Raw genomic sequence first — 57,454 nt, 5'->3', positions numbered from 1 at the left:
GTCAGGATTGGCGGCGATGATCCCCTCCAGCAATTCGGTTCTGGCATTGCCGATGTCGATCTGACTGCACGCGATATCATAGGGGCGTCCATCAAGGCTGAGCGTCTTGGTCAAGCCGGTGATCGCATGTTTGGTGGTGGTATAGGCCACCGAACCGGGGCGCGGCGCATGCGCCGAAATCGAGCCATTATTGATGATCCGCCCCCCCATCGGGGATTGATTGCGCATTTGGGCAAAGGCCGCGCGCGCGCAAAGAAACATGCCATGCAGGTTCACATCCACGACTTGCCGCCACTCCTCATAGCTCAGCTCGTCGATCATCGCGGCGCGGCCAAAGCTGCCGGCGTTGTTGAAGAGCACATCAAGCCGCCCGGCGCGGGCGATGAAATCCTCGAACACCCGCACCACATCGCCGGGGTCAGTCACATCGCCGGGCAGGATCACGGCGTTGTCATGCCCCTTTGCCACAGCGTCCAGCGCCTCTGGCCGCCGCGCCATCAGCCCGACATGCCAGCCAGCCCCAAGAAAGGCGCGCGCGCAGGCGGCCCCGATACCGGCGCTTGCCCCGGTAATCAGAACGGTTTTCATGTCTCTTCCTCCTGTTCGAGTTGCAGGGGCGCAGGTCCGCCGCGCAGATCATCAACTGTGAGTGGTGCCGAGGGTTTGGATAGCCGGTTGCGCACGATCCAGTGCAACCGCTCTTCGGCGCGGGTAATTGCCACATAGGCCAGCCGCTTCCAGAGCGGTTGCCCCGCCTCTGAGCGGCCCATCTGTGCAGCGGCGTAAATGTCAGGGGCGAACACCTGCACATCTTGCCATTGGCTGCCTTGTGCCTTGTGGATCGTCACGGCAGCCCCATGCAGGAACGTTGCCCCCATATTGGCGGCAAAGGGGATGAACGGCTCTTCTTCATCCGGTTTTTCGATCTTGACGATGGACGCGGCAGAAATCTGCGGATCTTCCGCTCCGATCACATGCAGGCGGGAAAAGCCGGGCCTACGCCCTGGTCCAAGGTAAACCACCTGCGCGCCCTTTATCAGCCCGCGCGCCTCGAGATCGAGCCGCTTTTTGCGATGCTTGAGCGGTAGTTCGATCCCGTCGCAGATCAAAGGCTCACCTGCCAGAAGCTCGGTTTCGGGCGCGCCATGCACCGCGCGAAAGGCATTGATCAGGCGGATGCGCGTGGCATTGCGCCAGACCAGCACCGGCGAGCGCGCCATCAAATCAACCTCGACCCGCTCTGCCCATCTTACCCGTTCGTCCCGCTGCGCTGCATCTTCAATCATGCGCTCGAACTGGTGAAAGTCCAGTGCAGGATCGGCAAGGGCGTGGGCCAGGTCAAGGATCGGGTTGTCCGCGTCCTGCCGGTGAATGCGGCTGAGTTCCAGACGCGCCGGCGCGGGCAGCGTTTCAAACACCATACCGCCGGTCGATTTCACAGGCGGTAATTGTGCGGGATCGCCAAAGAGCAGAAGGGTTGGGAAAATCTCTTGCAGATCCTCGAATTGCTGACCATCCAGCATGCTCGCCTCATCGACAAAGCCGATATCGAGTGGTTCTTCGCGACGCTTCCAGCCGGTGATGAAATCCGAGCCTCGCAGGCCAGCAGCGGCAAGCGCGCCGGGGATGGATTTGTTGCTCTGGTAAAACGCAAAGGCACGGTCCAGCGCCAGATCGGTCAAGCCCTCGATCTCGGGGCGCTCGCCCTGACCGGCCAGCCATTCGGCGATCTTCTCATATTCCGGGTGATAGACGGGGGTGTAGAGGATGCGGTGAATGGTGGTGGCAGGCACCCCGCGCATCCGAAGCACGCTCGCGGCCTTGTTGGTGGGCGCAAGGATGGCCAGCGTGCGCTTGTCCCGGCGTTTGCGGCTCTCGTAATCGCCTGAAACGATCTCGACGCCTGCCTCTTCCAGCGCGCGGTAGAGCGCGGCCAAAAGCAATGTCTTGCCGGATCCCGCCTTGCCGGTGACGGCCATGACCGCAGTCTTGCCGTCGCGGGGTGGGGTCAATAGCCCTGTGTCAAGATCAACACCGACACTGCGCAGCGCCGCCGCGATACGGTCATGCGCCTCGGCCTGATCGGGCGAATATGTCAGTGCTGTTTGCGTCATGGCGCGACCCTATCCTTGGTGTGGGGCAGGTGCCAGAGCCAAAGGCGCTTGACCAGTCGGGGCGCACTTCCCTATTGCAGCGCAGCCGGGTACTGTCTGGCAAAAAGACCGGGGGCGGCAACGATCCGCACCTCGCGACCAAGGGGAATGGACAATGGCGCATATCATCGTCGTCGGCAATGAAAAGGGCGGCGCGGGCAAATCGACCGTGTCGATGCATGTGGCGACGGCCCTAGCCCGAATGGGCCACAAAACCAGCGCGCTTGATCTCGACCTGCGCCAGCGGACCTTTGGCCGCTACGCGGAGAACCGCGCCAAATTCTTGGCGACATCCGGCCTTGATCTGCCGAGCCCACGGTATCACGAACTGCCCGAAGTGGCGGCGGATCAGCTCAAGCCGGGCGAGAATGTCTATGATCGGCGGCTCTCGGCGGCGGTGGCGCAACTGGAGGCGGATAGCGATTTCATCGTGATCGACTGCCCCGGCTCGCACACCCGTCTGAGCCAAGTGGCCCATAGCCTCGCCGATACGCTGATTACGCCCCTCAACGACAGTTTTATCGACTTTGATCTCCTCGCCCGGATCGACAGCGACGGCAAGAAGATCCTCGGCCCGTCGGTCTATTCCGAGATGGTCTGGAGCGCGCGACAACTGCGGGCACAAGCCGGTCTGCGCGCGATTGACTGGGTGGTGGTGCGCAACCGTCTGGGCGCACAACAGATGGTCAACAAGAAGAAGATGGGCGATGCGGTCGACAACCTCGCAAAGCGCATCGGCTTTCGCGTGGCACCGGGCTTTAACGAGCGCGTGATCTTTCGGGAGTTGTTCCCGCGTGGTTTGACGCTGCTCGACCTCAAGGATATCGGGGTCAAGGGTCTCAACATCTCGAACATCGCCGCGCGTCAGGAATTGCGCGAATTGATCAAGGCGCTGAACCTGCCGGGCGTGACCGCCAATTTCTAACGCTCTGTCCGCGTCTCAGATCACGAACTGATCCCGCGCATAGCCTTGGATATAGAGCAACGCCGTCAAGTCTGCGTGCTGGATGCGGATGTCACATTGCGCGGCGACGCTTGGCTTAGCATGAAGCGCTACGCCTGCGCCCGCACGCCCCAACATGCCCAGATCATTGGCCCCGTCCCCCACGGCGAGTACGTCGGTCTCTGAGAGCCCAAGCCGTGCGCTGATCTCTTCCAGTGCCTGCACCTTGGCTGCGCGGCCCAAGATGGGGCGCGCGACATCCCCAATCAGGCGACCCTTCGCAACCAAAAGCGTGTTGGCGCGATTTTCGTCAAAGCCTAGATGTGCGGCGACCGATTGCGTAAACGCGGTGAACCCGCCCGAGACCAGCGCGCAATAGGCCCCGTTGGCCCGCATCGTCGCGACCAATGCGGAACCTCCCGGCATATAGGTGATCCGGTTAGCGAGAACCTCGGCAATCACGGTTTCGGGCAAATCCTTGAGCAGCGCCACACGCTCGATCAGCGCGCCCTCGAAATCCAGCTCGCCGTTCATCGCCCGCGCAGTGATGGCGCGGACATGCGCGCCCACGCCTGCGACCTCTGCCAATTCGTCAATACATTCCTGCTGGATCATGGTGCTGTCCATATCGGCGAGCAGCATCTTTTTGCGCCGCCCCTCTGTGGGCTGAACCACCAGATCAACGGCTTGGTTTTGCAGTTCGGCCCAAACCTCCCATCGGTTTCCCGGCACCTCGGGCATGTCAAATTCCGCCGCCTCATCAGGGGCCAACCACTGCACCGCCCCGCCGCCCCAGGCATTGCGCAATGCCTCGGCAAGAGCGGGGTCAAGCGCACCGGGTGCTGCGATCAAGGTGGTGGTAAACATGGGGCAGGTTTCCGATCGTAGCCGTGCAGTGTCGTATTTTCTAGCTCAAGCGGCGTTCTAGCGTCATTTCTGCACTTGCGAAAGACCCTGCTTGGCCGTAATCCGATCCGTGGGACACCCCTCCCCAACGAGGGGCGCTTATCTGAGAGGGTAGCTATATGGCTATTGAAGCACCGGCAACGCGGCCGGAAAATCCGCGTTTTTCTTCTGGCCCTTGTGCCAAAATCCCCACATTCACGCTCGACATGCTGTCTGATGCCCCCTTGGGCCGCAGCCATCGTGCTGCCGGGGGCAAGGCCAAGCTAAAGGCCGCCATCGAGAACACCCGCGCCATTCTGGGCGTGCCTGCTGATTACAAGATCGGCATCGTTCCCGCCTCTGACACCGGGGCCGTCGAGATGGCGATGTGGAACCTGCTCGGCGCGCGCCCCGTCGAAATGCTGGCTTGGGAGAGCTTTGGCGCAGGCTGGGTCACCGATGCGGTGAAGCAACTCAAACTCGATGCGGTGGTCAAAACTGCTGATTATGGCCAGATCGTTGATCTGGCATCGGTTGATACCGACAAGGATGTCGTGTTCACCTGGAACGGCACCACCTCTGGTGTGCGCGTACCGAATGGCGATTGGATCAAGGCGGATCGTCAGGGTCTGACAATCTGTGACGCGACAAGTGCGGCCTTTGCGCAGGACCTGCCATGGGACAAGCTCGACGTGACGACCTTTTCTTGGCAAAAGGTGCTGGGGGGCGAAGCGGCGCATGGCATGCTGATCCTTAGCCCCCGCGCTGTGGAACGGCTGGAAAGCTATACGCCCGCATGGCCACTGCCCAAGATTTTCCGCCTGACCAAAGGCGGCAAGCTGATTGACGGCATCTTTGTAGGCGAGACCATCAACACGCCCTCGATGCTCGCGGTAGAGGATTACCTTGTGGCGCTCGATTGGGCGTCGTCGATTGGCGGGCTGACCGGCCTGCAGGCACGCGCCAATGCCAATCTTGCGGCGGTTGAAGAATTTGTGACGCAAAACGATTGGCTGGCGTTTCTGGCGGCTGATCCTGAGATCCGCTCGAATACGTCCGTCTGCCTTACCTTCGAGGATGCGCGGATCAAGGATGGTGCAGCCTTTGCCAAGGCGGTGGCCAAGCGGCTGGAAACGGCGGATGTCGCCTATGATATCGGGGCGTATCGCGATGCGCCTGCCGGCCTGCGGATCTGGTGTGGTGGCACGGTCGAAACCGCTGATGTCGCGGCGTTGATGCCGTGGATCAAATGGGCGTTCGAGACCGAGATCGCCGCGCTGTCCGTATCTGCGTGATCCCGATTTCTTGAAAAGAAATCGACCCGGGCTTTGTGCAAGAGTCCGGGTCTCCCCCTCAAGATTTTCAGTCAAGGAGCCCTACAATGGCGCCCAAGGTTCTCGTCTCCGACAAACTTTCCGAAACCGCTGTCCAGATCTTTCGCGATCGGGGCATCGAGGTGGATTTCCGCCCTGAATTGGGCAAGGACAAGGATAAACTCGCCGAAGTGATCGGTGACTATGATGGCCTCGCTATCCGGTCCGCGACCAAGGTCACGGAAAAAATCCTTGCCAACGCGCACAAGCTCAAGGTGATCGCGCGCGCAGGGATTGGCACCGACAATATCGACAAGGAAGCCGCCTCTAAGAAAGGCGTGATCGTCATGAACACGCCTTTTGGCAATATGATCACCACCGCAGAACACGCGATTGCGATGATGTTCGCGGTGGCACGACAGCTGCCCGAGGCCTCTGCCTCGACCCATGCTGGCAAATGGGAGAAGAACGCCTTTATGGGGGTGGAGCTTTTCAACAAGACCCTCGGCGTGATTGGTGCGGGCAATATCGGGGGTATTGTCTGTGACCGGGCGCGCGGCCTCAAGATGAAGGTGATCGCCTATGATCCCTTCTTGGGTCAGGAAAAAGCTGACAAGATGGGGGTGGAAAAGGTCGACTTGGACGAGTTGCTGAAGCGGTCCGATTTCATCACGCTGCATGTGCCGCTGACCGATCAGACCCGCAATGTTCTAAGCCGTGAGAACCTTGAAAAGACCAAGAAGGGTGTCCGCATCATCAACTGCGCGCGTGGCGGTCTGGTGGATGAACAGGCACTTGCTGACCTCCTGAAATCCGGCCATGTCGCCGGTGCTGGCTTTGACGTCTTTACCGAGGAGCCGGCAGTTGAGAATCCGCTATTCGGTCTGCCCAATGTTGTCTGCACGCCGCATCTGGGTGCGGCCACCACAGAGGCGCAGGAAAACGTGGCGCTGCAAGTGGCCGAACAGATGTCAGACTATCTTCTGACCGGCGCCGTCACCAACGCGCTCAACATGCCCTCGGTGACGGCGGAAGAGGCCAAGGTGATGGGGCCGTGGATCAAGCTGGCGGATCACCTTGGCAATTTCATCGGCCAGATGACCGACGAGCCAATCAAGGCGATCAACATCCTTTATGATGGTGTTGTGTCCGAGATGAACCTTGGTGCGCTCACCTCTGCGGCGGTGGCGGGGATCATGAAATCGGTCAACCCCGAGGTCAACATGGTCTCGGCCCCCGTGGTGGCCAAAGAGCGCGGTGTCAAGATCAGCACCACCAAGCAGGACAAATCCGGCGCTTTTGAGGGCTACATCAAAATTACCGTGGTCACGGACAAGCGTGAGCGGTCTATCGGGGGCACGGTATTCTCGGATGGCAAGCCGCGTTTCATCCAGATCAAGGGGATCAATATCGACGCTGAAATCGGTCGCCACATGCTCTATACCACCAACGAGGATGTGCCGGGCATCATCGGCACCTTGGGGATGACAATGGGTGATCACGGCGTCAACATCGCCAACTTCACACTTGGGCGGTCGGACGCAGGCGGCGAAGCGATTGCGCTCCTCTATGTGGATGCCCCCGTGCCCGAGGCCGCGATCAAGGCGTTGCATGCCACGGGCAAGTTTCAGCAGATCCGCGAATTGAGATTCGACGTGAGCTGACGCGCAACGCAAGCTCTGCCACTCAACGTGACTTGAACCAATGATCGCCGCCTGCATGCGCCGGGCGGCGGTTTTCTTTTTGGGGATGAACTATTGAACGGAAAAATCTTGAAAGCTGTTCTTGCCACCCTAAAACCACACAACGCTTGCCCGTATCCACGGTGCAAACCGATCAATACCCGGGAACCACTGTTGGACATATCGTCTAGAAGATGGATTTTTCAAAGTTTGACATGAATCTTTTGCGCGTCCTCGACGCGCTGCTTATCACCCGCTCTACCACCGTGGCGGGACAACAGGTGGGGCTCTCGCAATCCGCTGTCTCGTCGGCCCTTGGTCGTTTGAGGGTGGCACTGAATGATCCGCTTTTCCTGCGTGAAGGGCGTCATCTGGTGCCCACAGATTATGCGCAATCGCTGGCACAGCCTGTTCGTGCCATTCTGGCCGAGACCGAGGCGCTTTTGACGCGACCGACCAGTTTCGAGCCTGCCCGGTCCGAGCGGCATTTTCATATTCTGGGGGCAGAGTTTTGGGGTGCCCATCTCTTGCCCGAGTTGATGGCGCATCTGGCGTCTGTGGCGCCCGGCGTCACTCTTTACTGTGCGACGATGTCCGGTCCTGACCCTTCTGAGGCGTTGCTGCTAAAACGCGCTGATCTGGCGCTTTGCCCTATGTGCGACTTGCCCGACTGGGCCGCGGCACAGCCACTCTATCGCGCGGGGCAGGTGCTTTTGGCGCGTCAAGATCACCCGCGCCTTGTGGCGGCGGGGCTTGCGCCCGGCGATACGGTGCCCTCCGACCTTTTGGCAGAACTGCCGCGGGCGGATTGCGGCGCGAACCCCGGACAGAAAGCCGGGCGCACGGTCGTTACCCTGCCGGATGTGCATACCCTTGCGGCGATGTTGTCGCGCACACCACTGGTGTCTATTCTGCCCCGGCCCCTTGCAGTCCACCTGGTTACTGGGCAGGGCCTTGCGGTTTATGCCCTGCCAGAGCCGATTGCGGTGACCGATGTTGCAATGGTCTGGCATGTCAGGTCCCAAAACGATCCCGCCCATCGTTGGCTGCGCGAGCGTTTGGCCGATACGCTTTGACCAGCTTGGGAATCGCTGGACATCTGCCGCGTGCAGGGGTTCAACGGGGCCATGACTGATCCGATTTATGCCATTCCCGATATTCACGGGCAGGACGCCCTGCTAGAAGCTGCACTTGACCTTGTCGCGCGCGATGGCGGGACAGAGGCGCGTATCATATTCCTTGGGGATTTGGTGGACCGGGGGCCAGATAGCCGCGCGGTGATCGACCGGCTTATGACAGGGCAGGCGCAGGGCTGTCCTTGGACCGTGTTACGCGGCAATCATGATCAGATGTTGATCGATTTCCTCGATACCGGCGTGATCCATTCGCCGCATATCGGATCTGGCCTCTCATGGTTGAATCACCGCTTGGGTGGGGTCGCGACGCTGGCCTCCTACGGGCTTGACGTGACCGAGAACGCGACGCAATGGCAAGCGGCCCGCTGCGCTGTGCCTCAGGCGCATCGCGACTGGCTGGCGGGTTTGCCGCTTTGGCAAGAGGTGGGGGATCTGCTTTTCGTTCATGCCGGTATCCGCCCCGGAGTTGCCTTGACCGCCCAAGACCCCGAGGATCTGATGTGGATCCGGGACGGCTTTCTCGACCATGAGGGGGCGCATCCTTGGCTTGTTGTCCATGGTCACACCGCGCTCGAGATGCCCACCCATTTTGGCAACCGCATAGATTTGGACGGTGGGGCCGCCTATGGCCGCCCGCTCTGGCCTGCGGTGTTTGAAGGGCGTGATGCGTGGCTCCTGACGGAAAGGGGCCGTATTCCGCTCTGACTAGGGCAGGCAAAGGTGTCTGACGACACGTCCCCGTTGCCAGATGTGCATCCCTGCCGCTAGGCTCCTGCCAACGCAACCCGGGGGGAGGATACCCATGACCGACATCGTGATTCTGGACGGATGCCGCACGGCGATTGGCACTTTTGGTGGGGCGCTTGCCGCGACGCCGCCCACCACTCTTGGGGCCATTGTGGCGCGCGAGGCGCTTGCCCGGTCTGGGGTTGAAGGAGGGCAGATTGGTCACGTGGTGTTTGGCCATGTCATCAACACCGAACCGCGCGATATGTATGTCAGCCGCGTGGCGGCGATTGAGGCGGGTATCCCGGACACGGCACCGGCGATGAACGTCAATCGCCTCTGCGGCTCTGGCGCGCAGGCGATTGTTTCGGTGGTGCAATCCCTGATGCTGGGCGATGCCGATTTCGGCCTTGCGGGTGGGTCCGAGAACATGAGCCGCTCGCCCTTTATCATCCCCGACCAACGGTGGGGGGCCAAGATGGGCGATGTCAAAACGCTCGATATGATGCTGGGTGCGCTCAACTGTCCCTTTGGCACCGGCCATATGGGTGTCACCGCCGAGAATGTCGCAGCGGAACATGGGATCAGCCGCGCGGATCAGGATGCCTTTGCGCTTGAGAGCCAGAGGCGTGCTGGTGTGGCGATCAGCGAGGGACGATTTAAATCCCAGATCGTGCCGGTAGAGGTGCGTGTGAAACGCGACATGGTGGCCTTTGATACCGATGAGCATCCCAAGGCCACAACGCCCGAGGCGCTCGCCGGTCTTAAGACTGTGTTTCAAAAGGATGGCACCGTGACCGCTGGGAATGCCAGCGGCATCAACGACGGGGCTGCAGCCCTTGTTCTGGCGCGGGCCAGTGCGGCGGAGGCAGCGGGTCTTAAACCGCGCGCGCGTATTCTTGGATATGCCCACGCCGGGGTGCGTCCGCAGGTGATGGGCATTGGCCCGGTCCCTGCTGTCGAGATGCTGCTCAAACGCATTGGGCTTGAGGCTTCGGATTTTGATGTGATCGAATCCAATGAGGCCTTTGCCGCGCAAGCGCTTGCGGTCAACAAGGGCCTTGGCCTTGATCCCGCCCGTGTCAATCCCAATGGCGGCGCGATTGCGCTTGGCCATCCGGTTGGGGCAACCGGGGCGATCCTCACGGTCAAGGCGCTCTATGAACTGGAGCGGACCGGAGGCAAGCGGGCCATCATCACAATGTGCATTGGTGGTGGTCAGGGGATTGCCTTGGCTATCGAGCGGCTCTGAGAGCATATTTTCAGTGGCTTTAACCGCTTGTTCACGACGATGCCGGATGGTGAGGTCATCACGATCCGGCATGTCGGAGGACAGGCATGAGCCTCGCCAACAAACTGGCAGATGAACGGCGGGCCAGATTGGCCGCCGAACGCCTGCTGGAACAGAAACAAGCCGAACTGCAGGCCGCCAATCGCAAATTGGGCAAGCATGCGCTTGCCCTCTCGCATGAGATTCATGAAACGCGGGCTGAGGTGCAAACCGTTCGTGACGAAAATCAGCGCGTCAAATCCGATCTTAATGACGCTTATCAAAAGGTGGAGATTGCCGAACGTCGTCTTTGGCACTCGATCGAGACGATTCAGGACGGTTTTGCCTTTTTTGACGCCGACAGCCGGATGATCGCGGCCAACAATGCCTATCTTGCGGTATTTGACGGGCTTGAGGCGGTCAAACCTGGTGTCAGCTATATCGAGATCCTGCAATTCATCACCGAAGAGGGGATCGTCAATATCGGCGCGCTGAAACCACAGGAATGGCGCGAGAAAATGCTGGATCGCTGGCAGAGCACGCAACCTGAACCAGAGGTGATCCGCCTCTGGAACGGGCAGTATATCAAGCTGATTGACCAGCGGGGGCACGGTGGCGATGTCGTGAGCCTTGCACTCAACATCACCGATACGATCCGATATGAGAAGGAACTCAAGGAAGCACGTCGCCGGGCCGAGGCGGCAAACAGGGCGAAATCATCCTTTCTTGCGAATATGAGCCACGAAATCCGCACGCCGATGAATGGGGTGGTGGGCATGGCAGAGCTGTTGATGGAAACTGAGCTGACCGAAGAGCAACGGCTCTTTACCTCGACCATCAAGAACTCTGGCGAGGCGCTGTTGGTGATCATCAACGATGTGCTCGATTACTCCAAGATCGAGGCGGAAAAACTGATCCTGCACGCTGAACCCTTTGATCTGGAGCGATGTATTCACGAGCTGGTGACGCTGATGCAGGTCAATGCCCGTGATAAGGGGCTGGATGTGCTGGTGGATTACGATCTGTTCCTGCCAACGCAATTTGTCGGTGATCCGGGGCGCATTCGGCAGATCATGACCAACCTTTTGGGCAATGCGGTAAAGTTCACCGAAAATGGGCATGTTCTGGTGCGAGTGACGGGCGTTTACTCCGATACCGAAGGGCGCGCGAGTATCCATGTGACGGTTGAGGATACCGGGATTGGAATTCCGCCGGACAAGATCGACCACATCTTTGGCGAGTTCAATCAGGTCGATGACGAACGCAACCGCAAGTTCGAGGGAACCGGCCTTGGCCTGGCCATCTCGCAAAAGCTGATCCGGATGATGGGCGGAAAAATCTGGGTCGAGTCGGAGCCGGGCAACGGCTCGATCTTTGGCTTCTCGATATCCTTGCCGGTGGCCGAGGTTGGCGAGATCGCCTTTCCCAATCTAAGTGCGGGAACATACCGCGCCCTGATTGTCGAGCCGCAGGCGACCAGCCGCGCCATTCTGGAGCGACAGTTGGGACAATTGGGAATCACCGCAGTTTCTTGTCAAAGCGCGGCAGAGGCCTTGGCGCAGGCGGGTAACGGGTTCGACCTGATCGTGAGCGATCATAACATGAGCGGGATGGACGGGCTGGAACTGGCCGAGGCGCTGCGCGAAGCGGGGCACGACACGCCGTTTTTGCTGTTCAGTCCCAACACCGGCTATGCCGATCAGGACCCGGCGCGCATTCACGTGCAGGCTGTGCTGCAAAAGCCTGTGGCGCGGCGCGATCTCTTTGAAGCCTTGGCCAGGGTGATGCCCCCATCTGATGCATCCAGCCGGGCGATGCGGGTGCTGGCGGCAGAGGATAATCGCACCAACCGCCTTGTTTTTTCGAACATGGTCAAGGGGTTGGATATTGAGCTGACCTTCGCTGAGAATGGTCAAGAGGCGGTTGATCTCTTTCAGTCACTCGCGCCAGATGTGATCTTTATGGATATCTCGATGCCTGAAATGGATGGCAAAGAGGCCACGCGCGCCATTCGAGCCATCGAGGCGCAGAGCGGGCGGCATGTGCCCATCGTTGCGATGACGGCCCATGCCATGACCGGGGATGACGCGGAAATTCTGGCAGCGGGCCTCGATCACTACCTGACCAAGCCGCTGCGCAAAGAGATGATCCACCAACATATCCGTGCCGCCTGTCCGAAGGGCGTGCGTTCGCCAGAGGGCGAGGCGACGCCGGTTCAGGCCGCTGGATGATCGCGTAGGAATACCGGTTGATCGGGTTTTGAAAGGCTGGCCGTATACCGATAGCCGCCACTGTCGAAATCGAGAATGGCATCCGGATCGGTCAACCGATGCTGGATGATAAAGCGCGCCATGGCACCTCGCGCACGTTTGGCGTAGAAGCTGACGATCTTTGGCGCGCCAGCCTTTTCCTCCATAAACACAGGTGTCACCACCCGCAGGCGCAGCGCGTTTCGATCAACCGCGCCGAAATACTCTTGGCTCGCACAGTTGATGAGCGTTTCTGCCCCAAGCGTTTCTGCCTGCGTATTCAGGGCCGTGGAAATCTGTGCCCCCCAGTAGTCGTAGAGTGTCTTGCCGCGCGCGGTCTTTAATCGGCTGCCCATCTCAAGGCGATAAGGCTCAATCGCGTCGAGTGGGCGCAGCACACCATAAAGTCCTGACAGGATGCGCAAGTGATCCTGCGCCCAGCCCATCTCGTCTGGGTCAAGCGATCCCGCCTCAAGCCCCTGATAGGTATCCCCGGCAAAGGCGAGCGCGGCGGGTTTCTGCGCCATTTGCCCAAAATCGGCGAAACGGTCGGCGTTTAGGCGTGCAAGGCTTTCGCTGATATGCATCAGCTTTTGCAGATCACCCACATTCAATCCCTGTGCCACATGTGCCAGTTCAGCGGCCTCCTGGGCGAACACGGGGCGGGTGGGTGTAATCCCCTCGACCGGGGTCATGTCCAATTTTTTGGCAGGGGATACGACGACGAGCATGGGATTTCCTGTGTTTGCGGTGCCTGTGTTATAGCCCTGCATATGGAAGGCTACAGGCGCTTTGCAAGCTGATTACCCGATGGGCGTGTTATGGTTTCCGCAAGGCGACATGAAACTCGTTGAACGGTGCCCGAGTTGGCACCATGCGATCCACACGCAGCGAGATATGACCCGCCGCGCCCAAAGTCTCAATCATGTCGGAAAACTCTGAATCCGAGAACACATTGCAATGCACATCAACATAAGAGCGCGTTGCCTGAAGGGCGAATTCCTGTGCTTGTTCCGCGGTGAACCGGCGCTCTCCAACCGCATCGTTGTGGTTCGCCCACACCTTTCCCGCGTCAACCTTTCGATTGAACGTGAAATGTTCCAGCACCGTGTCCGAGGCAGGGCGCGTGATCCGAAGTTGGTGGCGCGTTTCTAGCTGTGAGAGCGTCGTTGTGGGGCGGTCGATGTCATACGTAAACCTGCGATCCGGATAGAAACATAGAAACAGACCGCCGGGTTTGAGCACGCGTTCAATTCCCTTGAGTGACGATATCATATCAGGAACATGCTCAAGGACATGCGCACAAAAGACGAAATCCAGCGTTTCATGTGCGACAACGGCATCCAGATGCTGATTGCCAAGCACATAGTCCAGCGGAACGATATCTTCTTCTTTGTATGTGTCGCCCTTTCTGACCAGTCGTTTCAGAAAATCTTCTGATTTGACATCGGCATAAAGCATGTTGGGATAGCTCTCGCGCCGAAAGACGGGGCGACAAAACGGGCCGATTTCCAAACCTCGACCATTTTCCAGCGCGTAGGACTCAAGGAATTTCTTACGCAATGCATCCTTGGGACGTCTTTTGGGGGGTGATGCATCAGGTCTCTTGTCAGAGTCAGGTTTTGTCTGGGAAGGCGAAGAATGAACCGACCACAAATTTGAAAAACGCTTTAACAGATGTCGCATCCAAAACCTATTCTGCGGCGTGTTACCAATGATCAGGATTTAGCACAGAAGCCGGTGAACAACAACGGAGCAGCAGGGCTTGGTCAGGCAGGTTCCATCACTCTTGCAGATGTAATGCCGCGAGAAACGCCGCGCCGAAGCGGTCGGCGTATTTCTCGCCCAGAAGACGCTGCATCTCTTGTGCGGTGCGGGGTCGCTGGCTGGCAACCTTGGCCAGGAGCGCGGAAGAGCAACTGAGCGGGCGGTCAATGCCCGTCTCTCCCCGGTTCAGATCGGCCTGCGCCTGCATCAGACGGTCGTAGACCTCGCCAGCGGTGCTGCCGGCCAGTTTGCGGCGGGTGGGATGCACAGGCTCTCGTGCGCCGGTGATGACTTCGAGGAATTCGGCGCCGAAGCGCTCCAGCTTTTTGGCGCCGACGCCGCTGATCCGGGCCATTTGATCCAGCGTTTCTGGCCGGGTTTCGGCCATCTCTATCAGGGTTCGGTCGTTGAAAACGATATAGGCGGGCACGCCTGCCGCCTCTGCCAAGGCACGGCGTTTGGCCTTGAGCGCCGAAAGGAGCGGCGCATCCTCGTCCGACACAAGCGCGCGCACAGCGGGACGCGGGGTATGGTCGATCGTGTCGCGGCGCAGGGTCACGCCTTCTTCGCCACGCAGGATCGGGCGGGCGGTCTCTGTCATCACCAGCGCGCCATGCCGCTCACGGTCGGGCCGGATCAGGTCGTGGCCCATCATCTGGCGAAAAACCCCCTGCCAACCGCGTTTGTCCATGTCGCGCCCGACACCAAAGGTTGGCAGCGCCTCGTGGCCGCGTTGGCGCACCTTATCGGTGGCGGTGCCGGTGAGGATGTCGATCAGATGGCCAGAGCCAAAGCTCTCGCCGGTGCGCAGGATCGCCGAGAGCGCCTTGCGCACGGCCTCGGTGCCGTCAAACGTTTCGGGTGGGGTATCGCAGAGGTCACAATTGCCACAGGGTGTGGCCTGCTCGCCGAAATAGCGCAAGAGCGTGGCCCGGCGGCATTCCAGCGCCTCTGCCAAACCCAAAAGGGCATTGAGCCGCCCGTGATCGGCCATGCGCCGTTCCGGCGGGGCAAGCCCTTCGTCAATCTGGGTGCGGCGCAGGCGGATGTCGTCGGGACCAAAGAGCGTGAGGGTCTCGGCCGGTGCGCCATCGCGCCCGGCGCGGCCAATTTCCTGATAATAGCCTTCGATGGATTTGGGCAGGTCGGCATGTGCGACCCAGCGGATATCCGGTTTGTCCACCCCCATGCCAAAGGCGACGGTGGCCACAACGATCAACCCATCCTCGCTGCTGAAGCGGCCTTCGACGATGCGCCGGGCCTCGGCCTCCATCCCGCCATGATAGGCGCAGGCAGAGTGCCCCGCATCCAATAGCGCGCGTGCGAGGGTTTCGGTCTTGGCGCGAGTGCCGCAATAGACGATGCCAGACTGTCCCTTGCGCGCGGCGGCAAAGGCCATGATCTGCGCGCGCGGATTGTCCTTGGCGGCAAAGGCCATATGGATATTGGGCCGGTCAAAGCCTTGCAAGAAGGTTTGTGGCGGCTGTCCGTCAAACAGTTTTTCGACGATCTCGTCACGGGTTTCGGCATCGGCGGTGGCGGTGAACGCGGCAAGCGGAACATTGAGCGCGCGCCTGAGTTCCCCAATCCGCAAATAATCGGGGCGGAAATCATGGCCCCACTGGCTTACGCAATGGGCCTCGTCCACGGCGATGAGGCCCACGCCAATGCGGCGCAACATGCCAAGCGATGACCCCGCCGCCAGCCGTTCTGGCGCGATATAGAGCAGGCGCAAGCGCCCCGCCTCAAGTGCTTGCCAGACCTCGGTGGTTTCTTCCTCGGTATTCCCAGAGGTAAGCGCGCCCGCCTCGACACCCGCGGCGCGCAGGGCGCGGACCTGATCGCGCATCAGGGCGATGAGCGGTGAGATCACAACCGTCACCCCCTCGCGCATCAGCGCGGGGATTTGAAAGCAGAGCGATTTACCACCGCCCGTGGGCATGATTGCCAGCGTGTTGCAACCCGTGGCGACGGTGTGAATGATCTCTTCCTGCCCCGGACGAAAGGCATCGAATCCGAACACATCGCGCAATAGCGTGGCAGCGCCTGACATGAGACCCCTGTAAGTTTTGACTATATCTGCTCTTACAAGAGGTTTTTCACACTAAGATTAGGTGAACAAGCCCCGGCGATCAGTAAAACGCCGCCGCATTGTTGATCAGCACGATCCGCAGCGCGTAAACCGCGACCAGCACAACAAGCGGTGCAAGGTCGATGCCAGACATCGGCGGTAAAATCCGGCGCACACGGCCATAAATCGGCTCTAACAGGCGATTGAGACCATACCAGACCTGCGCGACGAATTGCTGCCGCAGGTTCAAAACCTGAAAATTAATCAGCCAAGACATGATCACATGCGCGATGATAAAGAACCACAGGATGTCGAGAAGGAGCATCAGGATCTGGAAAAGCGATTGCATTTGGCGAATATCCTCTGGGTCTAGCCGCCTATGACCTATGCAAGCCTGCGCCAAAGCGCAAGCCTGACGCGCGGTCGCGGTTGACGCATGAATGTGGCAATGCCAAGCCAGCCGCGAAGGAGATTGCCGATGTACCCCGTTCTGCGCCTGATGTGGCAGCTTTTCCTGCACCGCAAATCCCCGCGCCTTGCGCTTACAGGGACGCATGTTTCGCACCATATCTGCATGCCCTGGGACATCGATCTGTGGCGCGAGCTGAACAATGGTCGGACGCTGACGATCTTTGATCTGGGGCGAATACCCCTGGCGGGGCGTGTGGGGCTGATTGGCACGCTCAAGCGCAATCGCTGGGGTTTGGCGATTGCCGGGGCGAGTGTGCGGTATCGCCGCCGGATCACCATGTTGGAGCGGATCGAAATGCGCTCTCGCTTGCTGTCATGGGATGAGAAATTTGTCTATGTCGAGCAATCCATGTGGAAAGCATCTGGCGAATGTGCCAACCACATCTTGTTACGCGCGGCGATTACGGGGCGTGAGGGGATCATCGCCCCAGATCGCGTGGTGGCCGAATTAGGGCAAGACATAGCGGCGCCCGCATTGCCGGACTGGGCACAAGCGTGGATTGCTGCGGATGCCACACGTCCTTGGCCACCGATGCAGGATGCGCAGGAATAGCTTGCGCAAAGCCTGTGAGGGTTGTCATATCCCTTTGAAACCAAAGGGGTTGGGGCATGACAGGCGTATCGCCACGCAAGCGGATCTGGGGCTGGTATTTCTTTGACTGGGCCAGCCAACCCTATCACACGCTGCTCGTCACCTTTATCTTTGGCCCCTATTTCGCCTCGGTCGCGTCAGAGTATTTCATCGGCACGGGCCTGCCCGAAGAAGTGGCCGATGCGCAAGCACAGGCGATGTGGTCTTGGTGTCTGACGGCGACGGGGCTGATCATCGGGTTGGGGGCACCGTTTATGGGGGCCTTTGCCGATACCACCGGGCGGCGATTGCCATGGATCATTGTGTTTTCAATGATTTACGTGATTGGTGCCACGGCGATTTGGGGCATGTTGCCGGATGGATCAAACCTTTGGTGGGGGCTTATTGCCTTTGGGTTCGGCTTTGTCGGGGCGGAATACGCGCTGATTTTCATCAATTCGCAACTGCCCTCGCTCGGCAAGCCGGAGGAGGTGGGGGATATCTCGGGGTCGGGTTTTGCCTTTGGGTATCTGGGCGGGGTTCTGTCGCTCTTGATCGTGCTGGCGCTGTTTGTTGAGCAAGGAAGCGGCAAGACCCTGATCGGGCTTGATCCGATCCTTGGGCTGGATGCCACGCTGCGCGAAGGGACGCGGGCCGTGGGGCCGTTCACGGCGCTTTGGTTCGTGGTCTTCATGGTGCCCTATTTCCTATGGGTGAGGGACACGGGCCCAAGGGGGCATGGCGGCGGCGTGGCTGTAGCGCTTGGAACATTAATGAAGACAATCAATAGCTTGCGGCATCGGTTGAGCCTGAGCACCTATTTGGGATCGTCGATGTTCTACCGGGATGCGCTTAACGGATTATACGGGTTTGGCGGCACCTATGCCATTCTGGTGCTGAACTGGTCGATCACCTCTGTCGGTGTGTTCGGGATCATCGGGGCGATTGCCGGGGCGGTGTTTAGCTGGTTGGGCGGCAAGGCGGACAAGCGGTTTGGGCCCAAGCCAGTGATCAAGGTCGCCATCTGGGCCTTGATCGGCGTCTGCGTCATTGTAGTGGGTATGGATCGCAGTCAGATTTTCGGGGTGCCCTTGGCGGAGGGATCCACGCTGCCGGATATGATCTTTTTCGGCTGTGGCGTATTGATCGGTGGCTTTGGCGGGGTGCTGCAAGCGTCTAGCCGGTCACTGATGGTGCGGCATACTGATCCGGCCTTACCCACTGAAAACTTTGGACTTTATGGGCTTTCGGGGCGGGCGACGGCATTCATGGCACCGGCACTTATTGGCCTTGTGACCACACTCAGCGGGTCGGCGCGCATCGGGGTGTCGCCTGTGATTTTGCTTTTTGTAATCGGCCTTGTTCTGCTACGCTGGGTCAAAGCGGAAGGGGACAAGGAAACATGGGTCGGATCGTAGCCGTCACGGCGCTTTTGCTTGGGCTTGCGGGCTGTATGCAGTCTAAACCGGAACCCGAAGCAACCGGCGTTTTGTCCAGCCAAAGCATCCCTGCGTCGATGCAAGGTATTCAAGCCAAACAACTTTTTGGTGCACAGCGGGGTGCGTCCGAGCATAGCCCGGCGGCCTATGGCAGCTATGCCAAGGGCTGTTTGGCAGGGGGCGTGGCCCTGCCTGAGAGCGGGCCTACGTGGCAGGCCATGCGCCTGAGCCGCAACCGCAACTGGGGGCACCCGGAAACCATTGATCTGGTTCAGAAATTGTCGCTCGTTGCGGCGCAGCAGCCGGGGTGGAGCGGCCTCTATGTGGGGGATATCAGTCAACCACGGGGTGGGCCGATGCTGACGGGACATGCCAGCCATCAGATGGGTTTGGATGCCGATATCTGGCTAAGACCGGCGGATAATCTAAACCTCAGCGTGGCGCAGAGAGAAAATATCTCTTCTATTTCAATGCAGAAGGCGAACGGGGCCTATACCAACAGCCAGTGGACCCGCGCCCATCACGAGATCGTCAAAGCCGCTGCCAAGGACCCGCGCACAGCCCGGATTTTCATTTTCGCCGGGGCCAAGGCGCAGATGTGCAAGGATGAACAGGGCAGTGATCGGGAGTGGCTGCGTAAGGTGCGGCCGTGGTATGGGCATCATTATCATTTTCATGTCAGGCTGAATTGTCCAAGCGGAGCAACGGGTTGCGTGACGCAGGAGGCGATGCCGCCGGGGGATGGCTGTGCAGAGGCGGAACAGTGGGTGCGCAATATCCTCAATCCGCCGCCACCTGATCCCAATGCGCCTGCGCCCAAGCCCAAGCGCGAATTGACAATGGCGGATCTGCCGGGGCAGTGCGTCGCCGTTTTACAAGCCGAATAAATCAGCATGATGCGAGAAATTTTGCGGGCACCACATGATTTTGTTTTGACAAGCGCAAAATCTGTGGCAACCTGTGGGTAAGTTCAACAAGCGAAAGGAGGTGGTCCAGTGTCTATAGAGGGATTGGAGCGAGGTGTCGGAACAGTTTGGGAGGTGATCGCCTAGGGCAGCCCCGAGGTGAAAACGACCTGAATTGGTGCGCCTAACCGGCCCACCTCCGCGACTTCTAGAGGGCCGTTCCCGGTTGGGACGGCCCTTTTGATTTGGATGGCGCAGCGTGTAAGCTTCGTAAGGTGTGTAAGGGGATTATGTAAGGTCGTGCGGCATTTTGGGGCGTGTTGCGTTCGACCGGGTCCACATCGCCCCGGCCCCTGAGCCGGGGCCTCCATCCCGCCTTGGCGAGGTCCCGGGTCAAGCCCGGGACGGGTGTGGTTTCGATGGGGAGCGCATTGCCGGGGGAATGTCCCGTTTCAGACCAGTGGTAAAATCAGCGCCACTTGCAGGCCGCGAGAGGGCTGGTTGCGCAACTCAAGCCGCCCGCCGGATTGTTCAGCAAAGCCCTTGACCATCGACAGCCCGAGACCTGAGCCCTCGCCCACCTGCTTGGTGGTAAAGAAAGGCTCTGTGATGCGGTCGATCATGGCGGGGGGCACGCCGGGGCCGGTATCCTCGATCAGGATTGCCACCTCGTGCGCGGCTGTGTCGACCACGGCCGAGAGCCGCAAAATGCCGCCTTCGGGGTGCATCGCATCGCGCGCGTTGATGGCGCAGTTCAAGAGCGCGGTTTCCAACAGCTGACGATCCGCGCGCAGGCTGAGGTCTGGCAGCGTGCCAGAGAGGGCGATGCGCACCGTTTCGGGCAAAAGGCGGCGCAGCGAAACCGCGAAGTCTTCGAGAAAGGGGCCAAGGGCGATATCGCTTCGCATCATTTGGGATTTGCGCGAGAAGGCCAGCAACTGTCGAACAAGATGGGCGGCGCGGTCGGTGCCGGCGCGGGCCTCGTCCAGCATGAGTTCACGCTCTGCCAGATTGGGCAGTTCCGACGCGAGATCGAGATTGCCCCGGATCACGGTCAGGATGTTGTTGAAGTCATGGGCGATGCCGCTGGTCAGTTGACCGACCGCGCGCATCTTTTGCGATTGCACCTCGGCCTCTTGGGCGCTGCGCAGGGTCGCGCGGGTGCGCATCATCGAGAGATAGGTCATCATGTAATAGGCATTGATGCCGAACCCGGCAAAGACGATGGCGACCTGATGGCTTTGGGTCTCGGTCTTGGCGACAAAGGCCAGAACGATGCCTATGACACAGAGCGTGAGCAAGAGCGTATCCCACAGCGCCAGAAAAGTCAGATCGGTATGGCGGCTGAGATTGTAGAGGCCAAGGCCGATCAGCCCGCAAATGCCGATGAATTCATAAGCCCGGCTGTCGAGGGTGGTGAGATAGATGGTCATTGCCGCATACCACGTGGAAATGATCATACTCGCCAGAAAAAGCGCGCAATAGGCCCCGCGCGTCTTGGGCAAATTGGGTGCGCGCAGCACGAAGATATAGACCCCGTTGAGTACGGTATAGACAAACCCCCAGATCAGCATGAGGGTTTGCCCCGTGCTGATCCACAAAAGGAGCGCCGCGCCGATGACGATGGCGTAGCGCGTGAGAATTTCCGTCACGGAGGTGGCATCCGCGTGACGGAGGATCTCGATCTGGCGACGGTATTTAGCCGGGTCGGTCATGGCGGGCCTATGGGCGGACCTATGGGGATGAAACGAAAGGCACGTCCTGCGAGCATAGGCGAGATGCCCCGGACCGCGCCACCGAAAGGTTGCAGGGCCGGAGCGGATCAGCGGTTAACGGCTATACTTGATGAATGGGGTCACGGTGGCGATGCGATCGTAAAGTTGGCGCGCGGTGGTGTTGAACTCTTGCGTCATCCAGTAAACCGTTGGGCGGCCGTCTGCATCGGCGCGGGCATAGACCGCCTCGATCAGGGCGCGGCCCACGCCAAGGCCGCGCGCTTCGGGGGCGGCGTAGAGATCCTGAAGGTAGCAGACCTGTTCCACACGCCAATTATGCGCGTGGTAGATATAATGCACGAGCCCGACCGGGCGACCGGCCAGAAGCGCAATCAGACCGTTCTGATCGGGGTGATCCGGCGAAAGGAGGCGTGCAAAGGTGGTGTCATAAACCTGCTCTGGCAGGGTGGTTTCGTAGAAATCGAGATAGGCGCGCCAGAGATCGCCCCAAGCGGGACGATCGGCGGGTTCTACCTGGCGGATGGTGAGGGCCGCGGTCATTCCGCTGCCACGGCCTGCGGATCGACCAGCGTCACGATATCCATCATAATGGTGTTCAACTCGAAATCCTTGGGTGTGTAGACCCGTGCCACGCCCATTTCGCGCAGGCGGCGGGCGTCATCCTCGGGGATGATGCCGCCGACGATCACGGGCACGTCGCCCAGACCAGCCGCGCGCATACGGTCCATCAGATCCTCGACCAGCGGCATATGGCTGCCTGAGAGGATCGAGAGGCCGACGACATGGGCGCGATCCTCGAGCGCGGCATTGACGATTTGTTCGGGGGTGAGGCGGATGCCCTCGTATCCGATATCCATGCCGCAATCGCGGGCGCGGCAGGCGATTTGTTCCGCCCCGTTGGAATGGCCATCAAGACCGGGTTTGCCCACAAGGAATTTGAGGCGTCGGCCAAGCCGGTCGGAAACCGCGCTGACGGCGGCGCGGATGTCATCCAACCCTTCGGTCCGGTTCGAGGGGTTGGCAGACACGCCGGTTGGCCCGCGATATTCGCCAAAGACGGCGCGCATCTGTGCGGCCCATTCGCCAGTGGTGACGCCGGCGCGGGCGCAGGCAATTGACGGTTCCATCACATTGCGCCCCTCTGCGGCGGCGGCACGCAACGCGGCAAGTGCGGAGGTTACGGCGGCAGTGTCGCGCGCGGCGCGCCAGTCATTGAGCCGCGCGACCTGTTCGGCCTCGACCGCTGGATCAACGGTCATGATGCCGCCATCCTCGGTTTGCAATGGCGAGGGTTCGCCCGCCTGCCAGCGGTTGACGCCGACAACGATGGTCTCATTCCGTTCGATCCGGCCAAGACGGTCTGCGTTCGACTCGACCAGACGGGACTTCATGTATTCGATGGCCGACACCGCGCCGCCCATGGACTCGAGATTGGCCAATTCGTGCCGTGCGCCATCCTTGAGCGCCTCGACTTTGGCATCCACAGCGGGGTTGCCATCGAAGAGGTCATCGAATTCCAAGAGGTCGGTTTCATAGGCAAGGATCTGTTGCATCCGCATAGACCATTGCTGATCCCAAGGGCGGGGCAGGCCCAATGCCTCGTTCCAGGCGGGCAGTTGCACCGCGCGGGCGCGGGCGCGTTTCGAGAGGGTGACGGCCAGCATCTCGATCAGGATGCGGTAGACGTTATTCTCGGGCTGCTGCTCGGTCAGGCCAAGGGAGTTGACCTGCACGCCGTAGCGGAAGCGGCGGTGTTTGGGATCGTCCACGCCGTAACGGTCGCGCAGGATTTCATCCCAGAGATCAACGAAGGCGCGCATCTTGCACATTTCGGTCACGAACCGGATGCCCGCGTTGACAAAGAAGGAAATCCGCGACGCGAGCGCCGGGAAATCAGAGGCGGGCACGCGGGGGCGCAATTCGTCGAGCACGGCGATGGCGGTGGCGAGGGCAAAGGCCAGTTCCTGCTCGGGCGTGGCGCCTGCCTCTTGCAAATGGTAGGAACAGACGTTCATCGGGTTCCATTTGGGCACATTGGTGTAGCAGTATTCGGCCACATCGCCGATCATCCGCAGGCTGGGTGCGGGCGGGCAGATATAGGTGCCCCGGCTGAGATATTCCTTGATCAGATCGTTCTGCACCGTGCCTTGCAGGGCGGTGACATCGGCGCCCTGCTCCTCGGCCACGGCGATATAGAGTGCCAGAAGCCACGGCGCGGTGGCGTTGATCGTCATCGAGGTGTTCATCTGGTCGAGCGGGATATCCGCGAAGAGCGCGCGCATGTCGCCCAAGTGGCAGACGGGCACGCCGACCTTGCCCACCTCGCCTTTGCTGAGGATATGATCGCTGTCATAGCCCGTTTGCGTGGGCAGATCGAAGGCCACCGACAGGCCGGTCTGCCCCTTGGCAAGATTGGCGCGGTAGAGAGCGTTGGATTTCGCGGCGGTGGAATGGCCCGCATAGGTGCGGATGAGCCAAGGCTTGTCCTTGGGGCGGTCTTGCTGCGGCTGCGACATACGGGGCCTCGTGAATCAGGGTGCGCAATTTTGTTACGTTTCGAGGGAGGGTATAGGCAAGAAGGTTGCGCTGTCAATTCGCTGCGTTGCGGCATGTGGGTGGGATGTTTTTTGGGGAGGTCCTCGGGTCGCGCCCGAGGATGATGTTGCCATTTACCAAAACCAAAAACCCTGATTTGGTGGCGCTATGGGACAGACCGTGGACATGCCGCTCTGGGCGTTAGTGTTGTTGGTGGGGTTTGCGGCCGTCACCTTTGCCAGTCATTTTCTTTTTCCGTCGGTGCGATGGTTTCTGCGGCGCAGGCTGGAGCGGGCGGTGGCGCGGCTGAACACGCGGTTGCAGCGCCCGATTGAGCCATTCAAGCTGGCACGGCGTTATGACATGATCCAGCGGTTGATCTATGATCCCGAAGTGAGCCGGGCGATTGCCGCCCATGCACAGGCCGAGGGCATCCCCGAAAACGTGGCGTTTGAGCAGGCCAAGCGCTATGCGCGTGAAATCGTTCCAAGCTTTTCCGCCACTGCCTATTTCGGCATTGCGATCAAGCTGGCGAAATGGCTGAGCCGGTCGCTGTATCGGGTGCGGTTGGGGCATTTCGACGAAGAGGCGCTGGCGGCGGTAGACCGCGAAGCGACGGTGGTTTTTGTGATGAACCACCGCAGCAATATGGATTATGTGCTGGTGACATGGCTGGCGGCAGAGCGGTCGGCGCTGAGCTATGCGGTGGGGGAATGGGCGCGGGTCTGGCCGCTGAGCCGGCTTATCAAGGCAATGGGAGCCTATTTCATCCGGCGCAAATCGCGCGGTGATCTTTATCGCCGGGTGCTGGCGCGCTATGTCGGGATGGCGACGGATGGGGGCGTGACACAGGCGATGTTTCCTGAGGGCGGGCTGAGCCTGACGGGGGGATTGCAGCCGCCCAAGCTGGGCCTCTTGAAATATATGGTGGAAGAGCGCAGCCCCGATGGGCGCGACGTGGTGTTTGTGCCGGTGGCGATCAATTATGACCGGGTCTTCGAGGATCGGTTGTTGGTGGCCGCAGCGGAAGCGGGCGGGCGGCGGTTTCCGGCGCGGATTTCTGTCGTGGCGGGATTCGTGCTCCGGCAGGTGTGGCTGCGGCTGCGGCGGCGCTATCACCGACATGGCTATGCGGCGGTGAGTTTTGGCGCGCCGATGTCTCTGGCGGAGTTTGAGCGCGACCATCCGGAGGCAGGGCTAAGGGGGTTGGCGCGGGCCCTGATGGCGCGGATCGGGGCGGAAGTGCCGGTGTTGCCGGTGCCCTTGGTGGCGCGGGCATTGATGCAGGCCGAGGGGCCGCTGACGCGAGACGCTCTTGATGCGGCGGTGGCAGAGATGCTGGGCGCGGTGCCGCGCGCGCATGTGCATCTGCCGCGCAAGGATTTGGGATATGCGGCGCGGTTCGGGATTCAGGTGCTGCGCGAGCGCGGGATGATTGAAGAGCGGCAGGGTGCCTTTGTGATCACCGAGGCAGAGCGGCCGGTGGTGGCCTATTATGCCGCCTCGATCGACCATCTATTTTGCGGGCGCAGCAGGGGATAGGTGGATTTTCTGCATCCGCTCGGTTATAAAATTACAAAAAATCACCAAATGCTATTGCATTATTACTTAGCCGTTTGTATTTCAGGGCAAGACGGACGATTCTGCATTGCGGCATTCTGAGACAGGAGGTTGACCATGGCCCTGGATACCAAGACGGGCATCGCGCCCTACGACGCCCCCGAAAAGGACCTGTATGAGGTAGGGGAAATGCCGCCCTTGGGCTATGTGCCCAAGAAAATGTACGCTTGGGCCATTCGCCGTGAGCGGCATGGCGAACCCGATGTGTCGTTTCAAAAAGAGGTGGTCGATGTCTGGGATATCGACAGCCAAGAGGTTCTGGTTCTGGTGATGGCGGCGGGCGTTAACTACAACGGTGTCTGGGCCGGTCTGGGCCAGCCGATCAGCCCCTTTGACGTGCATGGGCAGGATTATCACATCGCGGGGTCTGACGCCTCTGGGATCGTGTGGAAGGTGGGCGACAAGGTCAAGCGCTGGAAGGTTGGCGATGAGGTGGTGATCCACTGCAATCAGGACGACGGCGACGATGAGGATTGCAACGGTGGCGATCCGATGTTTTCGCCCACGCAGCGCATCTGGGGCTATGAGACCGGAGACGGGTCATTCGCGCAGTTCACCCGCGTGCAGGCGCAGCAATTGATGCCGCGACCCAAGCATCTGACATGGGAAGAGAGTGCCTGCTATACGCTGACGCTGGCCACCGCCTATCGGATGCTGTTCGGCCATGCGCCGCATGATCTCAAACCCGGTCAGAATGTTCTGGTTTGGGGCGCGTCGGGCGGTCTGGGGTCTTATGCGATCCAGCTGGCGAATACCGCCGGGGCCAACGCGATTGGCGTCATCTCGGACGAGAGCAAGCGGCAATTCGTGCTGGATCAGGGGGCCAAGGGCGTTATCAACCGCAAGGATTTCAACTGCTGGGGGCAACTGCCCAAGGTGAATTCGCCGGAGTATAACGAGTGGCTGAAAGAGGCGCGCAAGTTTGGCAAGGCGATCTGGGACATCACCGGCAAGGGTGTGAGCGTCGATATGGTGTTCGAGCATCCCGGCGAGGCGACATTCCCGGTGTCATCGCTGGTGTGTAAAAAGGGCGGCATGGTGGTGATCTGCGCCGGGACGAGCGGTTTCAACTGCACCTTTGACGTGCGCTATATGTGGATGCATCAAAAGCGTTTGCAGGGCAGTCACTTTGCGCATCTCAAGCAGGCGGCGGCGGCCAATAAGCTGATGGTCGAGCGGCGGCTTGATCCCTGTATGTCCGAGGTGTTCCCATGGGAAGAGATTCCGCAGGCGCATATCAAGATGCTGCGCAACGAGCATAAGCCGGGGAATATGGCGGTGTTGGTGCAGGCGCCACGCACCGGGCTGCGCACGGTGGAGGATGTGCTGGACGCCGGCCGGTAAGGCGCGTCTGGCAAAGGGAGGAGCGGCTCGCGGATCAGGAGGGGTTCGCGGGCCGATCTATTTTTAAGGGGTTGGGTGTGGCGCGGGAGAGGCCCCGGGGCGTGACCGAGTTAGGGGCGCGCCCTATTCCAGCGTGGCGATGGTGGCGCGCAGGGTGGCCAGCCCCTCGGATTTCTCGCTGGAGGTGAGGATCAGCTCGGGATAGGCCGCCGGATGCGGGGCAAGTTTGGCGCGCACCTGATCCAGCACGCGGTCGCGGTCGGCGGCGTTGATCTTATCCGTCTTGGTCAGAACGCATTGAAAGGTCACGGCGGAGGCGTCGAGGAGCGACATGATCTCTTCATCCACGGTTTTGATGCCGTGGCGCGCATCGACCAGCACAAAGGCGCGGCGCAGGGTTTGGCGACCTGACAGGTATTGCTTCAAGAGCGCCTGCCATTTTTGCACCACGGCGAGCGGCGCATTGGCATAGCCATAACCGGGAAGGTCGACGAGATAGTGGCTCTCGCCCAATGCGAAGAAGTTGATTTCCTGCGTGCGGCCGGGGGTGTTGGAGGCGCGCGCGAGCGCCTTGCGGCCTGTGAGCGCGTTGATCAGGCTGGATTTCCCAACATTGGAGCGCCCGGCAAAGCACACCTCGAGCCGGTCGGCGGGCGGCAGGCCGGACATGGCGACGACGCCTTTGACGAAATCAACCGGCCCGGCAAAGAGCTTGCGGCCCTGTTCGGAAATCTCGTGCTCAGGCTCTGGCGCGATGGGAAAACGCAGTTGCATCACAGCACCTCAAGCTGGTCGCCAAGGGCGATGGTGCCGCCGGTGATCACCTCGGCGTAAATGCCGAAATCCTGATGATCCCAGGTCTTGTTGAGGGCTGCCAGCGTGTCGAGGTCGCGCGCGCCGGTCGCGGGGTTGGCGGTGGTGGCCAAGCAGCGGCGGATCGGTTCACGCACGATCATTTCGGCGGTCCCGAGGCGCAGAGTTTTACCGATGAGGTCAAATTCGGCCCAAGGGGCAAGCCCGTCGAGATGGATGTTACAGCGCCAGCGTAGGGGTGACACATCGGCCCCCATCTTGTCTGCGAGGTCTGCGTTTGAGGCGAGGTTGAGCAGGCTCACCGACGGGTAGTCGGTATCGGTATAGCCGCGCCCATCAAGCCGGTAGAGGCGCAGGGGCTGCGTGCCCTCGGGCGGCATCAGGGGGCGCACCCAATCGAGAAACGCCTGCCCGTCGTGATCGGGATGAAAGGTCAGATCGGGGCGGTCGGGATGGGTGAGGGTGACGGTCTCAGCCGCCTCATCCAACTGCGCATTGATCGCCATGAGTGCGCCGGTCTTGGACCCGCGCGAAAAGTTGACGCAAGGCCCCCATTCGCCGTCCGTCAGCCGGGCGATTTCGAGGGCGACTGCCCAAAGACGGTCGCCGGGCATGGCCTGCCCGGCGGTCAGCGTGACGGTGCTCAGCGCTTCGCGCCCGTGGCTCTTGATCGGATGCCGCCAGAGGGCGCGAACCTCTGTCATTTTTTCTTGGGTGTTGTTTTGGGCGTGGATTCGGCCGCGGGTTTCTCTCGTTTGAAGCCCGAGGTGATATTGCCGAACACATCCGGTTTATAGCCTTGGCTGCGCATGATCATGTATTGCTGCGAGAAGGTGATCACGTTGTTGGCGATCCAGTAGATCACGAGGCCCGAGGCAAAGCTGCCCAGCATGAACATGAAGACCCAAGGCATCCAGGCAAAGATCATCTTTTGCGTGGGGTCGGTGGGTGACGGGTTCAGTTTCTGCTGCAACCACATCGAGATGCCCAAAGCCAAGGGCAGGATGCCAATGAAGATCAGCGCCATGATCGAGCCCGGTTCCGGCGCGGCCCAAGGCAGCACGCCCCAGAGGTTGAAGAGCGACGAAGGATCGGGAGCCGAGAGATCCTTGATCCAGCCGACCCAAGGCGCGTGGCGCAATTCGAGCGTGACGAAGATCACCTTGTAGAGCGAGAAGAAGATGGGAATTTGCAGCAGGATCGGCAGACAGCCCGCCGCCGGATTGACCTTTTCCCGCTTGTAGAGCTCCATCATTTCTTTCTGGAGTTTCTGGCGGTCATCGCCAGCGGTCTCTTTGATCTTCTCCATCTGCGGCTGGAGGTCTTTCATCTTGGCCATGGAGACGTAGGATTTATAGGCCAAGGGCAGCACAAGCGCCTTGATCAGCAGCGTCAGCGCGATGATCGCCCAGCCCATGTTGCCAATCAGGGCATTGAGCCAATGCAGCACCGCAAAGATCGGTTTGGTCAGGAAGAAGAACCAGCCCCAGTCAATGGAATCGAGAAAGCGGTCAACGCCCTGTTCGTTCTGATAGTGCCGGATCGTCGCCCATTCCTTGGCCCCGGCAAAGAGGCGGGTTTCGGCGCTTGCGGTCTGGCCTGGCTCGACCGTTTGGGTCGGTTGCACGGCTTCGGTCTGATAGATGCCGCGTTGCGGATCGAACTTGGCCACCGCCTTGAACGAGCTGCCCGCTGCGGGGATGAGGGTGGTCATCCAGTAGTGATCCGTAAAGCCGATCCAGCCATTCTCGGTCACTTGGGTGACTTCGGCGGGCGCACCTTCGCGGGCGTTGAACGGGTATTCCTCGACATCGTCATAGTCGATTTCCGACAGGGTGCCATCCGCCATCATGATCAACCCCTCGTGGAGGATGAAGAAGTTCTTGAGGTCGGCGGGGCGGCCATGACGTGCAAGGATACCGTAAGGGGCAAGGCTGACGGCGGTTGCCCCGGTATTCTCGACCGACTGGCGGACGGAGAACATGAAATCCTCGTCGACGCTGAGTTCGCGGCGGAAGATGAGGCCTGCGCCATTGTCCCACGAGAGGGTGACGGGCGTGCTTGTCGTCAGCTTTTCGCCGCTCTCGACCTGCCAGAGCGTGTTCGCGCCGGGCACTTGATCGGGGGTCAGGCCAGCGCCGGGGGCCCAGCCATAAAGGGCGTAATAGGGTGTTTCGTTGCCGACAGGGGCCATCAGGCGCACGATCTCTGACGCGGGGTCGATCGTTTCGCGGTAATTCTTGAGGAAGATGTCGTCGATCCGGCCGCCTTGCAGGGAAATCGTGCCCTTCAGGCTGGGCGTGTCGATGGTAAGGCGCGGCGCGTCCGGCTCTGCCACGGGGGCTGCGGTTGTGGCGGTGGTCGCCTCTGCGCCGCCCGTGGCCGAGGGGGTGGGCAGGCTCTCGGTTGCCGTGGGTACGGCGGCGTTGGGATCGACCGGGGCGGGTTCGGGTGGTGGGAACATCACGAACCACACTAGAATCACGACGAAACTAAGTGCTGTTGCCAAGATAAGGTTCTTGTTCTGATCATCCATCGCCGATGGCCATCCCTGTATTACATGTCAGGGCGGTTCAACAGAGTGCGGCGGCAAAGGTCAAGGGGATTCCGGGGATTTTACCCCAAGGCGCGGGGATTCATCGCAGGGTTCAGCCCTTGGCGCGGGCGATCCGGGGCACGGGGCCGAGTTTGGCGCGATGCGCCGCGATCCAGTCGGGCGTTGCCGCGAGGGGCATGGGGCGGGCGATGCCAAAGCCCTGCACATGGGCGCAGCCCAGTTGCGCGAGCATGGCAAGTTCGCCCGCTGTTTCGACCCCTTCGGCAAGTGTGGCGAGGCCAAGACGGTCAGCCATCGACAGGATGGCCCCCACCATGCGCTGTTGGTCCGGGTCGCGGTCAATGGCGGTGACATAGGACCGGTCGATCTTGAGCCGGTGGACGGCAAAGCGGCGGATCGTGGCGAGCGAGGCGTGGCCGGTGCCATAATCGTCAAGGTCAATGGGGCAGCCCATGCGCGCCAGTGCCGCGATATTGCGGGTGATGACATCGTCGGCAGAGATGGCGACCACGGTTTCCAGCACTTCGATCACCAGCCGATGGGCGGGCAGGTCGCAGCGATCCAGCTCCCAGGCGAATTTCTCGGGCAGGGTGGGATTGCGCAATTCCTCGGGAGAGAGGTTGAGGCCGACGCAGGGTATATCGAGGCCGAGGTGATCCCATGTTTGCAGGGCGCGGAGCGCATTGGCGAGCATGGCATCGCCCAGCACCTCCATCCGGCCGGAGGCGGCGAGCAGCGGCAGGAATTCCGCAGGCGCGATCAAGCCTGCTGTGGGGTGCTGCCAACGTGCAAGCGCCTCGAACCCGGTGATTTGGCCGGTATCGGTGCAAATCTGCGGCTGGAACCATGTGATTAGCCGCCCCTCTTGCAGGGCTGTTGTTACCTCTTGTGCAAGTGCGCGCGGCGGAGGCGTAGGTGCGGCCATGCCGCGGCCATAGGCGCGGATCGCCGCAGGCCCGTGGCGCTGCGCCTCATGCAGGGCGGTGTGGCAGGCGTCATAAAGGGCTGTGGCGGTGCGCGCGGGGGCCTGTGCATCAAGACAAAGGCCCAGCGAGGCCGAGATATGCAGCGTGGTGGCATCGAGCGCGATAGGCTCTGCCAGTGCCGCGCGCAGCCGCTCGGCCAAGGCCAGAAGCGGGCCCAGCGTGAGGCCGGGCTTGGGCGCCAAGAGCACCCCAAGCCGCCCGTCGCCAAGATCGAAAAGCTGGTCCGCGGGCCGCAGCATGCGCGCGAGGCGTTCAAGGCTTTGAAGGATCACACGGTCGGCGGCGGCAAGGCCGTGGCGATGCGTCAGCGTCTCGAATTCGTCGATCTGAAGAAGCAGGCAGGCGGTGCGTGTGCCCCCCTGCCGCGTGTTGGAGAGGCTATCGGCGATGGCGGCGCGCAGGGGCGCGCTGCGCGCGGCCTCATCCGTCAGGGGTGGGGTTTGGCGGCGGTCCGATAGGGCAAGCGCCAGAAGGGTGAGCGGTAGCGCCAAAAGCAGGGCCGCAAGCCCGAACCAGTGGGTTGCCAGACCCGCCGCCGCGATCAGCGCCAGCGATTGCGGCCAATGGCGCGCGCGCAGCCGTGCCGCAATCCCTGCAATCCGTTCTTGTCCTGCTGTGACCATCAACCCTTGTCCCGCAATCTGGCGATGAGCCTAGCGCGGTGGGGGTTAACGGAGTTTGGGCAAGCCTTCGGGATTTGCGTCGGATTTTATCGATTCGGTGGTCAGGCCCGCGAAATCGAACAATTTCGGATCAAGCAGATGCGAGGGCCGCGCGTTCATCAGCGCGCGGAACATGACCTGACGGCGGCCGGGGCTGCGCGCTTCCCAGCTGTCGAGGATTTGTTTGACCTGCTGGCGTTGCAGCCCATCCTGAGACCCGCAAAGGTCACAGGGGATGATCGGGTAATTCATGGCGCGGGCGAACCGCTCGCAATCCTCTTCGGCGACATGCGCAAGCGGGCGGTAGAGGAACAAATCGCCCTCTTCGTTCACCAGCTTGGGCGGCATGGTGGCGAGCCGCCCACCGTGAAAGAGGTTCATGAAGAAGGTTTCGAGAATGTCATCGCGGTGATGGCCGAGCACGACCGCTGTGCAGCCCTCTTCGCGGGCGATGCGGTAGAGATTGCCCCGGCGCAGGCGTGAACAGAGCGCGCAATAGGTGCGCCCGGCAGGCACCTTGTCCATGACGATGGAATAGGTGTCCTGATATTCGATGCGGTGGGGCACCTGCATACGGCTGAGAAAATCCGGCAGGACGGTGGCCGGGAAACCGGGCTGGCCCTGATCGAGATTGCAGGCCAACAGCTCTATCGGCAAAAGGCCGCGCCATTTGAGTTCGTAGAGCACGGCGAGCAGGGTGTAGCTATCCTTGCCACCCGAGAGGCACACGAGCCATTTGCCGCCCGGCGCGATCATGCCATATTGCTCGATCGCCTCGCGGGTAAGGCGCACGATCCGTTTGCGCAGCTTTTTGAATTCGGTGCTGCTGGGCGCGCCGTGGAATAGCGGATGGATCTCTTCGGACTCGTCTAGCATGGGCTGGCTTTAGGGGTTTTGTGGGGGGCAGGCAAGGGTTTGGGATTGCATCCGTGCGTTGTCATATGACTTGGGCAGTTTCAAGCATACCTTGGACACAGGACGCCTCTTAACTTGATATTAATTGCTTGGTGTATATATTGCATTCAAAGGTTCCCCTCCGATGACAAGAACCCAAGGGGTTCTCCTTCGGGTAGTCGGAGGGGTCATATTATCAAAAAATATGACATCAATAATAGTTTCTTTGACCGCTTTTAAAAATGTCGAACTCGCTGCGTATTTGAGATTGGATTGTCGCATACGATGTGTCGTCACCGTGTTCCCATTTGCGGTAAATGGCCCAGTTGAAGTAATCGGCGATTTGCAAGCCGTAGTGGGATCGAGATGAATGATGCATCATCCGATACGGGACGCCTTTCGGTAACATGTCGGCCAGAGTAGTTTTGATACCCTTTTCGATTGCATTACGCTTTTTAGCGACAGGCAGGTTGTCTGTTATCACAACAACTTCACCGACACCTTGAGACGCCTTTTCGAGTGCGTATCGAAGCAGATACCCCAACATCTTTGGGTAGAATTTCTCTGGCGGCTGCAAAGCTGGGCCTGTTTTGCGTTTCTCAACTATCACTGAGTCAACTGAAGCGCTTGGAACGGAAGCGTGTAGCATGGTGAAAATCTTGCCCCGTACGTATCGGTTGTCGTCTGCACAATGAAAGAACTCCATCTCGATACGCGGCATTATTCTGTGCTCGATAAGATCGTATTTGTAACTGTCCAACTCTGTGTGGAGCGTGAAAGGCCGGTAGAGGCTGACACATGAGAGCGTGAAAAACTTTGATCCCGATGGCGAGAAGTCAAAGTTCCCGCCTTCATCAAGAAAAATATACAACGTCGGCAAGGCGGAGCATGGAACTAACATCGTGGACTGTCGCTTTGAGGGTTTCCCCTTCAATCGCACAACCTTTTCGTGAAATCCAGAATTCAAGGGATGGGTAGCAACAATCTGTAGTGTCTGAGCGTCAGGAGTAAAAAGTGCTGGTACCGTTTTCTTTTCAAGAAAACAGGTAAGCACCCACCTCAAAGCGCGCGGTCGAAGAGTTGCGCGAGGAGGGGGTTGGGGAATCTGCGTTTGGCGGTGACGGCGTGGAAATGTTCGGTGAGGCCGACGCTATGGGCGGCCTCTTGCAGGAGGCCCGATTCCAGTTCGTTCTTGACCACGATGGGGGGCAGCACCGCAAGGCCGATATCTTCGCGCGCGAGAAGGCGCATCATGGCCATGTCATCGACTTCGGCGGCGAGCACCGGGCGGATCGAGAGCCGCGCGCAGAGCGCGTCGAACCCGGCGCGCACCGGAGACTCGAGCGTGGGCACGATGATCGGATTGGCGCTTAGCAAAGCGGCAAGGCTGTCTGCGGCCTCGATCCGGGCGGGGGTGCCGATCACGCTGACGGGCTGCTGCGCCACGGGATGCACGATGAAGCTGGTGAGCGCATCGGCGCTGGGGGCCACATTCGTGAGCACGACATCGAGGCTGAGCGCCTCTAGCCCCTGGAGCAATTCGATAGAGGTGCCGGAGCGCAGGACAAGTTCGATCTGAGGCTGGCCCAAGAGCGGGCGCAGGAATTCGATCTGGAAATTGCGCGACAGTGTGGCGAGTGCCCCCACGCGCAGCACTTGTTGCGCATGACCGGTCTGGCGCAGCGTCGCGATCAGCTCTTGCCCTGCGCCAAAGATGGTTTCGGCATAGTCGAGCGTGATGCGCCCCGCCTCGGTCAGGTGCAATTGGCGATTGCGCCGCTCGAACACAGGCTGGCCCAGACGATCCTCGAGCTTGCGGATCTGCACCGAGAGAGCGGATTGCGAGAGGTTGAGCCGGGCCGCGGTGCGGGTGAGGTTGCCGTCGCGGGCGACCTCCCAGAAATAGCGCAGATGGTTGTAGTTCATTTCGCTCATATCGTTCTGTTTAGAAGAATGATTTGTTTGGAACAATGAATTTTTATTATGATCGGGTTTTGCCTATCACCGGGAGAGCCATTTGCCCCCGGAGGTTACATGCCGATCCATCTTTTGCCCCTGCTTGCGCCTGTCGTTCTGATCGTTGCCGCAGTGCTGATCCCTGCACAGCGGACTATCACCCCGCGCCGCGCCGCGTGGCTGGCGGAAGGGGCTGGCCTTGTGGCGCTACTAGTGGCGCTGACGATGCCGGTGATCCTGATGGTCACAGGGGCGGGCGATGGGGCCGCGCCCGGCGTGCTGGGCCATGTGATCGCCGTGCGGGTGGATGTGGTCAGCGCCGTGATGCTGATGCTGGTGGCCTTTATCGGCTGGGTCGTGGCGCGGTATGCGCGCACCTATCTGGATGGCGAGGCGGGGCAGGCCCGCTTTGCCCTGTGGCTTTTGGCGACGCTGGCCGCGGTGCAGATCCTTGTGCTGTCGGGCACGGTGGTGCAGTTCGTGGGGGCGTGGATCGCCACCAGCCTCTGTCTGCATCGTTTGCTGCTGTTTTACCCCGAGCGGATCGGGGCGCAGCGCGCGGCCTATAAGAAATTTGTGACTGCGCGGCTGGGGGATGCGGCGCTGATCGGTGCGGCGCTGCTGCTGGTTGCGGCCTATGGAACCACGCAGATCGCGGGTATCCTGAGCGCCGCGCGGTTGGGTGAAGGCGGCGCGCTGGCAGCGGCGGCGGCGGGGTTCTTGGCGCTGGCCGCGCTGCTGAAATCGGCGCAATTCCCGAGCCACGGCTGGCTGACCGAGGTGATGGAGGCGCCCACGCCGGTCTCGGCCCTGCTGCATGCCGGGGTGGTGAATGGCGGCGGGTTTTTGTTGATCCGGTTTGCCGATGTCCTGCTGTTGTCGCCGCTGGTGCTGGCGGTGCTGGTGGGGATCGGCGGGTTTACCGCGCTTTTTGGCGGGGTGGTGATGCTGACGCAACCGACGGTCAAGGTCTCGTTGGCGTGGTCCACGGTGTCGCAGATGGGGTTCATGATCCTGCAATGTGGTCTGGCGCTCTTTCCGCTCGCCCTGCTGCATATCGTGGCGCATTCGCTGTATAAGGCGCATGCGTTCCTGTCGGCGGGCGGCGCTATTGAGCGGGTGGCGGCGCAGCGGCGGCCGGGGCCGGTGGCGGTGCCGGGGCTGCGCTCTGTCGCGCGGGCCTTTGGGTTGGCGATCACGATTTATGGGTTGGTTTATCTTGCCTCGGGCGCGCTGATCGGGTTTGGCGCGAAATCGCCGCAGGCGGTGGCGCTGGGCGCGATCCTGATCTTTGGTGTGGCCTATCTTTTGGCGCAGGGGTTGGCGGATGCGGCCCCGCGCGCGCTGACACGGCGCACGGCGCAGATGTCGGTGCTGGCGACGGTGGCGTATCTTGCGCTGCAACGGGGTGCGGAATGGCTGACCGCTGGTGTCTTGCCGCCTGCGCCTGTGGCGGGGCCGCTGGAATGGGCGCTGATCCTGTTGGCGCTGGTCAGTTTCGGCGCGGTGGCGGTGGCGCAATCGACCCTGCCGCTCTGGGCGCATCATCCGGCGGCGCAGGGGCTGCGGGTGCATATCACCAACGGATTTTACATCAATGCCGTCGAGGACCGCCTGTTGCGGGTCTGGTCGCGGCCACGGGCGCGCAAGGGAGCGGCATCATGAAGAGCGAAACGCATGCCGGGTTTACCGGCCCCCATCTGGAACTGATTGCCCTGTCGGAGAAGGTGAGCCGCGTTATTCCGCCGCTCTGGCCGTTGGAGGCGACCGTTGCGGTCAATCCCTTCCTTGGGCACACGGGGCAGAGTTTGGCGCAGGTATCGGCCAAGCTGGGCCGGATCGCGGGCCTGCGGGTGACGATGCCGAATGCCTGGTATCGCGCGCGGATTGCCGAGGGGCGGATCACTGCGGCTGACCTTGAGGCGGCGCTGGCGGAGGCCCCTGCGGGTGCGCCCGCGACGGTGGCTGCGTTGAAGGCGGCGGCGGAGGCGGAGCAAGAGACGCCCGAGGCATTGCCCACCCTCGCGCATCTGGCGCAGGAGGTGTCGGGCGTGGACTGGCCGGGCCTGATCGAGGCGCGCATTGGCGCGTGGGCAGCAGGTTATTTCGATGCGGGTCAAGCGCTCTGGCAGGTGACGGCGGGGCGCGGGGCCTATGAAAGCTGGCAGATTTTTGCCAGCCGGGACCTGACGCCGGAAATCTCGGGTTTGACCGGGTTTGCGGCGCGCGTTGCAGCACAGCCGGGACGCGCGCGGGTGGCGTTGTCACTGGCCTGCGACGCCTTGGGTTTGGAGGCGGGCGCGGCGGAGAGCTATTTTCACCAGCTTTTGCTAGGGCTTGGGGGCTGGTCCCAGCTGGCGCGGCAACGGTTGTGGCAAGCCGAGATGGACGGGCAGGCAGAGCCGATTACGACGGATCTTTTGACGATCCGGCTGGTTTGGGAAGCGGCGCTCTTCGCGCAATATGGCGATCAGATTGCGGCGCGTTGGGCGGATATACGCGCCACCCATGCGACGCCGGCATGCGCGACACCGGCGCAGCTGGCCGCTTGTGTGCTGCAAGAGGCCGCAGAGCGGGCGGCGCAGCGCGATTTGGCCGAGGTGCTGGAGGCGGAGGTGCCCGAGAAGGTGCAGGCGCGCCCCATGCTTCAGGCGGCGTTCTGTATCGACGTGCGGTCCGAGGTGTTTCGGCGCGCGCTGGAAAGCCTGTATCCCGGCATTCAAACCCTTGGCTTTGCCGGGTTCTTTGGCTTGGCGCATGGGCATCGCAATTTTGCTTCGGATGTGATCGAGGCGCGGTTGCCAGTGTTGCTGGCACCGAAGCTGTCGAGCACGGCCACAGCCCCGAGCGCGGCGGGTGCCGATCAGGCTGCACGGTTCGGGGCGCGGGCGGCGCGGGCCTGGGGGCGGTTCAAGCTGGCGGCGGTGTCGTCCTTTGCCTTTGTCGAGGCGACCGGGCCGGTCTATCTGGGCAAACTCTTGCGGGATGCTTTGGGACAGGCCCCGCGCCACAACATCCCCCCCGCGCCGCAGTTCAGTGCCGAATTTACCCTGACCGAGCGGATTGCCACGGCTGCGGCCATTCTGCGGGCGATGTCGCTGACCGGGGATTTTGCGCCTCTGGTGCTGTTGGTGGGGCATGGGGCGCGTGTGGTGAACAACCCGCATGCCAGCGCGTTGCACTGCGGGGCCTGTGGTGGCTATCCCGGCGATGCCAATGCGCGGCTTTTGGCGGGGCTGCTGAATGAGGCGGAGGTGCGTGCCGGGCTGATCGCGGAAGGGATCGACATTCCCCATGATACGGTTTTTGTCGCGGGGATGCATGATACGACCACGGATGCGGTGACGCTCTATGCGCAAGATCCCGGTTGTGCCGTGATCCCGGCCCTGTTGGAGCGCGCGCAGATGGTTTTGCAAGAGGCGGGGGCACTGGCGCGGACGGAGCGTGCGCTGCGCCTGCCGCGTGCGGGCAAGGGGGGCGATATTGGCGCACGCAGCACCGATTGGGCCGAAACCCGGCCCGAATGGGGGCTGGCGGGGTGCAACGCCTTTGTTGCGGCACCGCGCGACCGGACGCGGGGCAAGCCGTTGGGGGGGCGGGCCTTTCTGCACGACTATGACTGGCGGCAAGACGACGGCTTTGGCGTGCTGGAATTGATCCTGACCGCGCCGGTCGTTGTCGCAAGCTGGATCAGCCTGCAATATTATGGATCGGTGGTCGCGCCCGAGGTGTTCGGCGCGGGCAACAAGCTGTTGCATAATGTGACCGGCGGGGTTGGCGTGGTCGAGGGGAATGGTGGCACCCTGCGGGTGGGGCTGCCGTGGCAGTCAGTGCATGACGGGGCGGAGTTCATGCATGAACCGCTGCGCCTGACGGCATGTGTTGCAGCCCCGGCAGAGGCGGTGACGGGTATTCTGGCGCGGCATCCCGATCTGCGTGCGCTGTTTGACAATCGGTGGCTGCATCTGATGTTGCTGGATGATGCGGGACGGATCGTGCAGCGCTATCGGGGCGGGTTGGAGTGGCAGGGCTGCCGCGAGGAACGGGGCATTCGCGCGGCGGCCTGAGGCCAGCCGGGGGAAAAGATTGCAGCGCAGGAAGGGGCGCATTAAACCTTGGACAGGATTGCGCCCGCTTTGGGCCGTGGTCCTGACCCGCAATCCCCGGACTGATGTCCGACCGGAAAGAAGGCTTGTGTCATGCCCCTGCCGCCCCCTGACATGCCAGAGATGTTGGCGGACCTCAGCCGGTTTCTGGAGCGGCCCCAGACCGATGAGACCGGGGCAGCTTCGGTAGCACTTGGGCCGCAGCTTCAGGCAGCGCAGGCGTGGGTGCAGGCGCAGGAGGGGGCAACACCCCTAGCGGATTTTCTGGGGGCGCTGCTGATGCGCATGGCGCAGGATGGGTTGAAAGGCCGGATTGCGGCGCAGGCCGCGCAATTCGAGCTATTGACCCTGCGCGCGGCGCAAAAAGCGGAAGAGGCCGACAGGCTGTCGGGCAGGGCGCGGGCGCTGGGCCTGCTTTTGGCGCAGGTGCTGCCTGATCTGCCGGAGGCGCAGCGCGCCATGCTTTTTTCGCCGGAGGAGTATCTGGCGAGTAATCCGGATGTGGCCTTGGCCGGGGTTGATCCGCTGGCGCATTACCTCTCAAGCGGGGCGGCGGAGGGGCGCGCGCCGCGATGGTTGGATCAAGGGGGGGAAACTCTTGGGGCGCTGATCGAGACCTGCCCCGCGCCCCGGTCTTGTCGCGACCTGCAAGAGGCGCTGCGCGCCGAGGCGCTGGCGCTTTTGGGGCAGCAGAGACCGGAGGTTAGCGTGATCCTGCCAACTTGGAACCGAGCGCATACGGTTGTGACGGCGGTGGCATCCGCCCTCTTGCAATCCTATGCGCCCAAAGAGGTGATCGTGATCGACGACGGCAGCCGCGATGCCACGTTGGAGCTGTTGCAGCAGCGGTTTCCCGAGCCTGTGGCGGCGGGGCGGCTTGTCCTGCTTGGGCAGGAGAATGCGGGGGTGTCGGCGGCGCGCAATGCTGGGCTGGCGCGGGCGCAGGGCGACGTGATCGCCTATCTCGACAGTGACAATTACTGGGAGGCGGATCACCTGCTCTATGCGGTGGGCGGATTGCTGGCGGTGCCGGGGGCGCAGAGTGCCTATACCGCGATTTGTCGGCACAACCTCTCGCAGGGGTGGAGCGATGTGTTGTTTCAGAGTTTTGACCGGCCGGCACTGACCGAAGAGAATTTCATCGACCTCAACAGTTTTGTGCATCGGCGTGGGCTGGTCGAGACGCTGGGTGGGTTTGATACGGCCCTGACGCGGCTGGTGGATTGGGATCTGATCCTGCGGTATACCGCCCTGTCGGACCCGGTCGCGCTGCCGATCATTACCGGGCATCATGTGGTGGACAGTCTTGGCCTTGATAACATCTCGACACGGGAGGCGTTGGGGCCGAACCTTGCCCATATTCGCGCCAAGCAGGGCAGTATTCCGGAGGGGCCATGACCGATCCAGAGGATGATATTGCGCGGGGCATGGCCGCGTTGCGCGCCCAGAACCGGCTGTTGCTGGAACAGGTCGAGGCGCTGCGTGGAACGCTGGCCGCGCGCGAGGATGAGATCACGCGGCTGAGTGCGCGGCTTTTGGAGTTGGAGGCGCTTCGTGCTTCCCCCGAGCCCTCTGGTCTTTTGGCGCGGCTACACGCGCGGCGGCGCTGATCCATGCGGCCCGATGTTGATCCCGAAGCGGTCGCGCGGTTGCGCCGGTCGGCATGGTTTGATGCGGGTTGGTATGGGCGGGTCTATCCGGATGTCGCGCGTCTGCCGCTTGATCCCGCCACGCATTATGCATGGATCGGTGCCTTTTTGGCGCGTGATCCGGGGCCGCAGTTCGCGGCGCGTGCCTATCTTGCGGCCAATCCCGATGTCGCGGCGGCGGGGCTTGATCCGTTCACGCATTTTCTGACCACTGGGCAGGCTGAAGGGCGCAAGGCACATCTCGGTGCGGGGCCTGCGCGCGTGCCCGCACCCCTGCGGCGGCTCAAGCATTTGCGCGATTTGCTGGAAACCGGCGGGCTTGAGGCTGGGCCACGGGCGGCGCTGGAGGACATGGCCAAGGGGCAGATGGGGCCGGAGGCCGCTGCTGGGGCGGCAGAGGCGCTGGGCCTGATGGCCTTGCAGCGTGGAGAGAGCGCGGAGGCGCGTGCCTGGCTGGCACGTCGCCAAGAGATTTCCGGCGCGGCGCTGGCGCGGCTGGCCCCGGTGATGGCGATTGCGGCGGCGCGAGATGGGGATCGCGCGGCGGCAGAGGCCATAGCAGAGGATGCGCCGAAATCCCCGGCTCTGCATCTCGCGCGGATCTGGTGGGCGGGGTCCGAGGCCGAGGCGCTGGCCTGTCTCAATGCGGCGCTGGATTTGGCCGGTCATGCGCCGGTGGCCTTGGCAGAGGGTGCGGCGGCGCTGCTTGACCGGCTGATCCCAGCGACACCGGGCGCTGCGGGGGCAGAGGAGGGGCCGCTTGTCAGCGTGCTGATGGCGGCACATGACAGTGCGGCGACGATTGAAACGGCGCTGCGGGCGATGCAGGCGCAAAGTTGGCGGGCATTCGAGCTGTTGGTGATCGACGATGCCAGCAGCGATGATACGGCGGCGATTGTGGCGGCCTATGCGGCGCGTGATCCGCGCATCCGCCTGATCCGGTTGGACCAGAACCGGGGCGCTTATGGTGCGCGCAATGCCGGGTTGGCCGAGGCGCGGGGGCGGTTTCTGACGTTGCACGATGCTGATGACTGGTCGCATCCTGACCGGCTGCGCTGTCAGGTGGAATTCCTGCTCGGCAATCCCGGATTTGTCGGCTGTCTGAGCCAGCAGGCGCGGTCCATGCCCGATTTGCGCCCCTGTCGCTGGACCGGCACAGGCGCCCTGATTTTCGAGAATATGACCTCGCTGATGCTGCCCACCGATCTGGTGCGCGATTGTCTGGGGGGATGGGACGCGGTGCGCGTGTCCGCCGATAGTGAATTGCTGCGCCGGGTGCGGCATCTTTTTGGCGCGCGCGCGGTTGCCTCGCCCGACACCGGCCCGCTGGCCCTGCAACGGGCCAGCGAGGGCAGCGCGACGGGGGATGGGGCAACCGGCATGGATTGGTTCTATTACGGGGCGCGGCGCGAGTATTATGAGGCGCAGATGCACCACCATGCGCGTGCCCCGCATCTGTGGTATCGGCCCGGTGGCGCGCGCCCCTTTCCCGCGCCTGCCCGGCTGTGCACCGGGAGGGCAGAGGTTGAATGTGACCGGGTGTATGCGGGGCTGATGACGGTGCGGGATGCCGGGGTGGAGACGCTGCTTGGTTGGTTGGCCGAGGATCGCGCGGCGGGGCGCAGCGCGGGTCTGGTGCCGCTTTATGATCTGTCGATGCCGGAGGAGGCGGGGCTATTGCTGCATCCTGCCCTGCGTGATCTGGTGGACGGAGAGGCGGTACGGGTGCTTTGCCATGGTGAGGTGGTGCGCTCTGCCCGGTACTGTCGCCTGCCCGGACAGGCCGTGACCGAGCCGCATCGCTATCTGCCGGTTGTATGGGAAGACGGACAAAAAATGCTGGCACCCGGAGAGGTGCCAGCAGAGACAGTGTAGGGGCGCTGACCAGACGCCCGATCAGAGGAACTGGAAATCGTCCACTGTGAGTTGCGCGGCTGTGATGCCTTCGACGAGGATGGTGTTGCCATTCACCGTCATCTGCGCGCCGCCCTCGACATCGACGATGTTCATCGCCGCGACGAACCCCGCCAGACCATTGCCGCCATTGGTGATATTGGTCTCGCCGGTATCGGGGTCCACGCGGCGGATGAAGAAGCTATCCAACCCATCTTCGAAATCGGTGATGACATCCGCCTCGCCGTCGAAGAAGGACGAGAAGACGAATTGATCTGCGCCGGTTCCGCCGGTGATCGTGTCATTTCCAGCGCCCGCATTGATCGTGTCATTGCCCGCGCCGCCGTCGATTATATCATTTCGGCCGCCGCCAGCGAGGAAGTCGTTGCCGTCACCGCCCGAGATGCTGTCGTCGCCCTCACCGCCGCCAACGCTGTCATTGCCTGCACCGGCATCAATCGTATCGCGCCCGGTGCCGCCGCCGATGTCATCCGCGCCGCCGTTGCCGAAGATCAGATCGTTGCCAAAGCTGCCCGACATGCTGTCGTTGCCTTCGCCGCCTTCGAGCGTGTCATCGCCAGCGCCGCCTGCGACCACGTCATTGCCGTTGCCACCGGACACGAAATCATTGCCAAAGCCTGCGCCCAGCACATCGTTGCCGCCGTTGCCAAAGATGGTGTCATCGCCAAGGCCGCCACCGATGCTGTCATCGCCCGGCCCGCCAAAGAGCGTGTCATTGCCATCCGAGCCGGAAATGTTGTTGTTGCCGCCCCCGCCCGAGTCGATGTTGTCATTCCCGTCGCCACCCGCGAGCGTGTCATCATTGACCGTACCAATCAGCGAGTCGTCACCATCGGTGCCCACGATCACCTCGCCGGTGATCCCCGTCCCGTTGATCAGATCAGCCGCGCTGATGAGGGTATCGTCGAATTGGAAGAATTCGACCGAGGTGAAGAAATCCGTGCCCTCGCTTGAGATGATCCGGATGCCGCCGTTGATCACGGAGACCTGCGTATCGGCGCGGGCCACGGCGAGCACGGCGGTATCTGTGCCGCCCTCGCCGTCGATCGTGTCATCCCCGAGACCGCCCACAAGACGGTCATCGCCGTCCCGCCCTTGAAGCCGGTTGGCCGTGGCGTCACCGATGAGGATATCGTTGCCGAATGACCCGCGGACATTCTCGAATCCCGAGATTTGATCGCTGAACGTGCCACCGCCCGAGAGCGTGCCCGTCGCGGTGTTGGTCGAAAGATCGACCGTGGCCGAGGTCACCTGACCGACGTCATAGCGCAGCCGGTCAGTGCCGCCGCCGCCCTCAACCGTGTTGTTCCCGCCGCCCCCGTAGCGGAAGGATTCATTCGCGTCGGAGCCAATCATGCGATCGTTTCCGGCAGAGCCGGTGATTTCCCAGACCGTGTTGGTGCCGCCGATCACTTCGGTATTGCCGAAACCGTCATTGGAGATCTGCCGCGTGGCAAGATTGATATCAATGCCATTGCCAGTGCGGAAATCCAGCCGCACAAAGCCCGAGCCATTGATGGTGAAGCTGTCCACGCCTGCACCGGGGCGCAAAGCCATCCATTGGTCGGCACCCGGCGCGACGACAAAGCTGTCGTTGCCGCCGGTCCCTACGATCTGAAGGCCGCCATTGAGATTTCCGGCCAAAAGCGGGAGGTCGACATTGAGCAGCGTGTCGGTGCCATTGGCCCCTTTGTTCACCGTGCCGGTATTCGCCGACCCGTCGATCGTGACCGAGATTGGTGCATTCAGCCCGGCATAGCCCAGCGTGACAAACCCGTTTTCCCCGTCATTGCCCGTAAAGTCGATGGTATCGTTGCCCGTACTCGCCCCAACGAAATCGCCGTTCGGCGTAGAATTGCCTGTAAGGATCAGGTCATTGCCTGCGCCGCCATTGAGTTCATCATCGCCGTCCAACCCGTTCAGCGTATCGTTGCCGGTGCCGCCAAGAAGGGTGTCGTTGCCATTGGTGCCGGTGAACAGCTCGCCATCGGGCAAGAGTTCGCTGGTGGTGTTTTCAAAACTGGTGAGCTGGATGTTCTGGTTCGGGGCAAAGGGGCCAAACGTAACTTGCCCGCCATTCGTGATCGAGGCGTCAAGCGCATTGAAGCCGGCAACCGACGTTGGCAAAATCACCGTGTCATCGCCGCCAATCCGGAAAACATAATCCGTATTTGAGGAGTTATCGAAGAAGGCGATGATGATCGCTGTGCCCTGCGGCGTGGTGATAAAGCCCAAAGAAAGATCGACGGTATCCGCAGCAGGCCCCGTAAGATCAATACCGTCGATCCGTGCGATCGTCACATCGTCTTCATTGTTCAATTCGATCAGCGGCAAAATCTCTTCGGGGTCGGATACCCCCAGACTGCGGTAGTTGAAAACATCGCCGGTGATGGACAGCTCAAGTTCTATGGCCCGGACTTCAATGACGTTGTCGGCGGGCGAGCCATCTCTGCGTACGGCGATGCCGCTGGTTGTAAACAAATTCATTGTGTTTCCTTCTTAGGCTAGTTCCAAAATGCTCCGGGGACTGTAGCAATCACGAACCCGTGTATCCAACGTTTTTCCCAATGTTTCCAATATTGCATCCTAGGGTTGAATAGGTGAGGGGCGCCGATGGCGCCCCTCTCGTTGACTTGATGACTGCTTAAAGGAACGTGAAATCGTCCACGGTGAGCTGCGCGGCGGTGATGCCTTCGACGAGGATCGTGTTGCCATTCACCGTCATCTGCGCGCCGCCCGCCACGTCGACGATATTCATCGCCGTGACGAAACCCGCCAGACCATTGCCGCCGTTGTTGATGTTTTCAACGCCAGTATCGGGATCGAAGCGGCGGATGAAGAAACTGTCCAAACCGTCCTCGAAATCGGTGATCACATCCGCCTCGCCATCGAAGAAGGCGCTGAAGACGAATTGATCGGCCCCGGTTCCACCCGTGATCACATCGTTGCCAGCACCCGCGTTGATCGTGTCATTGCCCGCGCCGCCGTCGATGGTGTCGTTACGCCCACCGCCAGCGAGAAAGTCATTGCCCTCGCCGCCAAGGATGCTGTCGTCGCCTTCACCACCACCAACACTGTCATTGCCCGCACCTGCGTCAATCGTGTCGCGCCCGGTGCCGCCGCCGATGTCATCCGCGCCCTCGCCGCCGTCGATGAGGTCATTGCCAAAGCTGCCCGACATGCTGTCGTTGCCATCGCCGCCCGAGAGCGTGTCATCGCCCGCGCCGCCTGCGACCACGTCATTGCCAGCCCCGCCAGAGACCGAGTCGTCTCCAAACCCGGCCCCGATGATGTCATCGCCCTCACCGCCATCAATGGTATCATTGCCAAGGCCACCGCCGATGTTGTCGTTGCCAAGGCCGCCAAACACGATGTCATTGCCATCGGAGGCGGGAATCGAGTCATTGCCGTCGCCGCCCGTGATGCTGTCATTATCCAGCGTTCCTGGCAGGAACTCGGACCCGGCGGTGCCGTTCACGATGTTGAACTCGGGCTGCGCCCCGGTGCTGCTGATGGTGGTATTGCCGCCCGAGTTCTCGACATTGAAGGTGGCATTGCTGAAATCGCCCTCGAGCGTGATGGTCGTATCGGCCACCCCGTCGCCATCGGTGTCGACGTCCAGAATGGCAGAGCCAAGGGTCACGACGATGTCATCGAGTCCGAACACGCTTCCGAGGATTTCCAGAAGGTCGTCATCCTGCCAGTCGTCGATAATGTCGCCATCAAGTTGTTGGGCTGTGCCGCTGACCGTGTCTTCGCCACCGCCAAGCATGATGAGTTCCGGCGCGCCGGTCGCGTTGATCTGATCCGACCCTGTCGAGCCGGGGACATTCACAAAGCTGCCACTGGAGTTGAAGTTGGAGGCCTGCATGTTGCCAATGAAAAGGCCGGAATCAAAGACGAAGTCACCGGTATCGGCGATCCCGATCTTGATCTCGTTCAGCCCCGCTTGAACGGGGGCAATCACGGTGATCAGCCGCGAAAATCCGTCATATTCAGTGTCGAACTGCCCGGTAAAGAGGTTTGTGGGGTCGTTGACGCCGTTGTTGTTAAAGAAGTTGCCCGGTGTATTGATGCTCTCTCCGACAATCGAGAGGGGCTGACCGGGGTCATTGTTGAAGAGCGCAAAATTCTGTCCGTTCACGAAAACGGCTGCGATATCGACAAACTGGCTGTTGACGAATTCCGGGAATTCATCCGAGCCAAAGAAGAGGTCGAACGAGACTGCCGGGGCATCGCCGATGTCTGTCGCGTCAAAGGTGAATGTGATGACGGAGGCGTCATTGGTGCGCCCTGCCCCAGAGAAAGCATCGCGCGCGGCCTCGTCGAGATCGGCATCGCCGGGTTCATCGAGGACCTCGGAAAAGGAGGCGGAGGTATTGCCAGAGCCCGGGCCGCTGCCGGTTGTCAGGAACACGCCGCGCTCGAGGTTGACCACGGGAGTTACCGTCTCGAACTGAAAATCGCCGTCCAGATCTTCAAGCCGGTTGATGGCAAAGCCATCGGGCAAGAGCGCGATGCCCTCGATTGCGCCGGTGAACGCGACATTGGTCAGGGTCAGATTGGGGTCAGAGACCAGAACGTCTGCTATCTGATCGAACCCCGACGGCCCGATGATGGGCAGGCCAATGCCTGCGGTGGGTGCGTCGGAGAAGCGCAGAGTGGTCGTGCCCTCTTCAACCGATTGCACGAGGGTCGCGCCGAATTCGAAGGGCGATACAGAGAAGGCCGCGTCTTCTGTGCCGTCGCCATCGGTATCAATCGACACAGTCAGGCTATCTGTGCTGATGCTGACGATGGAGCTGCTTGTAAGCCCGGTGATGCGAATCTCGTCCCCAAAGGCGAGCGTCACGCTATCGCCGTCAAGTTCGGCCGCCGACCCTTGGATCACATCCAGCCCAAAGCCGCCGTCAAGGATATCAGCCCCTAGCCCACCATTCAAAAGATCATTGCCGTCATTGCCAAACAGGCTGTCGTTGCCGCCATCGCCAAGCAGGGTGTCCTGCCCCTCTTGCCCGTTGATGAAATCGTCGCCATCGAGGCCCGAAATCGCATCATCCGTGCCAAAGCCGATCAGCGTATCGTTGCCATTGGTGGCCGGAAACAGCTCGACCTCGGCGGTTGCAACGCCGGAAATCGCATTGGGTGAGAAGGCAACACCGGGAGAGAAGGGGCCGCCGGGCGGAATATCAGCAAACCCGGCGGCCGCCACGACCGCTGCAAGTTCCGTCTCGGTGGGAACGGGGCCTGCAAAGAGCGGCACGCTATCCAGTTGGAACAGGAAGGTTTCGCCGGACAGGTCATTGGTGAAGCCGATGAACTGCGCCATCGCGCCATCAAAGGAGACCTCGGCCATAATCGTCTCGAACTGGCTCTCGAAAAAGTCGGGATCAAGATCCTCTAAGCGCGTCTCGAAGAGGTCGCCTTGTGTCACAACAAGATCGCCCTCAGGCTCTGTTGGATCAACGGTGGTCGACGTATAGGTGAATTCCAGATCATCACTTCCCAGCAACTCCAGTGTCGCTGGTTGAAGGCCAACGATACTGTCCCCGGCCGTAATGAACTGAAACCCCGTTAAGGTGAAAAGCGTTGCCATGTCTAAGCCCCCAAGACTATGGAAATAAAGATTAAAAAGTGGGCTTTCGGATGGACATCACAAAAACGTGAACCGATTCCCACAGCCAGAGTTTAGACGGGAAGACGTGATTTTCAATGTTATACGCCGGGTTTGTTGCCGCGAGAGGGGGCGCGCAGCAACAGGCCGGTGTTGAACAGCCATCTTGGCGGGTGGCTCAGAACCTTGCGGCGAGGTCTGCGACGCCCTTGGGCAGGTCGGGCCAGACCGGGCCTTCGCCGCTTTCAATCGCGCGGCGGCATTCGGTCTGCATCGCCGCGACCCATGCTTTCCAGCCCTGCGCCAGCGTCAGATCGCCGTCACGCAAGCCAGAGGCGGCAAGGGCAACGGTACGCGGTGCACCGTCCAGCACGGCGGCGGTGAACACGATCCCGGCTTGGGCGATGTTCATCTGCGTGGCCTCGGAGCCGACGGCAAGGATGCGCGTGCGGCAGTCGGTCTTGATCGACGTGGCGCGCGCCAAAGCGGCGGCTTGGGCCTTGGCCTCGGCGGTGACGGCTTGGGCGAAATCAATCTGCATCGGGGATCTCCAACTCATAGGGCGGCAGGGCCACGGGGCCGTTGCCCGTAAGGGTGAGGGGCGCGGGAAAGAGCGTTTCTTGCGGCGCGTTGGCCCCGTGCGGCAGTACGAGCGTGAGGCGCAGCGTGCCGCCCACACGCTCGACCGGGCCTGCGAACCAGTCGCTTGCGATGGCTTCGGGGGGCAGGGTTGCGCCCTCGGGCAGTGGCGAGAAATCGAACACCTCGCCATTGAGCGTGAGGGTGTCGCCAGCGCGGCTTAGCATAAGGGGCGTGTCGCGGCGGGTGGGGGATAGGGTGATTTGCATGCGTGTCTCCTTTAGGACCAGCGGCCAAGGGCAAACAACCGTGTTGAAACCGATGATCGAATGCCCCCAACTGTCCAGGTGTTGAACGTCAGGGAGGCGTTGCTCACCCCGATCGTGGTTGGGTTTCCGAACCGCGGTGCGCCTATGGTTGGGGTGATTGCAAGGCCATCGACCCCGGCGAAGACCGCCGGATAGGTCCAGACCGTTTCCGCGGCACCGTCTGATGTGAGAGTGCCAGTGCAAATCTGTGTGCCATCCGCAAATCGAATATACCGCCCGTTGGCGTTGCTGCCGCGCTCGATCACAGCCCCTGTCGGCAAGGTGCCAGACATCGACACGGTGCCAAGGATATTCGCCTTGCGATAGACATCCGCGCCGAGTGCCGCCCCTTGGGCCCCAACGGTCAAAACCCGCCCCGGCGTGGCATCATTGGCCGAGGTTTGCACCGCAGCGCCGCTGAGACGCCCGGTCTGGGCATTGACGCGCAGCGCCTCGGTCCAGTTGACGCCATCGGCGGTGACTTTGATGGAAAAATCATCCTGCCCGGCGATGCCCATTTCCGCGCGCCCGGCAAAGCCGGTTTGAAACAAGAGGCTTGCGGTGGCACCCGCTTCGGCCTTGTTGATCTTGAGCTGATGCCCTGCGCCTGCATGGGTGAGCAAGGTCGCCTCTGCCGCCACGCTCAGACGGTTGAGCGCATCGGCATCGGTGGCGATGCCAAGCCTCTCAAGCCGCTCTGGAATGCTGCGCCACGTGCCATCCCGATAGAGGCGCAGATCACCAGTTCCGCGCGCGGTTGCGATCCAGCCTTCTTGCGGCGCAACAAAGCCCCAGGCTTCGCCGAGAAAGACGGCGATTTGGCCATCCTGCCCGGCCCAGGCCCCCATCGCCCCTTGGCCAAGGGCATAGCGCGCGCCGGTCTCGGGGGCGGCGGGCGGTTCGGTGGCGTCGAACCCGTCCAGCGCCATCTGGACCAGAAGATCCAGCCGCTGCACAGCCTCATTATAGGTCACATGCTTTTGCGCCTGTGACGGGGCGATAAATGGCAGGTCTAGGCGGGCTGATACATCCGACATCGGTCTCTCCAGAACGGTTGCGCAGACGAGAGACTCGGGAAACGGGATTACCAACCCCTTAACAAATGGGGCGATGGTGGACTATCTATCTGATTATAAGTTAAAAAATGTCCGGCTGGACGGCCGTAGCATTGCCGCAACCAGCACCGATCAGATGGCAAGACCGCACCTGCGGCACACCAATGAGGTCGGCGTTGGCAGCGGCAACGTCGAGATGAGCCCCTCACCGATTTTGCCCAAGAGCGCCCCGGAGAGTGCGTGGGCCTTTTATGCTTTGAACAGGCTTCAGCTTCCGGCGTATTTCATCACGATGTCTGCGAACTGCTCTGCTGGCAGAACCGGCGGAATGAGGGTCAATACCTTTCCGTCCGCGTCGAGCAGAAAGATATGGCTGCTATGGGCATAGATGGGCCCATATTCTGGATGATCCATGACCTTTTCAAAGGTGATCTGAAACGCACGATAGGCCTTGCTCAACGCCTCGGGATTGCCGGTCAGGCCAATAAGATCCGTCGAGATTTCAGCCAAGGCGGGCCCGATCGTCTTGGGTGTGTCCAGCTCCGGGTCTATGGTGATCATGATCGGGCTGACTGGAATGCCACGCTGTTTCACAAGCTCTGCCGCATCCACCATCATTGGCAGGGCCGCACTGCAGATGCCGGGGCAATTGGCATAGCCGAAGAATACAAGCTGCATCCGACCGTCCGGATCAGTCTGGGTGCGGGTTTTGCCGGTATGGTCGACAAGCTCGAACGCGCCGCCCAGTTTCCATGGCAGTGCCGTCACTGGATCCGATGGCGCAAGGACGGGCGGCGCTGCGTGCTTTTCCGGGCCATGCGCCAATGCGCCAGATGCGAAACCGCTACATGCCACGGCCAGCAGCAGAGTTCGGAGTTTCATTCAAACAATTCCTTGATGAATTGCTGTTCTTCTTCAACGCCGATGCCGGTGTAGCCATGTGCGGCAATCTCTGCGTTGACGCGCGGATCGCGGCGGAACCATGGCCCCTTGCCATCCGCTTCGGGGTGGTTTTCTGCCCATACGTCCGTCCAGCGGTTGGCGGCGGTCCATTCGGCATCGCCCAGAGCGCGGATCTTTTGCACCAGATAGATGTTCGTCGCCTTAAGATCGGGATCTTCGATCAACAGGCCGTCAACCTCGACCTGCTTGCCACAGAATGGCAATATGTCAACCGCCGCCCCTGAGAACGCAGCCTGCGCGTTCTTGTTGGGATAGACCAGAACGTTGTCGGCGTTGCGCAGCAAACCCAGTTGGCGTACCCCGCCACCGCAATCTGTCGGGCAATCGCCGGTCAGTTCGCACAGAATATCCACCACCTTGGCCTCAAACCGCGCGGGTTGCTCGGCATAGAGGTTCCATGTTTTCGCCTCGGACCCTTGGGAGAAATCCTGCGCGCCAGCAGGAAGTGCCATGCCGGTGAACGCGAGCATCATCAGAACATGTTTCATTGTGCGTCCCCTCACTGAGCTGGCTTTGGAATGGCGAACGGCGGAACTACCCCGTAATCCTCGTGGTTGAGTTTCGTGATCCCGTGATCGGTGACCACTTCCTCTACCACCAGATAATTCAGCCCGTCGCGATGATAGAGCAGGCCATCCGCCGTAATCTCGTGGCTGGCAAGGCGCAGCTGCGTATCGCCCCCGGCAGAGCCGTCGTCGCCCGCGATCTTGAGCACCATGTAGACCTGACCGTCATCGCCCAGCAGGCCCACAGGGATGCCCCCAGCCGAACACCAGAGCGCACAGGTGTGATGCGCCGAGCCGGTCACCGCGTCCGGGCCGCCCATCACGCCAGAGTAATAGCACCAGGTATCAATGATCTCGCCCCGGACCTGAACGCGTTCACCCTCGGCCGCAAGAGCGGCCAGAGGCATAGGCAGCATCATTGCCGCCAAAAATAGTTGCTTGCGCATGGTTCTACCTCTCAGGCTACGCAGTCTTGTCTGCGAAGCTAACCACTCATTGCTTGCAACAGCCAAATAAAGTTTCTGTCAGGTTTGGTGAGGAATGGCCCAAGCGAGCCAGTCCGCGCCGACGGAAACGTCGAATATCTCGCGCCAACCGGGGGGCTGTGTATGATGTGACGCGGTCAAGCCGGGTGGTTCTGGACGCCAGCATATCGCGCGGCTGCTGGCGGGGATGTCATGGAAAGGTATATATTTTATCTGGAGTGCCAGTCTTGGAAACATTCGACCCGCCCAAGCAGATCCCAGTCAGTTTAGCCGTGTGATCGGCCGCCTGTTTTGGAAGCGGAATTTCAAATTTCGTTAGTCTATATGTCATGACATTCGATTTGGCGGCTTGGCCGGTGGCGGGCCTGCAAACTGCGCATAGGATGCCGTTGAGCGAGATATGCTGTGAAAATGGCCGCCCCATTAGGGTTTTCTTTGCGGGAGGGCGGGGCGCGTTTTTGTCGATGACGCGGGCCTTCGTGCCGGTGTTCTTCTTTCCCTTCATTTCGCTAAAGACATATGGCGGCGAGGATGGTTTGATCGTGTGGCGCACCAAAGGCCAGCAAAGGCTGAACATGAAGGATCAAGCGACGTTGCATTGGGTGGTTTTGGACATTGCCGGTATCCGCCAGAATGAGCGCCGGATGACTGCGACAGCGCCCCTGTGCCATCGACCGAGCGAGGGGTTTATTCGATGAGGCTGGTTCTGGTTGGTTGGGGGGCCATTGGATCGGAAGTTGCGCGCCTTTTGAAGGCGCGCGCTGCGCCGGTCGATCTGGTTGGGGTTGCTGTGCGTGATACTGCGCGTGACATTGGCGTACCGCTGATTGATGACCCCGCCGCGCTGGCCGCGCTGAGACCCGATCTGGTGGTTGAGGCGGCGGGCCGGGCGGCGGTGATGCCATGGGGCCTTGCATCCTTGAGTGCGGGGGCCGATTTCGTGGCGGCCTCAACCTCGGCCTTTGCCGATGAGGGAACGCTTGAGGCACTTTTGGACGTTGCGCGGCGCAACAGGCGGCAGGTGCTGATTCCGCCGGGGGCGCTGGGTGGCATTGACGCGCTGGCGGCGGCGGCGCGGTTGCCGCTGGCGTCAGTGGTTCACGAGATTGTCAAACCTGCCCCTGCCTGGCGAGGGACCGAGGCGGAACGCCTGTGTGACCTGTCTGGCCTGACCGCGCAGCACTGCTTTTTCGATGGCACAGCCCGTGAGGCGGCGCGGCGCTTTCCGCAAAATGCCAATGTGGCGCTGATCACTGCGCTGGCGGGGTTAGGCCCCGACCAAACCCGGCTTCGCCTGATCGCCGATCCCGATGCCACGGGCAACCGTCATCGCGTGACAGCACAGGGCGACTTTGGGCGGATGGAGATTGTGCTGGATAACCTGCCCCTTGCCAGCAATCCGAAATCGTCAGCGTTGACGGCGCTATCGCTGGTGCGGTTGATCGAGAACCGGGCCGGACCGCTGGTGATCTGATGCCGCGAGCGGCTGTGCAAAACTCGGCCATGCTTGCAGCGCGATCAGCCTGCGGCGGGTGGCGTAATGGTCGCCCAGCTTGACCCTTTGGGGGGCAGGGGGGCGTGGATGTGTATCGGGCGGTTGGCCGCACCTTGCGATCCTATGCCAAGAATGGCTTTTTCATGCTTGATGCTCTGGCGCGATAGGGGGGCGAATAGATATGACCCAGCCGGACAGCAATTCGTGTAAATCATAATGCCAAAACGGTACTTGATCATGCGCCAAACAACCTGGGCGGACGTGTGGATTATTTCGGTTCACTGAACAATCATAGGTAGTTTCTTTACTGACCTGATTAAGTATCTGATTTTTATATGTAAAGCCAAACTTTCAGCATGGCGCGGGCGCAGAGACAGCTCTGGCCTGACAGGTTCTGGGAGAGCTGACGGACCAAAGCACATCTCAGAGGGGTTTCTAATCCATTGAATCAAGGCGTGTTTTGGTGACTGAAAAAGCGATTGACCCGAAACGACAGGGGGGACGCCCCATCGGGTTCTCAGAAAAGATTTTCAGCCTATGCGGTATTAACAAATTTTTAACTTTCCTTAGAATTGAAAATTCGCAAGTTTCGGGTTTCAGAAAGCATTTTTTGTTTAAAAAACATAACAAATGCAAGTTTCATTCTTGTTTGCTGGGGCGCGAAATGGTTACGTTCGAGTGTAGTGAGCTATCTTTCGATCTTAACGAGTATCTTTCGTAGCGTTGAGCAATGTTCGAGTGTGAGTGACCGACTGTTTCAATCTCAAGATATGGATTTTCATCACTGTCCTAGAATTCATCAGCACCAAAACAAAACACTACAGAATTACACGGTAATAACCCGCATTTTCAGGTGCTTAGGCACTTTATGCGGATGGAAGACTGCGGCCGGAGTTCAGTCTGAACTTGGCGTCAGGTGGGGAGGCACGACATTACTAGCTATCGATCAATGGCCCAAGGTTCAGGGCTATCTTCCGTAAGACCCAAGCTGCATGTGAATTTGTGCAGAGGGTTACGCGGTAGCCCGGGAGCAGCAGATGCCACTGGCGGGCCGAATTCGGTCCATGCCTTGGCATTATACAGTGACCCCAGCTCAGGCGCGCGCGACGGGCCAAGCCTTAGACATCACGCAGGCAAGACCACGGCAGACCTGTTGCCGGGCTAGTCCGGAAGCAGGCAGTCTAGCGTCCCTTGTCCTTCCATCACGCTTATCCCGGCCCTCCATCATGGTGCCGCCGGACCAGTTCCTTACTGACCGATCAGGAGAATTCCCAATGGCTAACGTTGACGATTGTGCGGGTTTCTTAGGCCAATTGGCAGATGTTGCCATCCGCGCGCGGGCAAAACGCGACCCTCAATAATTTCAAATTTCATGGCGCAAGCGGGGCATCACCCACCGCCTGCGTAAGCACAGATCACGCCGCAGAGCGCGGCATCAAAAAATAAAGCAGGAGCATCACCAATGGCTTTTTCAGTTGAATACGCAACGTCCGCCGGCACCATCAATACGAACGAGCTCGCATTTGAGCTTTTGAATGGCACCACTACGTCCACTACGTCCGGGACCGTCAGCTTGTTCGATCCCAATTTGTCTGGATTGACGGGGGACGGTTTTGCTGTGCGCTTCAAAGGCGTTGTAGATTTCTTTGAAGGAGGTAACTGGACCTTTGGTCACGACGCTGATGATGGGTTTGTTCTGTTTATCGACGGTGTGATTGTTGCGCAGCGATTTTCGGGCACTGGTATCAATCCTGGTTGGTCGACATCTTCCGTCGTCAACCTCACCGCAGGCCTGCACAATGTCGAGGTGCTCTATTGGGAGAATACCGGCGGTCAGGACGTTTTCCTGACGGCCCGAGCACCATCGGGGGGGAGCGCTACCCAGATTGGTGCTTTCGGCGGTTTGACCGTCACTGAAGGCAGCTTCGCGGATGGTGTGCTGCTTTCGGATACATCGGCCGATGCGGATAGCAACCTTGCGGTTGCTTTTGATCATGGCGATGCGTTCTTGAACGCTGCCGATACCGATGTCGATCAGACGCTGACCGTGACTGGTATTGATCCCGATGTGACAGCGGGTGAGGTGAGAGTATCGAATGGCACTACTACCATTATTCTACCCTTTGACCTTGGCACGATTGAAAATGGCATCGCCACGGTAACCCTGCCGGCGAACTCGCTTGACTTTCTGGACGACGGCACGCTGACGGCGACGGTGGAGGTGCAGGATCTAAACGGCAACGTTGCAACTGCAAGCGATACCATTGCTCTTGACACGACTGCCGATGCTGCGCCGAACCTCTCTGTCGCATTTGAGGGCGCAGGGGTGGACGACTCGACCTTCAACGCAGGAGAGGCAATTCAGGTTGCATTCAGTGGCATTGATGCCGATGCGACAGGGACTTTGACGATCACATCCACTGGTGGCGGCTCGGTTGTTTTTGAGGGGCTAGACATCGAGTCATTTAGCCCGATTTCGCTTGATCCCCTGCAAATGGCTGCGCTGAGCGACGGCATGCTTTCGGTTACATTGGAGGTGACCGATACGGCGGGCAATATGGCGCAGGCCCAGTCAAATGGCTTTGATCTGAACGCCGCCCCACCGATGATTACGACCGTGACCCTCGCGGGGGGCTCTGGCGTTGAAGGCACCGTGATTGACGGTGATGTCGATGGCTTTGTCACGCTGACGATTGCGTTCAACGAAGCGATGGATACGGCTGTTGATCCGACGGTCACTCTGGATATGGCGTCTGCCAGCAGCTTTACAGAAGCCGAGCGCGCATGGTCGATGGATGGCTTGAGCCTGACGATCACCTATACGGTTGTGGATCAGAATGTCGATCTGGCCGCGATCACAGTGGGTGTGTCGGGGGCGCAGGACGTGGGCGGCAATGTGATGTTTGCTGTGTCCGAAGTGTCGACCGGCGCCGCGATTGACACCGAGAGCACAGCCTCTGAGACCGAGTCTGTCACGATTGCCGAAATCCCCGATCAGGATGCTGCGACCACTGGCACGCCCATCGTTCTGGCCAAGCTGTCGGGTGCTGATGGCACGACCTATGCCCTGACAGGGGAAGCGGCGGTTAACGCGCATGTCGAAATTGTCAGCGATGGCGAGGACGGTTTCATGGTCCAGATCATCGACACCGAGGCCGCGCGCGGGTTCTTTGACCTCGAAGAGAACGGCCCGAGCTTTGATATTTTCGTGACCGGTACGGATAACGCGGGCAATACCACGGCGTCGGTCCTGTCGATCACGCTGACCGATCTGAACGATGCGCCGGAACTGGTGCCGGGTGAGAATGATCTGACCGGAACGGTGATCGAGCGCGAAGACGGGGTGCTTGGCGAGAATGCCACGCCCTTTGGCACCACCGGCACCTTTGGTGTGCATGACGACGATGTGGCCAATAGCCACTCGGTCACGGTGTCGAATATTTCCAGCACCAATGGCACCTTCCTTGGGGTGTTCCAGGCGGGGTTCTCTGATCCGATTCAGGGCGATGGCAATGGCACGGTGCAATGGACCTTTAACATCGGCGCACCGATCACCAATCCGACGACCCTGGCGGCCCAGATGGCGATTGTCGATGCGCTGGCAGATGGCGAGAGCATCACGCAGGTCTATGATGTGACGACGACCGAAACTGTTGGCGGCCTGAGCTTTGTCCAGCGGATCGTGGTTACGATTGAAGGCAGCAATGATGCGCCGGTGATTTCCGGCACGGCCGTTTCGGCGGATCTGACTGAGGTTGTCGATGACGGCAGCAGTGACCAATCGCTGACGGCGACGGGCACGTTGACCGTGGTGGATACCGACACCAGCGACACGGTGACGGTCGCAGTGTCCTCGGTGGCGACATCGGGCAGCTTTGCGGGAACGAACCCGCTCGACAATGCCGCCCTGCTGGCGATGCTAGAGGTCGTGGCGGGCGACGGCACTGTCGGCCTCCTCGGCTCCGAGACTGCCGCGATGGCGGCGGATGCGACTGCGGGCTCGGATTTCACCTGGCAGTTCAGCGCGGGCAACCCGGAAAGCTCGCCGTTTGATTTCCTGCCTGCGGGCGAAACGCTGATTCTGGAGTACACGCTG

Annotated in this window: 45 protein-coding genes (2 of these 45 running past the window's edge); 20 read left to right on the top strand and 25 right to left on the bottom strand. The window is 60.9% G+C overall.

All coding sequences use genetic code 11. The annotated features are described in order from the left end of the window. Both ROSMUCSMR3_RS09170 and ROSMUCSMR3_RS09165 read right to left on the bottom strand, forming a co-directional pair. A protein-coding gene (locus tag ROSMUCSMR3_RS09170; protein WP_081507137.1) for an SDR family oxidoreductase crosses the window boundary here: on the bottom strand, window positions 1–588 show its 5' portion. 132 nt of this gene lie to the left of the window's left edge; only the first 588 of its 720 coding nucleotides appear in the window; its start codon is at window positions 586–588; its stop codon lies beyond the left edge, outside the window. Further along, on the bottom strand, window positions 585–2,114 hold the full coding sequence (locus tag ROSMUCSMR3_RS09165; RefSeq protein WP_081507136.1) for an AAA family ATPase: 1,530 nt from the start codon (window positions 2,112–2,114) through the stop codon (window positions 585–587). Before ROSMUCSMR3_RS09165 ends, ROSMUCSMR3_RS09170 begins: the two co-directional genes overlap by 4 nt. Before the next feature lie 154 nt (window positions 2,115–2,268). Here ROSMUCSMR3_RS09165 and ROSMUCSMR3_RS09160 point away from each other — a divergent pair, with 154 nt between their 5' ends. After that, on the top strand, window positions 2,269–3,078 hold the full coding sequence (locus ROSMUCSMR3_RS09160; RefSeq protein ID WP_081507135.1) for a division plane positioning ATPase MipZ: 810 nt from the start codon (window positions 2,269–2,271) through the stop codon (window positions 3,076–3,078). A gap of 15 nt (window positions 3,079–3,093) precedes the next feature. Here ROSMUCSMR3_RS09160 and serB read toward each other — a convergent pair whose 3' ends face one another. Further along, on the bottom strand, window positions 3,094–3,963 hold the full coding sequence (serB, locus tag ROSMUCSMR3_RS09155; RefSeq protein WP_081507134.1) for a phosphoserine phosphatase SerB: 870 nt from the start codon (window positions 3,961–3,963) through the stop codon (window positions 3,094–3,096). 158 nt (window positions 3,964–4,121) lie between these two features. Here serB and ROSMUCSMR3_RS09150 point away from each other — a divergent pair, with 158 nt between their 5' ends. The 6 genes from ROSMUCSMR3_RS09150 to ROSMUCSMR3_RS09125 all read left to right on the top strand — a co-directional run bounded on the left by ROSMUCSMR3_RS09150 (window position 4,122) and on the right by ROSMUCSMR3_RS09125 (window position 12,339). Further along, window positions 4,122–5,276, top strand: a complete 1,155-nt coding sequence (locus tag ROSMUCSMR3_RS09150; RefSeq protein WP_081507133.1) for a phosphoserine transaminase — start codon at window positions 4,122–4,124, stop codon at window positions 5,274–5,276. An 86-nt stretch (window positions 5,277–5,362) separates the two neighbouring features. Then, window positions 5,363–6,958: a phosphoglycerate dehydrogenase gene (gene serA, locus ROSMUCSMR3_RS09145; protein ID WP_008281327.1), complete on the top strand. Its 1,596-nt coding sequence runs from the start codon at window positions 5,363–5,365 to the stop codon at window positions 6,956–6,958. A gap of 233 nt (window positions 6,959–7,191) precedes the next feature. Next, the gene (locus tag ROSMUCSMR3_RS09140) at window positions 7,192–8,052 is read left to right on the top strand and encodes a LysR family transcriptional regulator (RefSeq protein ID WP_162655204.1); all 861 of its coding nucleotides are present in this window, start codon (window positions 7,192–7,194) and stop codon (window positions 8,050–8,052) included. 51 nt (window positions 8,053–8,103) lie between these two features. Next, a complete protein-coding gene (locus tag ROSMUCSMR3_RS09135) occupies window positions 8,104–8,817 on the top strand; it encodes a metallophosphoesterase family protein (protein WP_198385598.1) in 714 nt (237 codons plus the stop codon). A 97-nt stretch (window positions 8,818–8,914) separates the two neighbouring features. Continuing rightward, a complete protein-coding gene (locus ROSMUCSMR3_RS09130; protein WP_081507131.1) occupies window positions 8,915–10,090 on the top strand; it encodes an acetyl-CoA C-acyltransferase family protein in 1,176 nt (391 codons plus the stop codon). Between the two features lie 86 nt (window positions 10,091–10,176). Next, window positions 10,177–12,339, top strand: coding sequence for a response regulator (locus tag ROSMUCSMR3_RS09125; RefSeq protein WP_081507130.1), 2,163 nt, complete (start codon window positions 10,177–10,179; stop codon window positions 12,337–12,339). Here the strand turns inward: ROSMUCSMR3_RS09125 and yaaA are convergent. From yaaA to ROSMUCSMR3_RS09105, 4 genes are all read right to left on the bottom strand, one after another. Next, on the bottom strand, window positions 12,324–13,088 hold the full coding sequence (gene yaaA, locus ROSMUCSMR3_RS09120; protein WP_037297862.1) for a peroxide stress protein YaaA: 765 nt from the start codon (window positions 13,086–13,088) through the stop codon (window positions 12,324–12,326). The genes ROSMUCSMR3_RS09125 and yaaA overlap by 16 nt on opposite strands. Before the next feature lie 88 nt (window positions 13,089–13,176). Further along, window positions 13,177–14,043: a class I SAM-dependent methyltransferase gene (locus ROSMUCSMR3_RS09115; protein ID WP_081507129.1), complete on the bottom strand. Its 867-nt coding sequence runs from the start codon at window positions 14,041–14,043 to the stop codon at window positions 13,177–13,179. A gap of 97 nt (window positions 14,044–14,140) precedes the next feature. Further along, window positions 14,141–16,177: a DNA helicase RecQ gene (recQ, locus tag ROSMUCSMR3_RS09110; RefSeq protein WP_081507128.1), complete on the bottom strand. Its 2,037-nt coding sequence runs from the start codon at window positions 16,175–16,177 to the stop codon at window positions 14,141–14,143. A 79-nt stretch (window positions 16,178–16,256) separates the two neighbouring features. Further along, window positions 16,257–16,544: a YggT family protein gene (locus tag ROSMUCSMR3_RS09105; protein ID WP_008281335.1), complete on the bottom strand. Its 288-nt coding sequence runs from the start codon at window positions 16,542–16,544 to the stop codon at window positions 16,257–16,259. A gap of 129 nt (window positions 16,545–16,673) precedes the next feature. On the opposite strand from ROSMUCSMR3_RS09105, the gene ROSMUCSMR3_RS09100 reads away from it, so the two are divergent. Genes ROSMUCSMR3_RS09100 through mepA form a run of 3 tightly spaced genes read left to right on the top strand, consistent with a single transcriptional unit; the run spans window position 16,674 to window position 19,563 of the window. Further along, window positions 16,674–17,219: an acyl-CoA thioesterase gene (locus ROSMUCSMR3_RS09100; protein WP_081507127.1), complete on the top strand. Its 546-nt coding sequence runs from the start codon at window positions 16,674–16,676 to the stop codon at window positions 17,217–17,219. Between the two features lie 56 nt (window positions 17,220–17,275). After that, window positions 17,276–18,655, top strand: coding sequence for an MFS transporter (locus tag ROSMUCSMR3_RS09095; protein WP_081507126.1), 1,380 nt, complete (start codon window positions 17,276–17,278; stop codon window positions 18,653–18,655). Beyond that, complete coding sequence (mepA, locus tag ROSMUCSMR3_RS09090; protein ID WP_081507125.1) at window positions 18,640–19,563, top strand: penicillin-insensitive murein endopeptidase; 924 nt, start codon at window positions 18,640–18,642, stop codon at window positions 19,561–19,563. The genes ROSMUCSMR3_RS09095 and mepA overlap by 16 nt, the downstream gene beginning before the upstream one ends. A gap of 470 nt (window positions 19,564–20,033) precedes the next feature. Here mepA and ROSMUCSMR3_RS09085 read toward each other — a convergent pair whose 3' ends face one another. The 3 genes from ROSMUCSMR3_RS09085 to ROSMUCSMR3_RS09075 form a co-directional block, all read right to left on the bottom strand. Then, window positions 20,034–21,296 (bottom strand): sensor histidine kinase, encoded by a 1,263-nt coding sequence (locus ROSMUCSMR3_RS09085; protein WP_081507124.1) that lies wholly within the window; start codon window positions 21,294–21,296, stop codon window positions 20,034–20,036. Window positions 21,297–21,410: 114 nt separating this feature from the next. Then, on the bottom strand, window positions 21,411–21,857 hold the full coding sequence (locus tag ROSMUCSMR3_RS09080; protein ID WP_008281340.1) for a GNAT family N-acetyltransferase: 447 nt from the start codon (window positions 21,855–21,857) through the stop codon (window positions 21,411–21,413). Then, window positions 21,854–23,833 (bottom strand): protein meaA, encoded by a 1,980-nt coding sequence (locus tag ROSMUCSMR3_RS09075; RefSeq protein WP_081507123.1) that lies wholly within the window; start codon window positions 23,831–23,833, stop codon window positions 21,854–21,856. The genes ROSMUCSMR3_RS09080 and ROSMUCSMR3_RS09075 overlap by 4 nt, the downstream gene beginning before the upstream one ends. A 187-nt stretch (window positions 23,834–24,020) precedes the next feature. Between ROSMUCSMR3_RS09075 and ROSMUCSMR3_RS09070 the strand changes: the two genes are divergently transcribed. Together ROSMUCSMR3_RS09070 and ccrA are read left to right on the top strand one after the other, a co-directional pair. Further along, window positions 24,021–25,394 carry a 1-acyl-sn-glycerol-3-phosphate acyltransferase gene (locus tag ROSMUCSMR3_RS09070; protein WP_008281342.1) on the top strand — a complete coding sequence of 458 codons (1,374 nt, stop codon included), beginning with the start codon at window positions 24,021–24,023 and terminating at the stop codon, window positions 25,392–25,394. Between the two features lie 135 nt (window positions 25,395–25,529). Further along, window positions 25,530–26,816 carry a crotonyl-CoA carboxylase/reductase gene (ccrA, locus tag ROSMUCSMR3_RS09065; protein ID WP_081507122.1) on the top strand — a complete coding sequence of 429 codons (1,287 nt, stop codon included), beginning with the start codon at window positions 25,530–25,532 and terminating at the stop codon, window positions 26,814–26,816. 123 nt (window positions 26,817–26,939) lie between these two features. Here ccrA and yihA read toward each other — a convergent pair whose 3' ends face one another. The 7 genes from yihA to ROSMUCSMR3_RS09030 form a co-directional block, all read right to left on the bottom strand. Beyond that, complete coding sequence (gene yihA / locus ROSMUCSMR3_RS09060) at window positions 26,940–27,590, bottom strand: ribosome biogenesis GTP-binding protein YihA/YsxC (RefSeq protein ID WP_008281345.1); 651 nt, start codon at window positions 27,588–27,590, stop codon at window positions 26,940–26,942. Next, window positions 27,590–28,333, bottom strand: a complete 744-nt coding sequence (locus tag ROSMUCSMR3_RS09055; RefSeq protein WP_081507121.1) for an MOSC domain-containing protein — start codon at window positions 28,331–28,333, stop codon at window positions 27,590–27,592. The genes yihA and ROSMUCSMR3_RS09055 overlap by 1 nt, the downstream gene beginning before the upstream one ends. After that, window positions 28,330–30,165 (bottom strand): membrane protein insertase YidC, encoded by a 1,836-nt coding sequence (gene yidC, locus ROSMUCSMR3_RS09050; protein WP_008281347.1) that lies wholly within the window; start codon window positions 30,163–30,165, stop codon window positions 28,330–28,332. Before yidC ends, ROSMUCSMR3_RS09055 begins: the two co-directional genes overlap by 4 nt. A gap of 112 nt (window positions 30,166–30,277) precedes the next feature. Beyond that, window positions 30,278–31,795 (bottom strand): putative bifunctional diguanylate cyclase/phosphodiesterase, encoded by a 1,518-nt coding sequence (locus ROSMUCSMR3_RS09045; protein WP_081507120.1) that lies wholly within the window; start codon window positions 31,793–31,795, stop codon window positions 30,278–30,280. A 45-nt stretch (window positions 31,796–31,840) separates the two neighbouring features. After that, complete coding sequence (gene ttcA, locus ROSMUCSMR3_RS09040) at window positions 31,841–32,710, bottom strand: tRNA 2-thiocytidine(32) synthetase TtcA (protein WP_081507119.1); 870 nt, start codon at window positions 32,708–32,710, stop codon at window positions 31,841–31,843. A gap of 229 nt (window positions 32,711–32,939) precedes the next feature. Continuing rightward, window positions 32,940–33,629 carry a DUF3800 domain-containing protein gene (locus tag ROSMUCSMR3_RS09035; protein ID WP_081508586.1) on the bottom strand — a complete coding sequence of 230 codons (690 nt, stop codon included), beginning with the start codon at window positions 33,627–33,629 and terminating at the stop codon, window positions 32,940–32,942. Between the two features lie 158 nt (window positions 33,630–33,787). Continuing rightward, window positions 33,788–34,663, bottom strand: a complete 876-nt coding sequence (locus ROSMUCSMR3_RS09030) for a LysR family transcriptional regulator (RefSeq protein ID WP_081507118.1) — start codon at window positions 34,661–34,663, stop codon at window positions 33,788–33,790. Window positions 34,664–34,762: 99 nt separating this feature from the next. Between ROSMUCSMR3_RS09030 and ROSMUCSMR3_RS09025 the strand changes: the two genes are divergently transcribed. From ROSMUCSMR3_RS09025 to ROSMUCSMR3_RS09005, 5 genes are all read left to right on the top strand, one after another. Then, window positions 34,763–36,349 carry an NADH-quinone oxidoreductase subunit L gene (locus tag ROSMUCSMR3_RS09025; protein ID WP_008281351.1) on the top strand — a complete coding sequence of 529 codons (1,587 nt, stop codon included), beginning with the start codon at window positions 34,763–34,765 and terminating at the stop codon, window positions 36,347–36,349. Continuing rightward, the gene (locus tag ROSMUCSMR3_RS09020) at window positions 36,346–38,751 is read left to right on the top strand and encodes a YbcC family protein (protein WP_081507117.1); all 2,406 of its coding nucleotides are present in this window, start codon (window positions 36,346–36,348) and stop codon (window positions 38,749–38,751) included. The genes ROSMUCSMR3_RS09025 and ROSMUCSMR3_RS09020 overlap by 4 nt, the downstream gene beginning before the upstream one ends. 132 nt (window positions 38,752–38,883) lie before the next feature. Further along, window positions 38,884–40,188: a glycosyltransferase family 2 protein gene (locus ROSMUCSMR3_RS09015; RefSeq protein ID WP_237183568.1), complete on the top strand. Its 1,305-nt coding sequence runs from the start codon at window positions 38,884–38,886 to the stop codon at window positions 40,186–40,188. After that, window positions 40,185–40,400: a hypothetical protein gene (locus ROSMUCSMR3_RS09010; protein ID WP_081507116.1), complete on the top strand. Its 216-nt coding sequence runs from the start codon at window positions 40,185–40,187 to the stop codon at window positions 40,398–40,400. The genes ROSMUCSMR3_RS09015 and ROSMUCSMR3_RS09010 overlap by 4 nt, the downstream gene beginning before the upstream one ends. A gap of 3 nt (window positions 40,401–40,403) precedes the next feature. Further along, entirely contained in the window at window positions 40,404–42,314 is a 1,911-nt protein-coding gene (locus ROSMUCSMR3_RS09005) for a glycosyltransferase family A protein (protein WP_081507115.1), read from the top strand. A 21-nt stretch (window positions 42,315–42,335) separates the two neighbouring features. Here the strand turns inward: ROSMUCSMR3_RS09005 and ROSMUCSMR3_RS09000 are convergent, their stop codons facing one another. The 8 genes from ROSMUCSMR3_RS09000 to ROSMUCSMR3_RS08965 all read right to left on the bottom strand — a co-directional run bounded on the left by ROSMUCSMR3_RS09000 (window position 42,336) and on the right by ROSMUCSMR3_RS08965 (window position 51,824). After that, window positions 42,336–44,840 (bottom strand): calcium-binding protein, encoded by a 2,505-nt coding sequence (locus ROSMUCSMR3_RS09000; RefSeq protein WP_081507114.1) that lies wholly within the window; start codon window positions 44,838–44,840, stop codon window positions 42,336–42,338. A 157-nt stretch (window positions 44,841–44,997) separates the two neighbouring features. Further along, complete coding sequence (locus tag ROSMUCSMR3_RS08995; protein WP_081507113.1) at window positions 44,998–47,949, bottom strand: choice-of-anchor L domain-containing protein; 2,952 nt, start codon at window positions 47,947–47,949, stop codon at window positions 44,998–45,000. Window positions 47,950–48,145: 196 nt separating this feature from the next. Further along, window positions 48,146–48,508, bottom strand: coding sequence for a hypothetical protein (locus ROSMUCSMR3_RS08990; RefSeq protein ID WP_081507112.1), 363 nt, complete (start codon window positions 48,506–48,508; stop codon window positions 48,146–48,148). Beyond that, window positions 48,498–48,815, bottom strand: coding sequence for a hypothetical protein (locus ROSMUCSMR3_RS08985; protein WP_081507111.1), 318 nt, complete (start codon window positions 48,813–48,815; stop codon window positions 48,498–48,500). The genes ROSMUCSMR3_RS08990 and ROSMUCSMR3_RS08985 overlap by 11 nt, the downstream gene beginning before the upstream one ends. A gap of 11 nt (window positions 48,816–48,826) precedes the next feature. Continuing rightward, window positions 48,827–49,891 carry a DUF2793 domain-containing protein gene (locus tag ROSMUCSMR3_RS08980; RefSeq protein ID WP_081507110.1) on the bottom strand — a complete coding sequence of 355 codons (1,065 nt, stop codon included), beginning with the start codon at window positions 49,889–49,891 and terminating at the stop codon, window positions 48,827–48,829. A gap of 285 nt (window positions 49,892–50,176) precedes the next feature. Further along, the gene (locus ROSMUCSMR3_RS08975) at window positions 50,177–50,791 is read right to left on the bottom strand and encodes an SCO family protein (RefSeq protein ID WP_081507109.1); all 615 of its coding nucleotides are present in this window, start codon (window positions 50,789–50,791) and stop codon (window positions 50,177–50,179) included. Beyond that, window positions 50,788–51,360, bottom strand: coding sequence for a hypothetical protein (locus tag ROSMUCSMR3_RS08970; RefSeq protein WP_081507108.1), 573 nt, complete (start codon window positions 51,358–51,360; stop codon window positions 50,788–50,790). The genes ROSMUCSMR3_RS08975 and ROSMUCSMR3_RS08970 overlap by 4 nt, the downstream gene beginning before the upstream one ends. A gap of 11 nt (window positions 51,361–51,371) precedes the next feature. Further along, window positions 51,372–51,824, bottom strand: coding sequence for a hypothetical protein (locus ROSMUCSMR3_RS08965; protein WP_008281364.1), 453 nt, complete (start codon window positions 51,822–51,824; stop codon window positions 51,372–51,374). Window positions 51,825–52,192: 368 nt separating this feature from the next. Between ROSMUCSMR3_RS08965 and ROSMUCSMR3_RS08960 the strand changes: the two genes are divergently transcribed. The 3 genes from ROSMUCSMR3_RS08960 to ROSMUCSMR3_RS08950 all read left to right on the top strand — a co-directional run. Next, window positions 52,193–52,561, top strand: coding sequence for a hypothetical protein (locus ROSMUCSMR3_RS08960; protein WP_081507107.1), 369 nt, complete (start codon window positions 52,193–52,195; stop codon window positions 52,559–52,561). After that, window positions 52,558–53,337: an aspartate dehydrogenase gene (locus tag ROSMUCSMR3_RS08955; RefSeq protein ID WP_081507106.1), complete on the top strand. Its 780-nt coding sequence runs from the start codon at window positions 52,558–52,560 to the stop codon at window positions 53,335–53,337. The genes ROSMUCSMR3_RS08960 and ROSMUCSMR3_RS08955 overlap by 4 nt, the downstream gene beginning before the upstream one ends. Before the next feature lie 1,828 nt (window positions 53,338–55,165). Continuing rightward, window positions 55,166–57,454 carry the 5' portion of a beta strand repeat-containing protein gene (locus ROSMUCSMR3_RS08950; protein ID WP_420541230.1) on the top strand. Its footprint extends 13,749 nt past the window's final position, so 2,289 of the gene's 16,038 nt are visible here — the first part of the coding sequence; it begins with the start codon at window positions 55,166–55,168; its stop codon lies beyond the right edge, outside the window.

This window comes from Roseovarius mucosus, from assembly GCF_002080415.1.
Lineage (GTDB): Bacteria > Pseudomonadota > Alphaproteobacteria > Rhodobacterales > Rhodobacteraceae > Roseovarius > Roseovarius mucosus_A.
Note: the sequence above shows the minus strand (reverse complement) of the source record. Positions and strands in the feature narration are given on the sequence as shown.

Excerpts from the sequence above, each read along its gene's own strand:
- ROSMUCSMR3_RS09165 (WP_081507136.1), bottom strand. The coding sequence starts at position 2,114 with ATGACGCAAACAGCACTGACATATTCGCCCGATCAGGCCGAGGCGCAT.
- ROSMUCSMR3_RS09160 (WP_081507135.1), top strand. The coding sequence starts at position 2,269 with ATGGCGCATATCATCGTCGTCGGCAATGAAAAGGGCGGCGCGGGCAAA.
- serB (WP_081507134.1), bottom strand. The coding sequence starts at position 3,963 with ATGTTTACCACCACCTTGATCGCAGCACCCGGTGCGCTTGACCCCGCT.
- ROSMUCSMR3_RS09150 (WP_081507133.1), top strand. The coding sequence starts at position 4,122 with ATGGCTATTGAAGCACCGGCAACGCGGCCGGAAAATCCGCGTTTTTCT.
- serA (WP_008281327.1), top strand. The coding sequence starts at position 5,363 with ATGGCGCCCAAGGTTCTCGTCTCCGACAAACTTTCCGAAACCGCTGTC.
- ROSMUCSMR3_RS09140 (WP_162655204.1), top strand. The coding sequence starts at position 7,192 with ATGAATCTTTTGCGCGTCCTCGACGCGCTGCTTATCACCCGCTCTACC.
- ROSMUCSMR3_RS09135 (WP_198385598.1), top strand. The coding sequence starts at position 8,104 with ATGACTGATCCGATTTATGCCATTCCCGATATTCACGGGCAGGACGCC.
- ROSMUCSMR3_RS09130 (WP_081507131.1), top strand. The coding sequence starts at position 8,915 with ATGACCGACATCGTGATTCTGGACGGATGCCGCACGGCGATTGGCACT.
- ROSMUCSMR3_RS09125 (WP_081507130.1), top strand. The coding sequence starts at position 10,177 with ATGAGCCTCGCCAACAAACTGGCAGATGAACGGCGGGCCAGATTGGCC.
- yaaA (WP_037297862.1), bottom strand. The coding sequence starts at position 13,088 with ATGCTCGTCGTCGTATCCCCTGCCAAAAAATTGGACATGACCCCGGTC.
- ROSMUCSMR3_RS09115 (WP_081507129.1), bottom strand. The coding sequence starts at position 14,043 with ATGCGACATCTGTTAAAGCGTTTTTCAAATTTGTGGTCGGTTCATTCT.
- recQ (WP_081507128.1), bottom strand. The coding sequence starts at position 16,177 with ATGTCAGGCGCTGCCACGCTATTGCGCGATGTGTTCGGATTCGATGCC.
- ROSMUCSMR3_RS09105 (WP_008281335.1), bottom strand. The coding sequence starts at position 16,544 with ATGCAATCGCTTTTCCAGATCCTGATGCTCCTTCTCGACATCCTGTGG.
- ROSMUCSMR3_RS09100 (WP_081507127.1), top strand. The coding sequence starts at position 16,674 with ATGTACCCCGTTCTGCGCCTGATGTGGCAGCTTTTCCTGCACCGCAAA.
- ROSMUCSMR3_RS09095 (WP_081507126.1), top strand. The coding sequence starts at position 17,276 with ATGACAGGCGTATCGCCACGCAAGCGGATCTGGGGCTGGTATTTCTTT.
- mepA (WP_081507125.1), top strand. The coding sequence starts at position 18,640 with ATGGGTCGGATCGTAGCCGTCACGGCGCTTTTGCTTGGGCTTGCGGGC.
- ROSMUCSMR3_RS09085 (WP_081507124.1), bottom strand. The coding sequence starts at position 21,296 with ATGACCGACCCGGCTAAATACCGTCGCCAGATCGAGATCCTCCGTCAC.
- ROSMUCSMR3_RS09080 (WP_008281340.1), bottom strand. The coding sequence starts at position 21,857 with ATGACCGCGGCCCTCACCATCCGCCAGGTAGAACCCGCCGATCGTCCC.
- ROSMUCSMR3_RS09075 (WP_081507123.1), bottom strand. The coding sequence starts at position 23,833 with ATGTCGCAGCCGCAGCAAGACCGCCCCAAGGACAAGCCTTGGCTCATC.
- ROSMUCSMR3_RS09070 (WP_008281342.1), top strand. The coding sequence starts at position 24,021 with ATGGGACAGACCGTGGACATGCCGCTCTGGGCGTTAGTGTTGTTGGTG.
- ccrA (WP_081507122.1), top strand. The coding sequence starts at position 25,530 with ATGGCCCTGGATACCAAGACGGGCATCGCGCCCTACGACGCCCCCGAA.
- yihA (WP_008281345.1), bottom strand. The coding sequence starts at position 27,590 with ATGCAACTGCGTTTTCCCATCGCGCCAGAGCCTGAGCACGAGATTTCC.
- ROSMUCSMR3_RS09055 (WP_081507121.1), bottom strand. The coding sequence starts at position 28,333 with ATGACAGAGGTTCGCGCCCTCTGGCGGCATCCGATCAAGAGCCACGGG.
- yidC (WP_008281347.1), bottom strand. The coding sequence starts at position 30,165 with ATGGATGATCAGAACAAGAACCTTATCTTGGCAACAGCACTTAGTTTC.
- ROSMUCSMR3_RS09045 (WP_081507120.1), bottom strand. The coding sequence starts at position 31,795 with ATGGTCACAGCAGGACAAGAACGGATTGCAGGGATTGCGGCACGGCTG.
- ttcA (WP_081507119.1), bottom strand. The coding sequence starts at position 32,710 with ATGCTAGACGAGTCCGAAGAGATCCATCCGCTATTCCACGGCGCGCCC.
- ROSMUCSMR3_RS09035 (WP_081508586.1), bottom strand. The coding sequence starts at position 33,629 with ATGTTAGTTCCATGCTCCGCCTTGCCGACGTTGTATATTTTTCTTGAT.
- ROSMUCSMR3_RS09030 (WP_081507118.1), bottom strand. The coding sequence starts at position 34,663 with ATGAGCGAAATGAACTACAACCATCTGCGCTATTTCTGGGAGGTCGCC.
- ROSMUCSMR3_RS09025 (WP_008281351.1), top strand. The coding sequence starts at position 34,763 with ATGCCGATCCATCTTTTGCCCCTGCTTGCGCCTGTCGTTCTGATCGTT.
- ROSMUCSMR3_RS09020 (WP_081507117.1), top strand. The coding sequence starts at position 36,346 with ATGAAGAGCGAAACGCATGCCGGGTTTACCGGCCCCCATCTGGAACTG.
- ROSMUCSMR3_RS09015 (WP_237183568.1), top strand. The coding sequence starts at position 38,884 with ATGCCCCTGCCGCCCCCTGACATGCCAGAGATGTTGGCGGACCTCAGC.
- ROSMUCSMR3_RS09010 (WP_081507116.1), top strand. The coding sequence starts at position 40,185 with ATGACCGATCCAGAGGATGATATTGCGCGGGGCATGGCCGCGTTGCGC.
- ROSMUCSMR3_RS09005 (WP_081507115.1), top strand. The coding sequence starts at position 40,404 with ATGCGGCCCGATGTTGATCCCGAAGCGGTCGCGCGGTTGCGCCGGTCG.
- ROSMUCSMR3_RS09000 (WP_081507114.1), bottom strand. The coding sequence starts at position 44,840 with ATGAATTTGTTTACAACCAGCGGCATCGCCGTACGCAGAGATGGCTCG.
- ROSMUCSMR3_RS08995 (WP_081507113.1), bottom strand. The coding sequence starts at position 47,949 with ATGGCAACGCTTTTCACCTTAACGGGGTTTCAGTTCATTACGGCCGGG.
- ROSMUCSMR3_RS08990 (WP_081507112.1), bottom strand. The coding sequence starts at position 48,508 with ATGCAGATTGATTTCGCCCAAGCCGTCACCGCCGAGGCCAAGGCCCAA.
- ROSMUCSMR3_RS08985 (WP_081507111.1), bottom strand. The coding sequence starts at position 48,815 with ATGCAAATCACCCTATCCCCCACCCGCCGCGACACGCCCCTTATGCTA.
- ROSMUCSMR3_RS08980 (WP_081507110.1), bottom strand. The coding sequence starts at position 49,891 with ATGTCGGATGTATCAGCCCGCCTAGACCTGCCATTTATCGCCCCGTCA.
- ROSMUCSMR3_RS08975 (WP_081507109.1), bottom strand. The coding sequence starts at position 50,791 with ATGAAACTCCGAACTCTGCTGCTGGCCGTGGCATGTAGCGGTTTCGCA.
- ROSMUCSMR3_RS08970 (WP_081507108.1), bottom strand. The coding sequence starts at position 51,360 with ATGAAACATGTTCTGATGATGCTCGCGTTCACCGGCATGGCACTTCCT.
- ROSMUCSMR3_RS08965 (WP_008281364.1), bottom strand. The coding sequence starts at position 51,824 with ATGCGCAAGCAACTATTTTTGGCGGCAATGATGCTGCCTATGCCTCTG.
- ROSMUCSMR3_RS08960 (WP_081507107.1), top strand. The coding sequence starts at position 52,193 with ATGACATTCGATTTGGCGGCTTGGCCGGTGGCGGGCCTGCAAACTGCG.
- ROSMUCSMR3_RS08955 (WP_081507106.1), top strand. The coding sequence starts at position 52,558 with ATGAGGCTGGTTCTGGTTGGTTGGGGGGCCATTGGATCGGAAGTTGCG.